Here is a 57671-nt window from a genome sequence, read left to right on the forward strand (position 1 = left end):
AATTAAGAGAAACCCTATCCTGCGAAGCAGGGTGGGGTTTTTTCGTTATGGAGCATCACCATCGCCGATGGTCGTGTGGGGCTCTCTATAACAGACAAGCATGTGAAAGTAGTTCGTTATCAAAATTTTAAATAGGAAGCTCTAATCAGAAATGGTCGGGGGCTTTTTTTCGTCTCAAAAAACATTTTTGCTGAGAAGCACTTTTTTAGAAGTACTAGAAACGAATAAGGCTGCCAGTTGGCAGCCTCTTTCTGCATTTGCAGTTTGTGTTTACGTCGTTTTGCTTTGTTGGTTTTTTCGTGAACCCCACCTTTACGCATGATTGGGTCAAACGCATAGGGATTGCGTTTTTTCTGTTTAACTTTCATTTTTTGATCCTTATATGATCCTTTTGAGTTAAAAAAAGAAGGTACATTTTGAAGGGGGTAAGTTTGAATTACAAGAGTGAATTTGGTTAAAAAAAGATCAGTCATCAAAGATGACTGAAAACCTACTAAATTTGACTGTTTCTTATCCACAATAAGAGGTTAAAGCAATAGGGTCCCAAAATTCTCATTCCTGCAAAGGGGGATGCAGGGGATGCCGCAAAACTAATGTGCTTGATAATTCTGCGTTAAAAAACCGCCTCAAAATGCTCGTTTATAGGTATAAACTCCACTTTTCGGTGATTTTTGCCTTGCCTTATCTTTGCTCGCTACCTTTAGCGACAGCTCCAATGGTTCCTCAGTATTAAGTACTAAGTTTTAGTGTTGTCTCTTCAATCTTGGTAAAGAGCTTGTTATGGTCACGCTCTGCAAATACGTATACTTCACCTTGGCTACGTGACCAGCCGTCCCATCAATTGCGCTCTAATCATCTTTTTGAAGTGATTGCTGATGTCGTGTTGAGAAGTACGAAACAAGGAGGGGGTTAGCTTAATGTTAGCCAAACGATATTGTCTGAAAGATTCCCCCTAACTCTGCCGTTCCTTTATTCGCAAAGAAACGCGCAAAGTCGTCGATATTATTTTAACGGTTAGCGGTCAATAGACTCCGAGATTCGCTTAAGAACAGACAGGGTTGTCTCAAGTTCTGTCTTGGTGATACCTACGGAGCACTTCATTGCCCACTCCGCTTGCTTTTCATACAGCTGCAAATATACCGTTTCTCCAAGCGCCGAGAGGCTTATCAGCTTTGCGCGTTTATGGTCGGGATTGTCTTGGAACAGCAGAAGTTCATCCTCACTCATGGCATCAACAAGTCGTTGTACTGCTTGTCGTGTCAGTCCCATGCTTCTGGCTATTTGCGGTACAGTTTGTGGAGCACCAGCTAGAGAAAGAGCCCCTAAAATTTTCCATCGAGCACTCGTAATGCCATATTCTGATCCCATATGGTCACCTTCACTAACCAGGAGCCCGCCGAGTTTGAATACTTCAAGAGCGATGTCGGTAAATACCGTACCTTTTTGAGGAGTGTTCATCTGCAATCCTTTTGATAGTTTGACAACATATTGACAATATGGTTTGATATTTTCATAATGACAATATGTTACCAAATATTTCCCTAGGAGGGAATCATGTTGTCCATACTCCATCGAGTTGCTGCATCCGCAGCCGTCTTGTGCATTGCTACATTTTTCTCGGCAACCATTTTTGTCGAGCTTTTTGGGACAACAGAATCCATAGCAACCCTAAAAAGTCTTATTGTATGGCCAGGTTTATTTATTCTTGTTCCTTCCATTGCCTTAACGGGTGCTAGTGGTTTCGCCTTAGCAAAATCTAGAAGCGGAAAGCTCGTACAACAAAAGAAAAAGAGGATGCCCTTTATCGCAATCAATGGAATATTAGTGCTCATTCCATGCGCTGTATTGCTTGATCATTGGGCATCCGTAAGTGTTTTTGATACTGATTTCTACATGGTTCAAGGCGTCGAATTGCTGGCAGGTGCAACCAATCTCATTTTGATGGGAATGAATATGATAGACGGTCTTAGAATGAGAGGTAGATTTAGACGGCCTGCTTAAATGTACTCTAGTAAGGCCTCCGTTCTTGTCATTCAGCGAAGACAGGAAGCTATGTCCTTAATGCCCCGTCAAATACTCCAATTGCTTTATAGACCACCTTGTCATTGTATTCATTTGATCCTGTTTCGCAGACTCAACGCGTCGGCGTGAGTCCAATGCCAAGTTGAATAGAATCTTCTGTCTCTTTTTTTGTGCGTTTTTCGGTGCGTTTCTTTTGGTGCTAAGAGAAAAAACTACAATTAAATCAATGATTAAAAAACTCATAACATAAATGATACGCTGTACCTTTCCTAAAAGAGAGATAGAAGAACGAGTACACTCGATTTGTCGTTTTAGAAAGGGTGTTAAATTTCAATTATGACAGATAGGATAGTTAGGGGAACGCAGCCGTATAAACGGGTATGAGCACTATTAAGTGTTAGTGACAAAGGAGGATATATGTCCAATCCAGTAGATAGATTTTCTAGCCGTATTGCTGATTACGACAAATACCGACCTAGTTACCCATTAGACTTGATCAATAAGCTCTTGGAGCATTTAACCAGTTTTCTTTACATGGTCAAGTCAAGTTTAAGTACAAGTCGTCCCTTTTTATTGGGCCAATTTGTTGTTAACAAAGTGTTCAAGAGGGACAGGTAGCTTGCTCTAATCTTGGTATTTGTGTTTACGGCGGTAAATTGAGGTTTAGCGGCAGTTCGTTGCTGCCCTTTAATGCGGTGTTTCCCCCGCCCCCACACTCATCTAACCATATATCATTCTCCCAATCCCAACCCCACAGACTCATTAATCAACCATCGTTTTACTTCGGCAATTCCAGGTTCGTTGCGTCTTGAATATTTGTAAGCAAAGTAGAATTCATCGTCGGTTTCGATATGGTGGGTGGGCAGGCGGATTAGGTCGTCTTTGGTTTTGTCTTCATTGAACATATAGTCGTTGATCAGGGCAATGCCGAGGGAGTATTTAGCGGCTTCGTAGGTGAGCAGTAGATGGCTAAATTTATGCAGTTGTAGTTCGTCCGGTAGGATTTTTCCTTTTTCCGAAAACCAGCGGCGCCAGTCTTCTGTGTATTCGTTATAGATGCCAAAGGAAGTGACCAATGGGAAGTCGCCTAATCTCTCGGGGTGTTTTTCAAGTAAGTTGGCCATGTCGGTGTCGGAACGAATATCGAGAGTGTTTTTCATGGCTTCATAAAACGCTGGACTGCAAACGGGGAAGATTCTTTCCCGGTAGATGGGGGTAAATGCGAAGCCGCGTTTGTCTTTGTCTGTGGTAATAAAGCAATCGGCGGTTTTATCAGAAAGCTCGGGTGAGCTGTGGGTCATGGTTATGCTGATATCTAGGTTGGGATGTCGTCGCATTAGATCGGGTAGGCGTGGCATTAACCAACACACGGCAAAGGAGCTGTAGACGGCGATTCTTACCTTGGTTTCACTTTCTCCTCGTATCAGGTTGCTAGCACGGGCAATTTGCGACAAGGAGCTGCTAATGGCATCTAAATAGTGTTTTCCCTCTGTTGTTAAGCTGAGATAGCGACCTTGGCGTTGGAAAAGGCTTTCACCCAAGTGATTTTCTAAGGCGCGAATCTGATGGGATACAGCGCTTTGGCTTAGGTTGAGCTCCTGGGCGGCAAGGGAAAAGCTGTTTAATCTGGCAACGGCTTCAAAGACAGGTAGAGCTTTCAGTGGTGGTAGCATTTTATTATCCAAAAAACGAATACTAAGTGAGGATATATCATTTTATTGATGGTGAAGTCGAGGCTAGAATGCGGTTCTTTATATATTGTACTCAAGGAGCGGCTATGTCTGGAAAAACCATCGGTAGCGCTATTTTGATCCTAGTGATAGGTAACTTCTTCGCGACGTTTTGCGATGTGTTTATCAAAATGGCGGGCAGCAGTGTGGCCGTTTATCAGTTTACCTTTATGCGTCTTGTGATGATTTGTCTTGTGTTATTGCCATTGGCTTATAAACACATTGATTTTAAAGGGGGCATTGGTCTTAAACTGCATTTATTAAGAGGCAACCTATGGGTATTGGCGAGTGTTTTATTGATTATCTCGTTAACGGCGTTGCCGCTTGCCACGGCCAATGCGGTGTTTTATATCGCGCCGATTCTGATTGTGTTGTTTGCGGGGATTTTCTTTAAAGAGAAAATTACCATGGGCATTGTGATTGCGGCTGTATCTGGCTTTGTCGGGGTATTGATCATTTTACGGCCTTCTGACGTCAGTTGGGGGATGATCAGTGCGGTGTTGTTTTCCGTGGTATTGGCGACCAATAGCTTGCTGATTCGCAAGTTGCCAAAAAATCAAAACCTGTTCTTTGGGCTTTTGATAACCCATCTATCGGCGTTGCCTTTAACGGCTTGTTTGGCAATTTGGGAAGGGGCGTCTTGGAATATGGATGGCTTGTTATACGCTGGTGCATCGGCGATGTGTTCGATTGTTTATAGCTTAGCGTGCTTGCAAGGTTACCGCTATGTAGCGTCGAGCCAGGTGAGCAGTGCGGAATATTCCGGCTTGCTGTTTGCTGTGATATTGGGCTGGATTATTTTTAACGAGTCGATTGACTTCTTCTTTGTGATTGGGGCTCTGTTTATCATTTTGCCTTTGGCGTACTTGGGTAACCGAGATAGACGTAAGCGCAAAGCTGAAGAGCGTATGTCGGTGGTTCGCTCGCAATTAGATGCAGGTTAATTATCTCAGCCTATTAATAGTTGATGGGACGTCTTTGCTGCCTATAGAAGTAGCATAGCCGTTCCGTCGTATATTGATGTCTTGGTTGATTCAACAAAGTAGCCTATCTCTGGGTTGTTTTTCCTTGATGTTCACATCCCGTCACAGAAATTCATTATCTAAAGTGCTAGAATTTTGCGCTATTATCTCAGACAAGCTGAGACTGTTTTTTTGGAGTATGGGAATTTATGGCCAGCAAAGATGTGTTGGAGTCGGTGTACGAAAAAATAACCAATGAAGAAGATGCCAGAGCCTGTAAAGCCATTGATGAGTCGGCTTGTAAGGAAGTGCCTGGTAATTTTATCAAGCTGATTATCGCTCAGTTTTTTACCAATTTGGGCGATGCCATGATTAATCCAAAAATCACCTTGCCTTGGATATTAAATAGCATTGGAGCGCCAGTGTATTTGCTTAGTTGGTTAGTGCCGATTCGTGAGTCTGGGTCTTTATTACCGCAATTAGCCATTGCGAGTTTTATACGTAAGTTACCGCTCCGTAAATGGGTTTGGATCGTTGGGAGTATTTTGCAGTCGATCAGTGTTGTGCTGATCGGGTTGATCGCTATGACGATGCAAGGGGCTGTGGCGGGTTGGTTGGTGATTGCCTGTTTGGTGGTGTTTAGTCTTGCCCGTGGGCTTAGCTCGGTGGCGTCGAAGGATGTGTTAGGTAAGACGATTCCAAAAACGCAGCGCGGACAAGTGACAGGTTGGTCGGCGAGTGTCGCAGGGCTAGTAACCGTCGGGATTGCCATCGTCATGTTATTGAGTGCGTTAACGTCCTTTGAAGGTAATGCCTATGTGTATGGCGTTTGCTTAATGGGAGCGGCTATTTTTTGGCTGTTGGGGGCGTTGGTTTACTCCCGCGTTGTGGAGTTTTCTGGCGAAGTAGATGGCGGTAAGAACGGTTTTAAAGAGGCGCTTAAGCAGCTGAGTTTGCTAAAAACGGATAAAGCCTTTCGTCAGTTTGTGATCACTCGTTCGCTATTTTTATGTACCGCTTTGAGTGCGCCTTTCTATGTTGTACTGGCTCAGCATACCCTAGGGAATAACATGTGGGTGTTGGCGATGTTTATTGGTGCCAGTGGTTTAGCCTCGCTTGTTTCTGCGCCTTTTTGGGGAAAGTTCTCTGATCGTTCCAGTCGAAAAGTGATGATGGCGGCCTGTTTGTTCAGTTCTCTGATTGGTTTGGTCTTGTTTGTGGTCTCTTGGTTGGTACCTTCACTGTTAGACAGTGTCTTGTTGTTACCGGTTTTGTATTTCTTGGTGACGATTGCCCATCAAGGGGTGAGAGTAGGACGGAAAACCTATTTAGTGAATTTAGCCGATGGCAATAAGCGAACCAGTTATGTGGCCGTTAGTAATACGATGATTGGTTTTATCCTATTGTTGATGAGTTTTATAGGCGCGCTAACGCAATTTATCTCATTAGAAGGGTTAATTCTTGTCTTTTCAGGTATGGCGATTGTGGGGGTTTTGATGGCGCTGCGCTTACCAGAAGTATAAGTTAGAACGGTCTGATGGTTTGCTGATCTAACCGTTTGGTGGTACTAAAGAAAAAGAATGCCCATTTAGCACTTGGTACTATTTAGTATGGTGCTCAATGGGCCTTTCTACTGCTTGTTCGCTATGGAAGATTAAGCGGGTAGGTTTGCTTTTAACCACTCAATGGCTTGTGGATAAGGCGCTGGCATATTGAGCCTGTCTAACGCCGTATTCAGAACCGTTAGGTTACCTGTGCAGAAGTTCAGGTGACCTACTTTGCGACCAGGTCGGACGTCTTTTTGATACCAGTAGAGTTCTAAACTTGGGATGCTGAGCCATTGGTAATCCAGATCGACGCCGATCAAGTTCACCATCATACTTTGATTTTTGATCTCAGCGCTTACCAGTGGTAAGCCCATGACGGCACGGACGTGATTTTCAAATTGGCAAACGTTGCTGCCTGCTTGTGTCCAATGGCCACTGTTATGCACGCGAGGGGCGAGCTCGTTAATCAGTAAGTCATCACCCACGCGGAAGCATTCCATAGCCATAACGCCAACGTAGTCTAATGCATCCATCAATTTACCAAGCATCGTCTCTGCTTTGCTTTGGTATTGATCGAGGCGTTTAAGTGGCGATATTGATGCGTACAAAATACCATTGATATGTAGGTTGAGGGTGAGCGGGTAAAAATACTTTTCGCCATCTTTGCCTCGTACACCAACAAGGGAGACTTCTTCGTTGAAGTTAATGGCTTGTTCGGCAATGGCTTGACCTTTCCAGTCGTCGGGGATCTCAGTGTTTTCCGCTTGTTTTAACCAATATTGACCTTTGCCATCGTAACCGCCACGACGACGTTTCATAAGGACGCGTTCACCTAATGTGTCGTAGGCGCGTTGTGCGCTAGAGTCCGCTTCTACTGGAAACCAAGGTGCCGTGGCAAGCCCAAGGCGGTCTAGCCATTGCTTTTGCGTCAGACGATCCGCCAGTTGAGGGAAGGTCGCAAGGTTAACAAAGTTGTTATGTGTGGCTAACTGCTTGGTGGCAACGGTTTCTGGCCATTCTTCTCGCTCGGCAGTGACGATGTCGTTTGCTTGCAGTGGTAGTTCGTCTGTTGCCTCTATATCCACAGGGCGCACATCGATTCCCAATGGGGTGCCTGCTTGTTTTAACATGGCGCCCAGTTGACCCGCGCCTAATACCCATAATGTTGACATTAGGCCTCCCGAGGATCTGGGTTAGCGAGCACTGTTTCGGTTTGTTTAGCGCGAAACGCGTCAATTTTTTTCGCCAGTTCTGGGTCGTTATTGGCTAGGATCTGGCAAGCTAATAGGCCAGCATTAAATGCCCCAGCGGTACCAATGGCTAATGTACCAACCGCAACACCTTTTGGCATTTGAGCGATAGAAAGCAGGCTGTCCATGCCGTTTAGTGCTTTACTTTGTACTGGTACACCGAGCACGGGGAGTCGTGTGTGGGCGGCAACCATGCCTGGCAGATGTGCCGCACCGCCAGCACCACCAATGATAACTTGGAAGCCCTTTTCAACGGCGCTTTCTGCAAACTCAGCAAGTTTCACTGGGGTTCGGTGAGCGGAAACGACTTCCACATGGTAGCTAACGCCCAGTGTGTCCATGATTTCAGCGGCACCTTCCATGGTGGCCCAGTCACTTTTCGATCCCATAATAAGGGCTACTTTTGCTTGCAAAATCTTTCTCCTGATAAGGGTTCAACGTGGCGTTCAGGGATGAATATGTTGAACGATATACGATGGCTCTGACAAAACCTTGAGAACACCCTCGTTCATGTGGATGTTTTCAGCCTAATAGGTTTTAAAAGAGTGGTTTTAATTGCGCGTTAATATAGCCGATTTTGCCAAAAACCGCGAGGGTTGAAGGGGGAATTCGTTTTACTAGAAGGGTAATGCTGGAATAAACAAAGAGCGACTTAAAGTCGCTCTTTTAGGTATTGCTCGTAATCAGGGATTTTTCGCTCGAATTCGCTATCAAATAGTGGCGAAGTGACGAGGAAATTCGCTGAGGACACACTACAGGCTATGGGAATGTTCCATACCGCTGCAACACGAAGCAGTGCTTTGATGTCAGGGTCATGGGGCATGGGCTCAAACGGGTCCCAGAAAAAGATCAAAACGTCGATTTTGCCTTCTGCAATCAAGCCACCAAGTTGTTGATCACCACCCAGTGGGCCACTGATAAGGGATTTGACTGGCACATCCAAATGCTTTTGCATTAAATTACCCGTCGTCCCCGTTGCCATCAAATTGTGTCTGATCAGCTTTTCTTTGTGCTTTTTTGCCCACTCAATAAGCTCAGGCTTCATATTGTCATGGGCAACCAGAGCGACGTTTTTACGCTCTGGTGTGGTGATGGTTTTCTTTATCAAGAGAGTCCCCATGTTGGGTTATTCCGCTGTATCGCCAACTTTGACGATTTTCATCATGTTAGTTGTGCCGTAGCTTACTAAATGATCGCCTTTGGTCACAATAACAAGGTCGCCGTTTTTAATCAGACCAAGGGATTTAACATGATCGACAAGACCCGTCACAATCGTATCCACATTGAACTCTTGCGAAGAGAAAGCCACAGGGGTTACGCCACGATAAAGGTTGACTTTGTTTAATGTAGCTTGGTTTGGCGACAAGGCATAAATCGGCAAGCCTGAGCTGATGCGCGACATCAGAAGCGGTGTCGTACCCGATTCCGTTAAACTGATGATGGCTTTCACCCCTTGTAGGTGGTTAGCCGCATACATAGCCGACATGGCGATGGTTTCATCAATACCGGTGAAGGTCACGTCAATACGGTGTTTAGAGCGGTTAATAGCAGGCTGTTTTTCCGCGCCTAAACAAACACGGTTCATGGTTTTGATGACTTCTTCAGGGTAAGCACCAGCTGCCGTTTCTGCTGACAACATAACCGCATCGGTACCATCTAGCACGGCGTTGGCCACGTCGAACACTTCCGCACGGGTTGGCATGGCGCTGGTGATCATGGTTTCCATCATTTGCGTTGCCGTGATAACAGGGCGGTTCAATTGACGGCAACGTTTGATCATGTGTTTTTGTACGCCAATCAATTCGGCATCACCGATTTCTACGCCTAAATCACCACGGGCTACCATGACGGCATCGGATGCCATAATAATGGCGTCTAATGTTTCGTTGTCTGCTACGGCTTCGGCACGTTCTACTTTCGAGACGATGCCCGCTTTCAGGCCCGCTGCTTCTGCCAAAGCACGAGCTTCGTTTAGGTCATCCGCACTGCGTGGGAAGGAAACGGCAAGGTAATCTGCTTGCAAAGCTGCCGCTGTTTTGATGTCTTCTTTGTCTTTGTCTGTTAGTGCGGCGGCAGAGAGTCCACCGCCTTGACGGTTGATGCCTTTGTTATTAGACAAATCACCACCGACAATAACTTTGGTAATTACTTCTTGGCCTTTTACCTCGGTCACTTCTAGAACCACTCGGCCGTCATCCAATAGCAAAATATTGCCGGGCTGAGAGTCTTTAGCCAGTTGAGGGTAATCAATACCTACACGGGTTTCGTCACCGCTGTTTTTGTCAAAGCCGACGTCAAGAATGAAGGTTGCCCCATCTTTTAGCTCAACTTTGGTATTTTTAAAGCGAGCAATACGGATTTTAGGTCCTTGTAGATCACCCAGAATGGCAACATGACGACCATTTTTTTTCGCCATGTCACGTACCACATTGGCGCGATTGATATGGTCTTCTGGCTGTCCATGGGAAAAGTTAAGGCGGAACACATTTGCGCCAGCTAGGATCAGTTTTTCGATCATTTCTGGGGAGCTAGAGGCTGGACCAAGTGTTGCAACAATTTTCGTTCTACGAGTCATGATAGATTACCAAACATTTGAAAGCGTATAGAGAGTATAAGGTAGGACAAAGGCTGCGTCAGCAGCCTTTGCTAATATTGATTATTTTGCGTTCATTAGTGCAATGGTATTGTCTAACATGCGGTTAGAAAAGCCCCATTCGTTATCGTACCAAGACATGACTTTGACCAATTTGCCTTGAACACGAGTTTGTGTCGCATCAAAGTTAGATGTGAAGGCATTGTGGTTGAAATCAGAAGACACCAGAGGATCGTGGTTAACGTGCAGAACCTGAGCCAAGATTGGGTCGGCTTTCACCGCATCTTCGATGATTTGGTTGACCTCTTCCACGCTGGTTTCGCGAGGCGCTAAGAAAGAAAGGTCGACTAGTGATACGTTAATGGTGGGTACACGAACGGCCATGCCGTCGAATTTGCCCGCCAATTCAGGTATAACGAGACCCACGGCGGCAGCTGCCCCTGTTTTACTTGGGATCATGTTCATTGCTGCGGCACGAGCACGATACAAATCAGAGTGGTACACATCAGATAAACGCTGATCGTTTGTATAAGAGTGGATTGTTGTCATCAAACCACTTTCAATACCTAATTTATCGCTCAGAGGTTTGGCAATTGGAGCCAAGCAGTTTGTGGTGCAAGATGCGTTTGAGATAACGGTCATGTCACTGGTCAGAACATCTTGGTTAACGCCATAGACAACGGTCGCATCAACTTCCTTGCCTGGCGCAGAAATGATGACCTTTTTCGCACCTGCAGTAAGGTGAGCACTGGCTTTTTCTTTGGTTGTGAAGAAGCCTGTACATTCAAAGACAACGTCTACTTCGAGCTCTGCCCATGGAAGATCCGCTGGGTTACGTTCAGAAAACGTGCGGATTTTGTCTTGGTTGACGTAGAGCGCTTCCTCATCAAAGGTTACTTCTTCACTGAAACGACCGTGTACCGTGTCGTATTTAGTTAGGTGAGCGTTGGTTTTTGAGTCGCCAAGGTCATTAATCGCGACGACTTGAATGTGCTCGCGCTTACCTGATTCGTATAAAGCTCGCAGTGTGTTGCGTCCAATACGTCCATATCCGTTAATCGCTACTTTAATTGTCATACTCACCTCTAAATATAGTGGAAGTCCATTCGTATCCTTACTAGATTATAGTTAAGAATACATGGAGGAATGCGTTGTTTTACGTAAAAATACTACACAACAGGATTTTGAAGCAAGGACAGTGCTGCGTTAGTCCTGTATTTTGCTCAAAAAATAAACATTGGTCATGTTATATCACAAAGCGTATATTAAAAATGTTACCAAGGACGGCTATTTTAAAACAAAATCTGGCTTTGTGTGAGCTTTTTTGGTAAAAAAATTACATAATTTTTGGTTTTTTGCTCGATTTCGTCGCAAATTTTAGATGAAATCTTTTAAAAATGTAGTAATATTACATAAAATATTTTCACGTCAGTTGGACAAAGACTGTTGCAAAACCGGAGAGAAGCATGAATTCTATCGTTACGAAAGTAACTGAGACCATCATTGAGCGCAGTAAAGCATTGCGTTCACAATACTTATCCGACATGAAAAAAGCGCAGGAACAAGGACCTCATCGAGGTAAATTGTCTTGTGGTAATTTGGCTCATGGTTTTGCCGCATGCCAACCTACTGATAAGCAAAAACTAACGTTAATGGAAGAAGCAAATATTGGCATCGTGACGTCTTATAACGACATGTTGTCTGCTCATCAACCATACGAAAGCTATCCAGATCAAATACGTAAAGCCGTTCAAGAAATGGGTTGTGTTGCCCAAGTCGCTGGTGGGGTTCCCGCCATGTGTGATGGTGTGACACAAGGGCAAGATGGCATGGAGCTGAGTCTTTTCAGCCGAGATAATATTGCACAAGGGGCGGCGATTGCGTTGTCTCATAATATGTTCGATGCGGCTTTGTACCTTGGTATTTGTGACAAAATTGTTCCAGGGCTATTAATTGCTGCGCTGCGCTTCGGTCATCTTCCTGCTTTGTTTGTACCTGCGGGTCCAATGCGTTCTGGTATCACCAATGCGGAAAAATCGGCAGTACGTCAGCGTTACGCTCAAGGTGAGGCGACTCGTAAAGAGTTACTTGAAGCCGAATCCGCTTCTTATCACAGTGCTGGCACTTGTACTTTTTATGGTACGGCTAACTCTAACCAGTTGTTGGTCGAAATGATGGGGCTGCAACTGCCTGGTTCCTCTTTTGTGAATCCTGATGAGCCACTGCGTGCTGAATTAACCAAATATACTGCTCAGTTGGCAACAAAATCCACAGCGTTGGGACGCGACTATCGTCCTCTTTACGAGATTGTCGATGAGCGCAGTATTGTTAATGCCATTGTAGGGCTATTAGCGACGGGCGGCTCCACTAACCACACTATGCACATCGTTGCCTACGCTCGTGCTGCTGGCATTATCGTTACTTGGGATGATTTTTCTGCCCTGTCTAAAGTGGTGCCATTATTGACGCGTATTTATCCAAATGGTCAAGCCGATATTAACCATTTCCACGCTGCTGGTGGCATGGCGTATTTGGTTAAGCAGTTGCTGAAAGGTGGATTGCTGCATGAAGAGGTGAATACCATCGTTGGGAAAGGTTTGCAGCATTACACCAAAGAACCATTTATCGACAATGGTCAATTGGTATGGCGCGATGGTCCAGAAGCAAGTTTGGATTTAAATGTCATTCGTCCTATTGAAGACCCATTCAGCAAAGAAGGTGGTTTGTCTCTGCTTAAAGGAAATCTGGGTCGTGCTGTGATCAAGGTGTCTGCGGTAAAAGAAGAGAACCGTATTATTGAAGCGCCAGCAGCGGTTTTCCACAGTCAATATGAATTAGCCGATGCCATTTCCAGCGGTAAGCTAAAACGTGACTGTGTTGCTGTGGTGCGTTTTCAAGGGCCAAAAGCCATTGGCATGCCTGAGTTGCACAAATTAACGCCTTTCTTAAGTAATCTTCAGGACCAAGGCTACAAAGTGGCATTGGTGACAGACGGTCGTATGTCTGGGGCGTCTGGTAAGGTGCCAGCGGCGATCCATCTCACACCTGAAGCGTTAGCGGGTGGGCTGATTGCGAAGATTAAAGAGGGCGACCTTATTCGCTTAGATGCGGTAGAAGGTACGTTGTCGGTCTTGATTAGCGATGAAGAGCTGAATGCACGAGAGCCTGAACACTTTGATTTGTCTGACTCTCATCAAGGCATGGGACGTGAATTGTTCAGTGCCCAGCGTCTACTGGTAAGTGGTGCAGAGCAAGGGGCTTGTACACTTTTTAATGAATAATGTTTGATTTTAAATGATCGGCTGAGAGTTGGTCATTCGCGTTTCCTCTGACTACTAACGTTTGTTAGTAATGGTGTTTAGGGCTTGCTTTGCAAGCCCTTTTTTTATCCTAAAAAAGCTAACGCCAGAAGTGTAGAGGAACAATAATCGGTATTGGACACCTATGATAGGTACCTAACTACGTCATTGTTTGCGTTTAGATAAGGGAGTGGCGGCAGCATCACGTAAAAAAAACAGATCAACTAAGTTGATCTGGATTTTTGACTTTAAGCCTAGTGATGGCGATTGGATCAATCATCAAGCCATGGTTTCTAGAGATTTTTCGTACTCGTCGAAGGTGTCGGTCACTTTCTTCTCTGGAGCACCACCTATTAAACTAAAGACAACAATGGCGATGGTCGAAAATAGGAAACCAGGTACGATTTCGTAAAGATCGAAAATGCCACCGTGTAATTGTTTCCAAACAACGATGGTTAGCCCCCCAACAATGATGCCTGCCAAGGCGCCGTTGCGGTTCATGTTACGCCAGAATAGGCTCAATAGAATGGCTGGCCCGAATGCCGCACCAAAGCCTGCCCAGGCATAAGACACTAGACCGAGTACAGAGCTATTAGGATTTAATGCCAACACCATTGCGATAATAGAAATCAACAGAACAGCAAAACGGCCTACATTCACAATTTGTTTCTGTGTGGCGTCTTTATTTAACAGCTGTTTATAGAAATCTTCTGCTAAAGCGGAAGAGGACACTAAGAGCTGGGAGTCCGCCGTACTCATGATAGCGGCTAGGATGGCGGCCAACAGAATACCCGCCACCACAGGATGGAACACGGCGTGAACTAGAATCATGAAAATTTTCTCAGGATCGGCTAACTGGCCACCTAAGTTGTTATCCACATAAACGATGCCAGTTAAGCCGATGGCTAACGCGCCCGCCATTGACAGAGCCGTCCAAGTAACAGCAATGCGACGTGCTGTTTTGATGTCTTTATTAGAACGGGATGCTTTGAAACGTGCCAAGATATGAGGCTGACCGAAGTAGCCAAGACCCCAAGCCAGTAGGGAAATAATACCGATGGCCGTTAAGGGTTCGCCACTCACATTATGCCAAATCGTTAGAAGCTCTGGGTTTTTGGCTTCAAGGGTGGATGTTAGCTCAGAAACACCACCTTGAATGGCGACAATCGGAACAATTACCAAGGCAGCAGACATCATCAGACCTTGAACTAAGTCTGTCCAAGCGACGGCTAGGAAGCCACCAAACAGCGTATAAGATACTACACAGATGGTGCCAATGATGACCGCATAACGGTAGTCTACACCAAATACGGTTTCGAATAATTTACCGCCAGCCACTAAGCCAGAGCTGGTGTAGAACAAGAAGAAGAGTAAGATAAAGATCGCTGAGATAGACTGGATCAATCTGGATTTATCTTGGAAGCGTTTGGCAAGAAAGTCCGGCAGTGTAAGGGCGTTGTCCGCTTGAATGCTGTAGGTTCGTAGACGCTTTGCACAGATTAACCAATTTAGCCATGTACCAACAAATAAACCAGCGGCAAGCCAAATGGATTCCATACCGGATGCAAATGCATAGCCGGGCAAACCTAACAGCAACCAACCACTCATGTCGGAGGCGCCAGCGGAAAGAGCGGTCGGCCAAGGGCCTAACGAGCGACCACCTAGAAAGTAATCTTCAGAACTTGATGTCAGTTTGTAAGCGTAAAGCCCGATGGCTAGCATGACGATAAGATAAGCTAAAAAGGTAAAGCCTATCGCGTAGCTACTATTCTCAATCATTGTTGTCCCCAGTTTTGATAAGTCGTTGTGATGTGCTTTTAAATCAGTGCTGTTCCCGACAACGCTTCGCGTTAGTCGTTATGCCAAAAGCCGTTTCTGATGAGTGAAAACTCATTCGAAAGCATCACCTCGTTATCATTGTTTATGTATTTATTAGAATGAACCGTCTTTGAGTAATGTAAAAAAAGCCACTTAAAAATGTCTCTTAATGACGATTTCTACCATGTTTCAAAGGTTGACCAGTGATTCTAGGTGGGTGCTCTTTGATAATCTTTCAAAAAAATCCGGCAAAATTGCAACAAACTCGTTTTGTGGTGAGAAAGGTAACTTTATTTTGTCAGTACTTTGTCTATTTTGTGTATGTGAAGAGTGTCTGTTTTGTGTGTTGGAAGAATGTGTGGTTAAGCGTGGTTTACGGTGTGTCGTATGAAATGGATAAAGCGCCATCGACTTATGACGCTTTATCTTAGTGACGCAGGTTGTGACAGGTTACTTATTTTTGTCTGTTTTTGGCAGACGAGTATCTTGCACACTCTGCTTGAGCTTTTTAAGGTGAGCATTGAATTCAGGCCCACGTTTAAGTAGCACGCCTGTCGCTAAGGCATCGATCAATGTGAGATAGACTATACGGGAACTCATAGGAGTATAAATGTCGGTATCTTCTGTCTCTTCAATAGGCAAAACGATTGAACAGTGTTCTGTTAACGGTGAGCCTGGGTTGGTGATACCGATAACGGATGCCCCTGTTGCTCTTGCCACTCGTGCGGTTTCGATCAAAGGAAGCGTCCGTCCAGTGTAGGAGATCACCACAATGGCGTCTCCAGAATGGGCTCCAGCTGCTGCCATACGTTGCACGAGAATGTCTGTGTAGGCGACAACGGGCATATTTAAGCGGAAGAACTTATGGTGAGCGTCTTTGGCCACAGGACCGGATGCGCCCAATCCGTAAAACTCAATGCGTCTTGCTTGGGCCAGAACATCGACGGCTCGGCTGATTAGGCTTTCTGGCAAAATCTCTTGGGCACGCGTCAGGTTGTTTTTTGCCGCTTCAAAAATTTTCGTTGTCACCGCACCTGGCGCATCGTCTGGCTCAACGTTCAGGTTCACATAAGGGGTACCGGTTGCCAAACTTTGAGCGAGTGAGACTTTAAAGTCTGGGAAACCGCTACCGATTAAGCTACGACAGAAGCGGTTTACTGTTGGCTCACTGACTTCTGCTCTGGCGGCTAATTTTGCAATACTCGAATGGATGGTCGTTTTCGGATCAGCAAGAATGGCTTCGGCAACTTTCCTTTCGGATTTACTTAAAGTGCTTAGTCGTTCTTGGATCTTACGAATAATGTCTTCGTGTTTATTCATTAATTCTGCTTCAAAGTTGTCTATTGACTCGGATAGTTTAATAACTCATTCTGACAGCGACTTCCAATTCTGGCAATAAAAAGGATTTAAAATGGTCTATTTAACAGACTATTTCGATAAAATGGCTAATATTCTCCCTGAATTTAATAAAATTAAAGTCGTGGAGTTTGAGGAGGGTTTTTCCAATAAAGTGTATCGCTTAGATTGGAATAAGGCGCCTCGTATTGTGCTGCGGGTACCGGAACTGGATGGAAGGGTTTTTGGTATTGATCGACAAAGCGAAATAGCCGTTTTACTTGCGGCGTCACAGATGGGTGTATCGCCTCCCGTGTTGTGGTATGACGCCGATGGTGCTTTTGCTTGTCAGTTTGTTGTGCAGCCTTCATTAGGCTGGGATGTGACGCACTCCTCAAATAATGTAGTGAGAATTGCCCAAGCTTTGACCCAAGCTCATTGTTTACCTAGCGTAGGCCACGTTTTCTGTATTTATCGTTTGATTGAGCAATACCTGCAATCCATCGATTCTTTTATATCACCAGACTCTGAACTGAAGGCAGAGTGGGCGTACTTGCAGGCACTGTTTTCTAGTTTACCCCGTGTTGCCTCAAGTAGTGAGCCTGTGGTGTGCCATAATGACTTGAATCCCAAAAATGTATTAATAAATGATGAAAAAATTTGGTTGATTGATTGGGAATATACGGGCATGGGCGAGCCTTTATTTGATTTGGCGGTAGTGGCAAAATCACATAATCTCGATGAGACACAGCAGAGATTACTTATTCGCAGTTATGATAATAATTTGGATGAGGAAGAAACGCTGAGTAAAATCGCCCTCTATAGTAAGGCCTATTCTTTACGGGAAATGGCTTGGTTGTTATTAAAACATGTGTCCTCTCGGGACGATGTGCAATCTTTAGCGTATTATTACGAGTTTAAAGCCATGCCATCCTTGAATCCTTTTATCGATCAACATGGCGATGTCAATACGATAGCCACAGAGTAGTTTATATGAATTTAACCCCCGCCTGGCATGCCCGATTAGCCAATGAATTCGAGCAGGATTACATGCAGGTTCTGCGTGACTTTCTTAAAAGCGAAAAGCAACAGAGAAAAATTATCTATCCGCATTCGAACGATTGCTTTAATGCGCTCAATGAAACGCCGTTCGAACAGATTAAAGTGGTGATTTTAGGGCAAGATCCTTACCACGGAGAGGGGCAAGCTCATGGTTTGTCTTTCTCAGTGAAACCCGGCGTGAGAATTCCGCCTTCCCTCTTGAACATATACAAAGAGTTGCAAGCGGATTTAGGGATTGCCCCCGCGGGTCATGGCTATTTAAGTCAATGGGCACAGCAAGGTGTCTTGTTGCTTAATAGCATATTGACCGTTGAGGCAGGTAAAGCCGGTTCTCATCAAAATAAAGGCTGGGAGCGTTTTACCGATAAGATCATCGAAATGATCAACCATGAACATCAAGGGGTCGTATTTTTGCTGTGGGGGGCCTATGCGCAAAAGAAAGGGCGCTATATAGACAGGCAAAAACACTGTGTTCTGGAAAGTGTTCATCCATCGCCTTTATCTGCCCACCGTGGCTTTTTAGGCTGTCGCCATTTCTCACAGGCCAATCACTATTTAACACAGATCGGAAAAGCGCCCATTAACTGGGCACTGGATCCGGTGTAAGACGAGCTGTCTGTGTGATTATCTAAGAAACGTGTAGGCTAGCGTTTATCTAATGTATAGGGGAGCGCTAGCGGCTCTACTGACGTGTCTCCCAGTTTTGGGGCGGACAGTTCTTCTGGCTCAATGTTGAGAATGACTTGAGCAACAGACCAATCGTCACTGCTTGCTTGGGCAAAAAGCTGTCCCACTACTTTGTCACCAAGATCGGTCAGGTTTGACTCAGCGGTCGGTCCCCCTTGCCAGCGAAAGAGGGCAAGTTGCTTTTTGGACTTCCCACGGTATTGCATGCGCGCGACAATCTCTTGTCCCGTGTAACAGCCTTTGGTAAAGCTGATTCCACCAGTGCGCTGCATATTGAGCCATTGAGGGAGAATGTCTTCACTGTGCTCAGCACGAATTAATGGCCGCGCTATTAAGAGGTTCAAAACATCTGCATACTGGTGGTTTTGCTCTTCTAGAGAAGCATTTTGTGCTGGTTCTAACAGCCAATCGGTACGCACAGGGTACTCACTCAAGGTAAGACGAATAATATTATTGTCTGCTTGGGTCGGAAGTGTCTCGGTTAATTGCGTTGGCTGTGCGCTGGTTGCTTGTGTTTGAATGCTAGTGACGCAGTAAGCTTCAGAAGCATCCGCTAATTCCACTTTAAAAAAGACTGCGTATTTTTTCAGATGCGTGAGTGTCTTTTCTAGCAAATCCTTCGACATTAATAAAAGAATTTGTTCATCCTGTTGAATCACCAAAAAATTCGCAATGATGCGGCCTTTGATACTGCAAACTGCTCCGTAGAGACTGTGTGATGGTGTCAGCTTGTTCATATCACAGGTGATTTGCCCCTGTAGAAATTTTTTGATATCGACTCCGCTGACTTGAAGCACACCAATTTGTCGCTGATGCGCAATAACGTCTTGAGAGAGCATGGTGTCGGCAAAGGAGGATAAAGCTGTCATACACGTTTTTCCATGATAGTTGGCGGTGACGATCGGCAACGGTGTCTAACGTCGCTGTTTGATGCTTCTAACATGGCGCTAATGGTGGCGTTTTTCAATAGGGAAGTCTGTTATAAATAAGGTTTATTGCATTGTAAATGGTGAGTGAGCATCTAGAGGATAGGTCATTAGTTGATGATTTTTATTGAGTTTTGATACGAAAGCCGCAAGTTAGCGAAATACTATTGACGTCAGGGGGCAGAGTTTTCAATATGAGATTTTTGTACGCTGCTTCCCTTGGCTTTTCTCATGATTGTGTGAAAAGGTCTTAAGCGAAATAACAACAACAAAGACGCAAGTCGCGTTGATAAATGAGAAAGAAAACTATGTATTTAGGTCTTGATCTTGGTACGTCAGGTTTAAAAGGCGTGATGATTGACGATAAGGGCGATGTCGTCGCACAAGAATCCGTCTCTTTATCGGTCAACAGCCCACACCCAACATGGTCCGAACAAGATCCATTGTCATGGTGGCAAGCCTGTATTGATGTGTTGGGCCTGCTGGGACAACGGGTCGATCTCGGGCAATTAAAAGCCATTGGTATATCCGGACAAATGCACGGCGCGACCTTGTTGGATAAACAGGGTGACGTCTTGCGTCCTTGTATATTGTGGAACGATGGCCGCAGTCAGGCCCAATGTAGCGCGCTAATGGCGAATTATCCCTCATTAACTGAGCGTTCAGGTAATCTGGCAATGCCTGGTTTTACCGCCCCTAAAGTGCAGTGGGTGAGAGAACATGAACCTGAGATTTTTGCCCAAATCGCCTATGTTTTACTGCCGAAAGATTATCTCGTTTATCGGCTTACAGGGGTCTTATCGACGGATTGCTCTGATGCGGCGGGGACCCTTTGGTTGAACCCTGCTACAAGGCAATGGGATGATGAGTTATTGGCAGCAACGGGCTTAACGCAAGCGAATATGCCTACCGTTTTTGAAGGATGCGATGTAATTGGTCATGTGTCCGATAAGGCGAGTAAGCAATTAGGATTGCCTAAGCTTCCTGTTGTAGCGGGTGGCGGTGATAATGCCGCCGGAGCTGTGGGTATGGGGGTGACCCATGCTGGTCAAGGGTTGTTATCTTTGGGCACTTCTGGTGTGTATTTTGTGGTGAGCGAGAGCCATAAAGCCAACCCTGACAATACGGTGCATGCATTCTGTCATGCTCTGCCAAATCGTTGGCATCAAATGGGGGTTACCTTGAGTGCGGCTAACTCTCTCTCTTGGTTGGCTAAATTGGTAGATAGTTCCGTGTCCTCTTTGCTTGAGGCGCTTGAGCGGTCTGGTAAGAAACAAACCTCGGTGATCTTCCTGCCTTATCTAAGTGGCGAACGCACGCCCCATAATGATCCGGATGCTCAGGGGCAATTTATTGGTTTACGTAATAGTACTGATCTACCGGATATGACCCTAGCGGTGCTCGAAGGCGTCGCTTTTTCTCTATTGGATTGTCAAAATGCTTTGTCTCGCGCTGGGAGTGAGGTGAATGATTTGTCGTTAATTGGTGGCGGCGCTCGTTCTTCTTTATGGCGACAAATATTGGCAAATGTATTGAACAAACGGGTGATTTACCGAGATGGTGGCGATGTTGGGCCTGGACTCGGCGCTGCAAGATTGGCTTTGTTGGGGGAAAAACGGCAGGCAGGTGGGGAGATTGAGGCGCTTATCTCTCAATATTGTGTTTTGCCTGAGGTGCTGGCTAGCCATCAGCCAAATACTCAACTGTCCGCTTATTATCAGGACAAATACGCTTTGTATCAGGCGTTCTTCACGGCGACTAAAGGGCTAAATCATGCTCTGGCGACTTTATAGTTTATAACGAGAGTTTGGGACTTATAGCCAGAACTAAAATACTGTCTCGCTATACTGTCCCAAACGGTTACTGCTTTGGCTGCGAAAGTCCCTAGGGGTAACGCCTTTTAACTCGTGAAATCGACGGTTGAAATTGGCGACATTCTTAAAGCCCACCTGAAAGCAAATGTCGACAATTTGTTGATCGGTTTCTGTGAGTAAATTGCATGCTCGGCTGATGCGTACCCGATTTAAAAATTCCGTAAAGCGGTTTCCGGTTGCCTTGCGAAAGAAACGCGAAAAGTGGCTGTCAGACATGCTGACTAAGTTAGAGGCATCTGACAGGCAAATATCCTGATTGTAATGTTGGGTGACATAATCCACCACTGTATTGATTTTACGTTGTAGATTTTCATTGGATTTTAAGTCTATCTGTACCGTAGAAAGCAGGCGATAGTTCTGGCTCTGGGAAAGTTTTTTCAATAGAGGGAGTGTTAGGGTGAGGCGTTCCAAGCCACTGGAGTCACGGATGGCAGCAAAGGTTGTCTTCAAGTAATCAGGATCCTCTCCCAGAAACTCCAGGCCGGATTTGGCCCGTAGTAACATGGGAAGTACTTCAGACAGCTCTGGGATAATCTTCATACCTTGAGCAAAGGATTCATGGTCAAAGCGTATCACCATGTCCCTTGTGTCGGTCGGTGGTTCGTTACTTTGGCAGATCCAATTATGGGGCAAGCGGGGGCCAGTGAGAATTAACTGGCCTGGTTTGTAGTTGCCAATGTAGTCTCCGACGAAGACCTTGCCAGACGTGGCGATAATAAAGTGCAGCTCATAGTCATCATGGGCGTGCCAGCGAATTAAATCGCTGGGGTAGCCATGTTCCAGATAACGTATGGTTTCGATTTCACCTTCGACTAATTCATATTCGGGAGTATTTCGCTTTATTGTTTTAGTCATAAAAAACTCCTAACAAACTTAATGCTTAGCGATTAGCTCATTACATTGCCACCATCAACATTATAGGTTTGTGCGGTAATATAATCGGCTCCGGATGAGGCCAAAAACAAAGCTAGAGACGCCACTTCTTCGGGTTTGCCCATGTAACCTAAGGGGACGGCTTTACCGACGGCAATTTTCTTTTCACCTATTTCTAGATCTTCGTATTTTGCAAACAGTTTGTCGACCTCTTTCCACATGGGCGTGTCGATTACGCCGGGGGAAATGGCGTTAACATTGATTTTATGGGGCGCTAAAGCCAACGCGGCTGACTGGGTGTAGCTGATCACGGCGGCTTTGCTGGCACAGTAATGGCTGACCAGCGCTTCGCCCCGCCGTCCAGCTTGAGAGGCCAGATTAATAATCTTACCTGGAATTTTCTTTTCTACCATGGTTTGGGCGATTTTTTGCATCATGAAAAACATGCCTTTGACGTTGATCGCGAAAATACGGTCAAAGCTTTTTTCTGAGGCTTCTAGCATCGGTGCTAAGTCAAACACGGCGGCATTATTGACCAAGATATCGATTTGCCCGAATGTGCTGATGCAGCTGTCGATGAGTTGATCAATTGCTTCTAGGTTGCTCACATCTGCCCCAATATAACGGGATTGATTTGGGTATTTTGTCAGCACTTGTGCAATGGGTTCTGGTTCAGATTTAGGGTAATCACTGAGGATCACTTTGGCGCCATTCTCTAGATAGGTTTGTGCAATAGCGAGACCAATACCTCCGGCGGCGCCAGTTATGAGGGCAATTTTGTTGGTAAGATCATGGTTGCTGGTGGCCATGTTGACATTTCCTTGTATGGTTGTTTTTAACCTAGGCATAGGGCGCTAGGGCAATATACCTAGTGTTTATTAATGGTAATCAAGCGTATGTTGCTTGCATTTCTCGGATTGCCTGAGCCAAGTGTTCTGGGAAGTCTGGGTAGTCCTCAGGGAGGTTGCCCCATAGAAACCGATCATGGGTGAAGGCTTTAATGCCGGCTTCGTCATTGGTGAATGCCTTCATGGCATCGAGATTGGGCTCGTGATAAGGCGTCTCTATTTGGCCTGCGGCGGCTTTTTGGAAAAACACAAACCAACCTGCAATCCCCTGTAGGGTTTTATGAGGAACACGATTCAGTTTGTAGATACCTGCCAAAGACGGATAGACAAAAATAGGGTATTTGGCATAACCATCGGTACAGATGCGTTCCACTGTGTCGCCAATATTGGCGTTACTGAAGCGGGCAGCAATGATGTTGAAATAGTTAGGTAGATCGACAATAGAATCACCGATGGCTGGAATGGCATCCTGATTGGCAAAGTCAGTGAAATATTGTTTTAACTCGGCGTCCCGCATGGCTTCATCAAAGTAGGTTAACCCTTTCAGTGCCGCTTGATAGGTGACGCAGGTGTGGCCAGCATTGAGAATACGAATCTTTGCCTCTTCATAGGGGTCGACTTTATCGACCATTTGTACGCCGACTTTTTCCAAAGGAGGACGTTCACCGGCAAAATTGTCCTCAATCACCCATTGAATAAAATCTTCCCCCATCACGGTCATTTGATCATTCATGCCAAAGCGTTCTTGTACGTCTTTCACATGAATTTGGCTGGGCTTAGGGGTGATGCGATCCACCATAGCACAAGGGAAGGTCACATTGTCTTTGATCCATTGGACCAAAGCATGGTCTTGTTTAGCGGCTAAAAACTGCATCAAGCCTGTCTGCAAATGTTTACCGTTATGACGCAGATTATCGCAGCACAAGAGAGTGATTTTGGCTTTCGAGGTTTCGCTGCGTTTTTTAAGCCCAGCATACAAGAAGGCGTAGAGAGTATTTCTGCCCCCTTCGATGTCTGCTTGGATGGCTGGATGATCTTTTAGCAGGACTTGGTTTTCATCCAGGTAATACCCACCTTCTGTCACCGTAGAGCTGACAATTTGGATGTTGGCATCGGCAATGGCCTTGTCGACTTCCTGTGGTACTTGCGCACCGTCAATCTGGTGCACGATGGAGCGGATATGTCGGTATTCGGTGCCGCCTTTAGGATCCATCGTCTTCAGAACATACTCGCCCTTTTGCTGCATAAAACGGGCGAAACTGGCACTGTCCTGAGGACGAATATTGACGCCAATAAGGCCCCATTGTTTGCCTTCAGGCTCAGCCAGTAAACGGTCAAGGTAAACGGCTTGGTGAGCACGGTGAAATGCTCCCACTCCAATGTGTACTATGCCAGGCTGAATCTCATCCCTTTGATAAGGCTGGCTAGACAATTGTGCCTGATGTTTGCTGGGATTGAGGTAATTAGTCATAAACTGTCTCCTCAGCGATCATGGAAATAACGCGATCACTGTCGTTGAGTAGGATAATTTCGTCGGTGTCGATGTTGATGTGAACCTGTTGTTCGTCCTTGATTCTGCTACGTGCGGCGGCCTTAACGATGATTCTCTGCTGATTACTGAGGCGTACGTGGGCGTAGGCTTCAGAGCCCAAATGTTCGATCAGTTCTACATGGCCGGATAAATCCCCATCACTGTCTACTAGGGCGAGATGTTCTGGGCGAATCCCTAATGTGCTATTGGTATTGATGTCTTCTTGAAGGCGAGAGACAGGGAAGCTAGTTTTACCACCGCCCACACTCAGTGCTAGACGGTCTCCTTGGTTGTCTATCTGATCGATAGGTATTAGGTTCATTTTTGGCGTACCGATGAATTCGGCCACAAAACGACTTTTAGGTTGACGGTATAGTTCTAGTGGCGTGCCGACTTGCTCGATTTGTCCCGCGTTGAGAATGACAACACGATCCGCCAAGGTCATGGCTTCCACCTGATCATGGGTGACGTAAATCATGGTAGTGCCCAGTTGTTTGTGCAGGCGGGCCAGTTCTAGGCGCATCTGTACTCGAAGGGCGGCATCTAGGTTAGAAAGCGGCTCATCAAATAAAAACACTTTTGGCTGGCGCACGATGGCACGACCAATGGCAACCCGCTGGCGTTGGCCACCGGAGAGTTCTTTGGGTTTTCGTTCCAACAGGGTGTCCAGTTGCAGGGAGGTGGAAGCAATGCGGACTTTTTCATCTATTTCTGTTTGTGGCGCTTTGGCTAGGCGCAGAGCGAACGACAAATTCTCTTTCACCGTCATATGTGGATAAAGCGCATAGGACTGGAACACCATGGCTAGATCCCGCTTTGCGGGTGCCAGTTCGCTAATTTCCTGACCATCGAGATTGATCTCCCCGCTGCTACTGGTTTCAAGGCCTGCGATGGTGCGTAATAGGGTGGATTTACCACAGCCGGATGGGCCAACAAAGACGATAAACTCACCTTCCTCAATGGACAGGTTGATGCCGCGCAGAGCATGGTAGTTATCATAGTGTTTTTGTAATTGATTAATTGTTAAATAACTCATGGCTTAAATTCCTATTATTTTACGGCACCAAATGTCAGGCCTTGGACCAACTGTTTCTGACAGAACCAGCCGAAGATGATGATGGGGGCACAGGCTAGAGTGGAGGCGGCTGATAGCTTGGCCCAGAATAAGCCCTCAGGACTTGAGTAGGAGGCAATCATGGCGGTTAGTGGTGCCGCATTGGTGGCCGTCAGGTTGATGGACCAAAACGCTTCGTTCCAACACAAGATGATGGATAGCAACCCCGTTGAGATGATGCCGCCAACGGACAAAGGCATCACCACCTGGGTAACTTCTGTCCAGGGCGTCGCCCCGTCCATTCGTGCGGCTTCGAGAATTTCTTTAGGCAAATCCTTGAAGTAGGAAAACAGCATCCAGACGATGATGGGCAGATTCATCAGAGTAAAGATAATGATCAGTCCAGTTCGTGTATCGAGCAGTCCATAATCTCGACTTAAAAGATAAATCGGCACCAATACTCCAACCGATGGCAGCATTTTGGTGGATAACATCCATAACAGGATATCTTTGGTCCGCTTGCCTGGGAAAAATGCCATAGAGTAAGCGGCTGGAATAGCAATGATCAGAGCAATGATGGTGGCCCCAAAGGAAATCACAACCGAGTTCATGGCATGGTACAGATAATCGCTACGCTCCTGCACAATAGCGAAATTCTCTAGGGTGGGTTTGAAAAACAGCTCTGGAGGAAAGGCAATGGCCTGAGCTTCTGTTTTAAAGGAAGTAAGAAACATCCAAAAGATTGGGAAAAACAGCACTAAAGCGATTATCCAAGCCAAAGAGCCAATCAGGACGGTTTTGAGCTTTTTTTGTTGAGTAAGAGTCATCACAATCACCTCACACCGTTAAGTTTTTGCCGACGGCACGGATTAAGAAGAAGGCTACAATGTTCGCCAAGACCACAGCTATTAAGCCGCCAGCGGAGGCTGTGCCCACGTTAAATTGCAGCAGAGCTTGGTTGTAAATCATGTAAGCCAAGTTGGTGCTGGAGTAGCCTGGACCACCATTGGTGGAGACATAAATCTGCGCGAACACCGACAATAGAAAGATTGCCTCTATCATGACGACCACGGTAATAGGTCGAGATAAGTGCGGAATGGTCAGGTAGCGGAAAATATGCCAGCTAGTGGCACCATCCATTTGCGCGGCTTCTTTTTGTTCGTGATCTTGTGACTGTAGGGCAGTGACAAAGACCAAAATGGCAAAAGGCAGCCATTGCCAACTGACCATGACAATAATTGAAAACAGCGGGTAGGTAGAAAGCCAGTCAATGGGCGTCAGTCCGAGGCTTTGCCATATCCAAGCAAAAATGCCATAAACTGGATTCATCATCATGTTTTTCCAAACCAAGGCATTTACCGTGGGCATAACAAAGAAGGGCGAGATAAGCAGTACTCGCACAATGCCACGGCCAAAAAAGGGTTTGTCAATCAGGGCAGACAGAGCGACCCCAAGTACGACGGTGATAATCAATACGGACCCAACCAGAAGAGTGGTATTGCCTATTGCGGTAAGAAAGGCCGGGTCCGTTATGAAGAAATCGTAGTTCAACCAACCAACGAACCGAGTTGGTCCCGGATACAGGAGGTTGTAATGAATGGTTGAGAAGTAGATGGTCATGGACAAAGGTATGATCATCCACAAAAGCAACACGATGACAGACGGAGCCATTAACAAGCGAGTGATAGTACGCTTCATGGGGAATCTCTCTCTTATTATTGTTATAAAGGCCAGTAGTAGGTCAGAAAGTCAGGAACAAAGGAGGGTTATTCCTTTGTTCCTAAACAGCAAGGCTAGTAGTAACCCGATGCTCGCATTTGACGTTCTGCAATTTTCTGGGCATTTTCCAGAGCCTGATCCACAGACATTTTTCCGGCCAGAGCGGCGGAAATCATTTGTCCCGTGATCGTTCCGATTGACTGGAATTCAGGAATAGAAACGAACTGTACACCCTTGTATGGAACAGGTTTTAAAGTACTGTCATCTGGGTTGGCAGACTTGATGGCGGTAAACTCCGCTTTCGCAAAGACTGCAGCTTTTTGGAAGTTAGGATTGGCATAAGTGCTTTCCCTTGTACCAGTAGGAACGGACGCCCAACCATAATGCTTTGCAACCAATTTGATGTAGCCTTTAGAGGTTGCCCAACGGACAAATTTTTGTGCATCGGCTTGATGTTTACTGGTAACAGGAATCGCGAGCGCCCATGACCACAGCCAATTAGAGCCTTTTTTGGTGACTTCATAGGGCGCTTGAGCGAAGGCGACTTTGTCAGCGACTTTACTCTCTGTTGGATTCGAGACAAAAGAGGCTGCAATGGTAGCATCCACCCAGATACCGCATTTACCTTGTTCGAATAAGGCAAGGTCCTGATTGAAGTTATCCGAAGTGGCCCCTGGTGGTCCGTATTTTCTCAGCATATTGACGTAGAAGGTAACGGCTTTTTTCCATTCAGGTGTGTCAATTTGTGGATGCCATTTCATGTCAAACCAACGTCCACCGAAGGAGTTGACAATGGTGGTCACAAGGGCCACATTGGCTCCCCAGCCAGCTTTACCACGTAGACAGATACCATATATGCCTTTTTTGGGATCGTTTATGGCTTTGGCCACTTTTTCGATATGTGTCCACTTATCTCGGTCAGTGATTTTCATGCCTGCTTTTTCAACTAGATCCTTACGGTACATCACCATGGAGCTTTCCCCGTAGAAAGGCGCTCCGTAGAGTTTGTCCTTATAAGACAGCCCCTGGCGAATGGAAGGAATCAGGTCTTTTACATCATATTTGCCACTGGTATTGATTGGGGATAACCAGCCGCGTTTGGCCCAAATAGGCGTGTTATACATGCCTATGGTCATGATGTCGTACAAGCCACTTTTGTTGGCAATATCTTGGGTAAGGTTTTGACGTAGTTGGGTTTCTGGAAGTGTAACCCATTTGATTTTGATGCCTGGATTGGCTTTTTCAAACTCGGGGGTGAGTTTTTGCATTTGGATCATTTGACCATTATTAACCGTCGCAACGGTTAGAACAGTGTCGGCGAGGGCATCTGTAGCCAGCATAGTTGCTGCACAAGAGGTCGCTATGACAAGCGCGGTTTTCGCGAAGTATTTCATAGTAGGTCTCTCCCTTCTGGAGTCGTTATTATTTTTATCTCGTTAACCTAGGCTTAGTAATGATGGTTACCAAGTTGTTCAAATATATTCCTAGTGCTATTGACTCTCTAATACAGAAAACACCAATGTTGGTACTATTTTGCTTTGTTTTTACTTTTGTCTGGAAAAATGAGTCAAAAAAGTACGTTTAATTTTTTAGGGACTACCACCGTTCTTGAACAATTAAGTGGTTTTAAGATCTATATCAGGGAATCCGTGTTAGCTATTTTCTGTTTTGCGGCAAATGGCTATAATGAGCCCGATTCTATTTAGGGGAACATTGAATGACTGAAATCACCGCCGATTCCATTGAATTTAAACGTCTTAAAATGCAGTGCCGTCGAGGCATGTTAGAGCTGGATGTTCTTCTTGAACCTTTTCTTGATGAAGTGTATTTAACCTTGGACGAGGAAGATCAGCAGCGTTTTACTAAGCTACTTGCTTGTGAAGATCAAGAGCTGTTTCTCTGGTTTATGCAAAGAGAAGTGGCACCAGATCCAGATCATGCCCGTATTGTTAATATTATTTTGACCCGTGTTCAGCCTGAAAACTACAAGGCTTAACCCTTCTAAAATCGGCATAGCACTTTGGCTTTTGTTTGCTGGGTGTTGTGCTCTTCTCCTTCGTGTTTTTTGGTTTCCTCCGTGGTTTTGGTGGGGACTTTTGATTGTCTTTGTATTTGGCTTCTTAGGTCTAATAGTTTACCGCCGAGCACGCGGCCCCATTTACGTTGGGATTGATGAATTTGGTGCTTTCTGGCAGGAAGAGCAGCGTATAGAACGCTTAACTTTTGTGCGAGTGAATGGGGTTCAGCTGATTGCAACACTTGCGTCCCAAGAAACTAAGCTAAGGCGATTCTTTTGGCCAAGTTATCGTATGATTTATCGAGACAGTGTTCCTTATGAAGCCTATCGTTTGCTGCGCTCCTATGGTGCGCAGCAAATGCTGCGCCAGCATACCAAGAAAGCGCAGGATCAGCCGACAGAGCAAACGTCCACTGATTAGTGAACGTTTGCTTGATTTTTTGGGTGTGAAGAGGTGGCTTGTTAAGGCGTCTTATTGGGGGAAAGGATGGTTGGTTTGCTGTTTTCCAGTTTGTTAGGATAATCCAGCGTGAAATGCAAGCCTCGACTTTCTTTTCGCAACATGGCGGATTGAATAATTAGATCCGCCACCACAGCCAAATTACGTAACTCTAATAAGCCGCTAGAGACTTTGTAGTTTTTATAAAACTCTTGGATCTCTGACTTTAGCAAATCCACACGATGTTTGGCGCGCAGTAAGCGTTTATTGGTTCTGACTATGCCTACATAATCCCACATAAAACGACGCAATTCTTGCCAGTTATGGGTGATGACGACATCTTCGTCTGAGTTGGTGACCTTCGATTCGTCCCAATCTGGAATGACTAGGCCTTCGTCTTCGAGGGGATGGCTAATAATGTGTTTAGCCGCTGACCGGGCAAAGACAATACATTCCAATAACGAGTTGCTTGCTAAGCGATTCGCCCCATGCAGGCCGGTATAAGCGGTTTCACCAATAGCATAAAGATGACTAACATCGGTTGCGCCATTTTGATCTACCACCACGCCTCCACAGGTATAATGCGCCGCTGGCACCACGGGAATTGGAGCCTTGGTCATGTCATGGCCACATTCTAAGCAGCGTTGATAAATGGTGGGGAAGTGCTCTTTGATAAAGCTTTCGTCTTTGTGAGAAATATCCAGTAACACATGATCAATCCCCAGACGTTTCATCTCATGATCAATTGCTCTAGCAACGATGTCTCTGGGGGCTAATTCAGCACGCTCATCAAATGACGGCATAAAGCGCGACCCATCAGGCAGCAATAACCGGCCACCTTCACCACGAACGGCCTCTGAAATCAGAAAGGTTTTGGCTTTGGCGTCATACAGACAAGTCGGGTGAAACTGATTGAACTCCATGTTGCCAACACGGCACCCCGCGCGCCATGCCATCGCGATCCCATCGCCTGAGGCGGTATCGGGGTTGCTGGTATAAAGATAGACTTTACTACTGCCTCCACAGGCGAGAGAAACGTATTTACCATGGAATACTTCGATGACATCGTCGTCTAGGTTCAGTGCGTAAACGCCGATGGCACGACTCTCTCCTGCTAACCCCAATTTTTTAGTGGTGATAACATCAATCGCGACACGGTCAGGAAAAAACTCGATGTTGGGATGGTTCGTCGCATTTTTGATCAGAGTTTGCGAAATGGCTAAACCTGTTGCATCGGCACTGTGAATAATACGTCGATGGCTGTGTCCACCTTCTCTTGTTAGGTGGTATTCTTCGTTATTGCCATAACGTGTGAAAGGAACACCTTGGTCAATCAGCCAAGCGATGCTTTCTTTGGAGTGTTCAACGGTAAAGCGAATAGCGTCCAGATCGCCCAATTCCGCACCAGCGTCAATGGTGTCGGCAATATGAGACTCTATGGTGTCTTCTTCGGATAATACTGCTGCCACACCACCTTGTGCGTAAAGTGTTGACCCTTCGCGAATATCGGCTTTGGTCAAAATGGCGACTTTATAAGTGTTAGCCAGTTCAAGTGCTAAGGTTAATCCTGCAGCACCTGCACCGACGATAACGATATCGTGTTTAAAGTGTCGACTCATTGTAGGCTTCTACTAAAATAGTGTCTGAAGTTTTAATGTTACTATTGTTAAACATAAATAGTGAATACTTTCTAAGAATGCGCTTTATTCTCCAAAAATATACACATTTTAAAAATGCTTGGGGCGAGTCTAATTTTTATGGGAACTCATAACATGTTGCGTTGTCTCTTATGTGTATACAGGCACAGATGTGAAGTATTAATTAGGGGTGCCTATGCTGAGTGAAACGTCCTCTGATCAGGCGTTGGTGGAAAAAGTGCAGCAAGGTGATAAACGCGCCTTCGATTTATTAGTCGCTAAATATCAATACAAGGTAATAGGGCTGATTGGTCGTTATGTACAAGATAAAAATGAAGTGTTAGATATTGCCCAAGAGAGTTTTGTGAAAGCCTATAGAGCGATCGATTCGTTCCGTGGCGAAAGTGCTTTTTATACATGGCTTTATCGAATTGCGGTGAATACGGCCAAGAATTATTTAGTTAATCGGACTCGCCGTCCACCAAACTATGATATGGAACTCGATGATGACGAAACTGAGCATCATCATGATGCACTATTGGATACGGATACTCCCGAGGCCGTGCTCAATCGCGATCGATTAGAAAGGGTTATTAGAGAAACATTAAAGACCTTGCCTGAAGAACTGAGAAGCGCATTAACCCTAAGGGAGTTTGATGGACTAAGCTACGAAGACATAGCACAAATAATGGAATGTCCTGTTGGAACGGTGCGGTCCAGAATATTTCGTGCTCGCGAGGCGCTAGAAAAACACATACGTCCATTTTTAAATGGAGGAGACACTTTATGACGACATCTAAAGAGACTGATCCTGTGATGTTAGACAGTCTTTCGGCTATGTTTGATGATGAAGCCAGTGAGCAGGATTTAAAACGCCTTCTTGAGGCGGATGAAAGCCTTGATAAACCAATGCAAGCGTTTCATTTGATTCAGCAATCTTTGCATCAAGAATTGGCGATTAGTGCGGATGTCAGTGTTAACTTAGTCAGTCGAGTAAGGGCGCAAATAGAACAGGAAGATCAGCAAGCAACGCTGGATTATAACGTGCAAACCTCTACTGTTACCTCGATTGAGCAGGGGAGTTTGGTATCACAACAGACCCTTGTGAAGGGGGCATCGTCTGACGCCATCGAAGATGAAAGCACATCAAAGATAAAAAGCGTTTGGTCCTTATGGCCTTCCTTGGCGACAGCGGCCAGTGTGGCGGTTGTGGTGGTGTTTACTGGCAATTATTTCATGGCACCCGATAATATTCCTACGCAGGTGGCAACCGTAGAGACTCCGCAAACCAATGTGACGCTGCCAGTGACGACCTTGTCTGAGCTAAATAAGCAGCCTCTTGATGCAGATAATCAGCGCTTGCAGAGTTATCTACGTCAACATGCAGAACAAGCCACGATCAGTGCGGGTCAAGGTATCATTCCTATGGCGCGTCTTGTTAGCTATCCAACGGAAGAGTAAACATGAAGCAATTACGGATGTGGCGTGTTTATCTACTGTTAGTGTGTTTTGTACCCGTTTTTGCTCAGGCAGAAGTGACTCAGCCTGATGCTGCTCAGTTGTTTATTGACATGTCTAAGTCGTTCTCAGAACTCAGTTATGATGGCATTTTTGTGCATTCTGAAGAGAATCAAATGAACAGTATGCGGGTGAAACACGAACGTAAAGAAGGTAAAGAATACGAAAGTCTTGTCGATCTTGATGGTCAGAAGATCAAAGTTCTGCGCATCGGTGATACAGTAATTTGTGTTTACCCCAATGAGTCGTACTCTAATAAGTTAACCCTTGGGAAGGCACCGTTTGATCGTTTTAAGCAGTTGGATGTTGATCGGTTAAAACAGGGTTATCGATTAGAACTGAGCGATAAAATGGGGCGGATTGCCGGTCGAGATGCGCGTGTGTTGAAATTGGTACCCAAAGATGACTATCGATATGGTCATGAGCTATGGCTGGATAATAAAAATCATTTTCTCCTGAAACATGATATTACGGATGCTAGTGGAAAATTATTAGACCGGATACAGTTCACCGCAGTGAACTTTCATCCAAACTTGAAAAGGTCTGATTTTATCCCTAAAAAAGGGGAATATTCGGAAAAGTTGACAGAACCCATGTATCGCGCTGTGAAAAGTCAGTGGACATTTGATTGGTTGCCTCCTGGCTTTGCTCTGGTTTGGCCTAATGCTAGGGCCATTCATCAGGGCTCTACGATGCTTCTCTTGTCCGATGGAATGGCGAGCATTTCGGTGTTTGTGGATGCTGTGAATAAGCCCAAGAAAGCAACGATGATGAGTATGGGGGCGACTATGGCAGGAGAAAAAACAATCAAAGTAGGCAATCAGCTTTATTTGGTGACAATGGTTGGTGAAGTGCCAAGTATAACCATAGAGAAACTCATGTCCGTTTTTAGACCAAAGGCAAAAGATAAACCAAAGGTAAAAGAATGATAGAAGAAACGGGAACCGTACTGTCCGTTGAAGAGGGTTATGCGGAGGTGGAGACCATTCGTACTAGCAGCTGTACCTCTTGTCGAGCGCGTCACGGTTGTGGACACCACGCGATTGCGCAGGTGTCTGCCAGTAATCGTATGCGTATGCGTGCGACTGCCCCATTTGAAGTTGAGGTGGGGCAACGCGTTGTGGTTGGTATTCCTGAAGATACCTTGTTGCAAGCGTCTTTTTGGATGTACTTAATGCCTTTGTTGGGATTAGTGGGTGGCGCCATGATTCCCTCTTTATGGCAGGCAAGCAATGATGTATCGGTAATTTGTTCTATCATGGGGTTTGTTTTTGGGTTATTGCTAGCAAAGAGAAAATCGCTCTCTGAAATAAATAACCCTAATTTTTACCCGACCGTTTTACGGATAGAAAGACCCTTACAGGACGAACATATTCCATTAATTTTTACGCCTTAAGTGTAGAACCTTCTTCACCTGGCACTGTAATCAACTTGATATGTCTTAAGGAGACCAATCAATGAACAGATTGCTTAAACAAACGAGCATCGGTGTCGTCATGTTTATGATGATGTTTTCCATGTTCGCCAAAGCTGCTGAGCTGCCTGATTTTACGAAACTAGTGGAAAAGGCGGCTCCGGCTGTCGTTAACATCAGTACTGAACAGATGATATCGACAAACGTTGCGTCGCAAGATGGGCCGCAGCTTGATCCAAATAATCAAGCACTGAACGAGTTTTTCCATCGTTTTTTTGGCCAGCAACCTTTCCCCGGTCAACCTGGTGATCCACAGGCTCCTAGACAAGAAGAGCGTAGCTCTCTAGGGTCAGGGTTCATTATTTCGCCTGATGGCTATATTTTAACTAACGATCATGTTGTGAAAGGCGCCGATGTAATTCATGTGACCTTGAGCGATCGTCGTGAGTATAAAGCCAAATTGATTGGTGTCGATGCGCGTACTGATTTGGCCCTGTTGAAAATTAATGCGAAAGATTTGCCAACCGTTAAAATGGGCAATTCTGATACTTTAAAAGCAGGTCAATGGGTCGTAGCAATTGGTTCACCATTTGGCTTTGATCATACTGTCACAGCGGGTATTGTGAGTGCGACAGGCCGTAATCTCCCCGATGATAATTATGTTCCCTTTATCCAAACCGATGTGGCCATTAACCCAGGTAACTCAGGTGGTCCACTGTTTAACTTAGATGGACAAGTTGTGGGGATTAACTCACAAATTTATACCCGTTCTGGTGGTTTCATGGGGATGTCCTTTGCGATCCCATCTAATGTGGCCATGTCTGTTGTTAAACAATTAAAAGAGCACGGTAAAGTGTCTCGTGCTTGGTTGGGTGTATTGATTCAAGATGTGAATTCGGATTTAGCACAATCCTTCGGTTTGGATCGTCCACATGGTGCGTTGATTAGTCGTGTTATGCCAAAATCGCCTGCTGAAAAAGCAGGGCTACAATCCGGCGATATTATTTTGTCCTTCAACGGCAAAGAAATTAATCACTCCAGTGCACTGCCTTACATGGTTGGTCAGCTAAAAGCGGGTGAAAAAGTGACGATGGATATTTTCCGTGATGGAAAAAATAAAACCATTTCTTTAACGCTTGAGTCACGTCCTGCCGATAAGCACAAAACAGCAGAGTCTGTTGCTGAACAAAACCGTTTAGGCATGGTGGTTGGTAATTTATCTACAGATCTAGAGAAAAAGCTTGATATCAAGCAAGGTGTAGTTGTCGAACAAGTGATCGGCGGAGCCGCTTCTCGTAATGGGTTAGAGCAAGGTGATGTGATCACTATGTTAGATGGTAAACAGATTAAAGATGCTCAAAGCTTCTCTGACATTGTGAAGAATATACCAGATAATCGTCCGGTTCCAATGCGTGTGATTCGCCAAGGTTATCCAATGTTTATTCCATTTAAAATTGGCAAATAAAGGCTTGGCTAATCATTAATTAGGTTCTTATTTAAGCGAATAGCTTTCACAGAAAACCCCTCATATTGATTCAATATGAGGGGTTTTTTTAGGCTCAAAAATGGTGTGTTGTACACTGGGGCACTTTTTGATGTCAGCACCAATAGAGAGGATTTGCCACTTGTAACGAGAGGTGATAAGCCGTATCTGTGTTATTTTGATTAAAAAATGAACTAAAATAGTGCGTTTTTTTGATTTTAACATCTATTTGAGTGCATTTTTTCTTGCTACTTGCCTTTCCTATTTGGTTCAATACCGTCCCTTGAACTGGCAATAAACGCCTCGCCAGCAATTTTATCCATTTCTAGGAGTTTTGTTTTGCTTGTACAAATAACTGATTTACTGTGGAGCTATGTTCTGATCGCATTGCTCATTGCTGTTGGCCTTGGTTTTACTCTGTCGTCCCGATTTGTTCAATTCCGCTTTTTTGGCCGCATGTTTTCTGTCTTATTCAGTAAAAAAGAAGTAGCTAAGAATGGTCAGCTGACGTCTTTTCAAGCTCTCGTGCTGTCTGTTGCTGGGCGAGTAGGTGGCGGTAATATAGCGGGTGTGGCGGTCGCTATTACCATCGGTGGTCCAGGAGCGATTTTCTGGATGTGGCTGGTGGGGTTAATGGGAATGGCTACCAGCTTTTTTGAATGTACCCTAGCACAAGCGTATAAAACGGCAGAACCTGACGGCTCTTTCCGTGGTGGTCCAGCGCAATACATTTCTCGCGGTATTGGGGCGAACTGGCGTCCATTGTCCATTGTGTACTCTATCTTGTTATTGATTACATTTGGTGTGGCCTTTACTGGTGTTCAATCCTATGCAGTTGCTACGTCGTTACAAGATGCCTTTCATATTCCTCTAAAAGTGAGTGGATTGGCTTTAGCCGTTGTGATTGCTTTGATTATCTTTGGTGGGGTAAAGCGTATTGCGCGTATTGCTGAAATCCTTGTGCCTGTGATGGCCATTGGTTACTTATTGTTGGCATTGATTGTTTTAGTAATGAACGCGACGGCTATTCCCCATGCTCTAGAACTTATCGTGCAAAGCGCGTTTGGTTTAGGCCCAGCTGTCGGCGGTGGTATGGGCGCCGCCATAATGATGGGAATGAAACGTGGCTTGTTTTCTAATGAAGCGGGTTTAGGCAGTGCGCCAAACGTGGCGGCGACGGCTTTTGTTCCTCATCCTGTAAACCAAGGTATCGTACAGTCCTTTTCTGTCTTTATTGATACCATTTTGCTTTGTACTTGTACGGCATTGATTATTCTACTGGGCACCAATTACGATCCTTCTAGCACTAATATTGGGGCTGGCGGTGTCGCGTTAACTCAGGCGTCTTTAGCGACCCATCTTGGCGAGTCAGGCCGTATTTTTGTCAGTATCGCGCTTTTGTTATTTGGCTTTAGTACGATTTTGTATAACTACTATTTGGGTGAAAACAGCTTAGCTTTCTTGTTCCGTAGGGGAAAAGGGACATTGGCTGTCATGATCTTCCGTTTAGCGGTTATCTTACTGTGTGGTCTTGGTGCGGTGGCCGACTTAAACTCTGTCTTTGCTTTTTCTGATTTAACCATGGGGCTGCTTGCGGTTGCCAACTTGACGGCATTGATTATGCTATTCAAAAAAGGCTTACGCATTCTGAAACACTATGAGGATCAATTGAAAAAAGGTGTAGATAGCCCTGTTTTTTCTGCAGCGGATCTTCCTGAGTTAAATTTAGATGATAAGGCATGGCCTGTTCAGGCGACTCAGAAAAAGTAAGCTCGAATTGGGCGATTTATCTAACGAATAGCCAGTCCCTATTCGCGAAAATAGGATCTAAAAAAAACCGCTCTGAATCATCAGGGCGGTTTTTTGCTTTTGCGATCAGCGTTTTCCTTAACGAATAGTTTTCACAAATATTTTTGAGTTTCGTTGGTAGTTATACAGCGCTTGTTTTTTGGCTGGTAATGTTGTTATCGATGTCTCACTAAAGCCACGCTCAATAAACCAATGGGCGGTTCGTGTCGTTAAGAGAAACAAGGTGCTCAAGTTTTGTTGCTTTGCGGCCTGTTCAATGCCTTTTAATAGTCGCTCCCCGCGATTTAATCCACGGTAATCGGGCGATACTGCTAGGCAGGCCAGTTCCCCCGCATTTTCTTGCTCAAATGGATAGAGCGCCGCGCAAGCCACAATGGCACCATCTCGTTCGATGACGATAAAACGATCAATTTCATTTTCCAGTAATTCTCGTGAACGGCGAACCAAAACGCCTTTCTCTTCCAATGGGGCAAGTAGAGCCATCATGCCACCCACATCATCAATGTGAGCGGGACGAAGTTGCTCATAACTGTCTTCGTCTATCATGGTACCTGCGCCTTCACGGGTGAACAGCTCTCTGAGTAAGGCACCGTTTTCGTTGTAAGAGATCATGTGGGCTCTTGGGACATGTTGACGAACGGCGGCGACACAGGCCTCTAAAGCGACTTGAGTGAAGTGTGGTAGGGTATTGTTTTGTAAAATGATTTCAGCATCATGGGCGACTAGTTCAGAGTAGAGTGCTCCCTCAAGGTCGAAAACCCCTTCTTCTTCCGAATAGATGATGAGCTTGTCGGCTTTAAGTTGTATCGCTGCTTGTACGGCAACGTCTTCGGCTTTTAGATTAAAGACTTCACCCGTTGGTGAAAAACCAAGGTGAGGCAACAGCACCATGTTATCGTCTTCAAGCAGACGAAAAATGGCGTCGGAGTCAATGCGGCGTACTTCTCCGGAATGGCCATGGTCAATACCGTTTACCACGCCCAGTGGACGTGCGATGACATAATTGCCACTGCACACTTTCAAACGAGCCCCTGCCATAGGCGTATTAGATAAGCCCATGGACAATTGGGCTTCTAACTGCACACGAACGGCGGCTGAGGCTTGGATAATGTCTAACAACTGTTCTTGTGGAGTAATACGATAGCCATCTTCAAAGACGCTAACTGCATTTTTTTGTGCTAAAGCTTTATCAATTTGGGGGCGAGCGCCTTGAACGAGTACGAGGCGAATGCCTAATGAATCCAATAGAGCTAAATCATGAATAATGCTGGAAAAATGATCACATTCCAGTGCTTCTCCTGGAATTAAAATAACGAATGTTTTTCCCCTATGGGCATTAATATAAGGAGAGGAGTGGCGAAACCAGTCCACGTAATTGAGTTCTTCAGACACGGTCTTCCTCGTCTACGTTGTTAAATGGGTCTATCTTAGTTTGCTTATGGTGTTTGTCGATAGGTGGTGTGTTTGCTTTAATCAGTTTGTTATCGACTGTTTGTAGGCAATAGCGATGAATTAATCCTTTTAGAATATGTTGCATGGGTTTTATCTGATCTAGCGCCATAAACTCGTTTGGCTGGTGCGCTTGGTCAATGGAGCCTGGACCCAATATTAAGGTCTCGATGCCAAGTTGATTTAAAAAGGGGCCCTCGGTACAAAAAGCGACACTATCACCTGTTTGTTGAGTCAGTGCTTCACAGGTTTTTAAAATATCTGAGTCTGTAGACGTTAAGAACGAAGGAATGTCTTCAAACAAGCTGCGCATTTCGATTGTAGTGCCCGTTGTTTCTTCGATTTTGGGTAATATCGTTTGAATCTCTTCCATCAAGGACTGGTTACTCATTCCAGGTAAAGCGCGTAGGTCAAAGTCCAGTTCACATTTTCCACAGATACGATTTGCACTGTCGCCGCCATGTATACAGCCAAAGTTCATGGTTGGGTAATCAATGACAAAACTGGCGTCGCGATATTTTTTCTTCAATTGCTGGCGAAAGGTCATCAGTTCAGACATGACCAGATGCATGGCATCCATGGCGTTATTACCAAGAGCAGGATTGGATGAATGACCAGACTGTCCTTTAATTTGAATACGTTCCATCATAATGCCTTTGTGGGCATAAATGGGTTTGAGCTGGGTGGGCTCGCCGATCACCGCATAACGGGCTTTGATTTTCTGCTGGTTGACTAACGCACGAGCACCGGACATAGAGGATTCTTCATCTGCAGTGGCGAGGATAATTAATGGCTCTTTCAATTGGCGCAAATCCATATCGCGCAGGGTGTCGATGACCACGGCAAAAAAGCCTTTCATATCGCAACTGCCTAACCCATACAGTTTGTTATCTCTTTCTTCTAATGAAAAAGGATCGGATTGCCAGCGGCCTTGGTCATAGGGCACGGTATCAGTATGACCTGACAATACTAAGCCGCCTTCGCCATGGCCAATGGTGGCAATTAAGTTGACATTATTGGGCCGGTTTGGAATTGCCATGACCTCACAAGAGAATCCCAAAGAAGAAAGCCAGCTTTCTAGCAGCTCAATGACTTTTTTATTTGACTGATCCCAGCTGGCTTGACTAGAACTGATAGAGGGCGATGCAATCAGTTGAGACATCATGGTGATGAGTGGCGGTGGAGTGTTCACAAACTATCCTCGATCAAAGTGATAACGCTAATATTACTACTGTAGGCTGGGCATCTGATACACTTAGACAAAAATTAAGTTGTCTCTGATGTGATAGGGCGTCAGAAGTAGATGAGGTTAAGAAAATATGGCTACCGAGCTAGAGCTTAAGCTAATGGTTCAGTCCGAGTATCTCCAGTCTGCGAGTGAGTTTCTTGATGAGATTTGCAAACACGCTAGTGAGACAAGCTCTCGTCAACCTACACTCTCTTTGATGAATGGCTATTTTGATACGACCGAGGAGACCCTAATGGAAGCGGGGGTGGCATTGCGTATTCGGTCGGTGAATCAAGAATATATTCAGACATTGAAAACCCGAGGCAGTAGCCGAATTGGCATGCACGCCCGTGGCGAATGGGAATGGCGTGTTCCTAATGGGCAGTTAGATCTATCCTTGCTAAAAGCCGTTCCTTTACCAGAGTCGTTAGTGGACTTATCTTGGGGAAAAGATCTAATTGAGGTCTATCGAACGGATTTTGAGCGTCAAGTCTGGTTGATAGAAGAGCAAGGCACTCAAATGGAAGTAGTGTGCGATCAAGGGGTTGTCACCTCCCCCTTTGGTGAAGCACCTATCTGCGAATTAGAGCTTGAATTAAAGTCAGGTGATGATAATGGCTTATACGAATTCGCTAATAAGTTAGCCCAACAGGTTCCTGTGCAAGTGAGTACAGTGTCAAAAGCGCAGAAAGGGGTTCGTCTTAAGCATGGACAGATTCAATTTCCCGATAAGCCAAACAGTACAATGACGGAATTGGATTTAGCCGTATATTGGTACGAATGCTGGTTAGTTTATTGGGAAGCCATGTTTTATATGAAAGATGACATATTGATTCAGCCCATTCGTCATTCGTTGGTTCAACTGGCTTATTATCTGTCGTCAGAATTGAAGCAAGAGGTGCTGCAATTAGAGAAAGTATTATTGGCAGCGTCCTCGGAATATGAGGAGGATCTGCTCCCTCATTTTGGAGGTATGAAGCAAACTGGCATTGTCATGTTAAAAGTAGGTCAATGGCTCAATCAGGCATCGGTCCATTAGATTGCCATGCAGCTGATCCAGCAGAGTGCTTGCTAATTCTTTTATCCATAATAAAAAATAGATACTTTTACATGATGTACTCCCGTAGGCATTGTGTAAAGGCTTAAACCATGAAGAAGGAATCTCCTTTGACCCCGCTTGTGAAGAACACTGCTTACCCTGTTTATTGTGAACAACATCCTAATCGATCGACGCTTTACGAGGCGATTCAAGAGTCTAGAGAGCGTCGCGGGTTGACTCTTCTTAATCAAGAGCAAATCGATCGTTTAGAACCGCTATGGTTGTTAAGTGACTATCTGCATCAGCAATGGGTGCGCTTTCCTCATTGGTTAGACGATCACTTATGCGAGACAATGTACCTGCCGCAACCATCCTATGAAGCCATGATGGCGGGAGAGGACTACTTTGCTCGCGATGCCGACATGGTTAAAGAGGAGTTGCCGCAAGAGCAAGAGTCAGCGGGGCTGGATGAGCCGGGGTTAATGAAGCGCCTGCGCCTTTATCGACAGTGGTGGATGACGCGTTTGATCGCGCTGGATCTTCAGCAGCAGATTTCTCTAAAGGACTTAACCAGTAAGCTAAGTGCTCTAGCCGATGCCACGGTCAAGACCAGCTTAGCATGGAGTGTTGGCTATTATCAGGCACTTTATGGTCACGCGTTGGATCATACAGGCAAAGTACAATCTATGATTGTCATTGGCATGGGCAAACTCGGAGGTAATGAACTTAATTTATCGTCGGACATTGATTTGATCTTTGCCTTTCGTGAGCACGGCGAGACTCAAGGAGGGAAAAAGAGCCTCTCCCATCAGGAATACTTCACGAAACTTGGGCAAAAGTTAATTCAACACTTAGATCAGGTCACTGCTGATGGTTTTGTCTTTCGTGTCGATATGCGCTTGAGACCATTTGGTCAGTCGGGGGCGTTGGTGCTAAATATGGACTCCTTGGAGCAATATTACCAAGATCAAGGGCGTGATTGGGAACGCTATGCCATGATCAAAGCGCGAGTCATGGCGGGTGACCAGCAAGATATTGCCGAGTTCGAAGCCTTACGCAAACCGTTTGTGTATCGAAAGTATCTCGATTTTGGGGCGATTGGTGCCTTGCGTGATTTAAAGCAAATGATTGCCAAAGAAGTGCGTCGCAAAGGGATTGAACACAATATCAAGCTGGGAGAAGGCGGCATTCGAGAAGTTGAGTTTATTGCTCAAGCCTTGCAAATCCTCCATGGTGGACGAGATCATGGATTGCAAAAGCCTGCTTTATTGTCTGTTCTGCCTTATCTGGAAAAATATCGTTATCTTTCCTCAACCGATGTTGCCACGCTCACACAAGCCTATCTTTTATTGCGTCGTACCGAACATGCATTGCAAGCGTATCGGGATGAGCAGACACAGCTTATACCTGAGGATGAGATGGGACGGACTCGCCTAGCGATTATGGTGGGTTTTGATTCTTGGCAAGCATTAAACGATGAACTGTGGCGCCTGCGCCATCTCGTCAATGGAATTTTCTCTGAGCTGATTGACGATGGCGAAGAAAGCAGTGAAGAGGTGAAACAGCAAGAAAACTGGCGTTTGTTGCTGAAAAATGCCAAGGATCAAGAAGCCATTGCTGATGCGATTGCTGATATACAGTGGCAGGATAGAGAAGCGGCTGTGAATCGGTTAAGTGTGTTTTTAAGCTCAAAAGGCGTGGTCTTTATGCAGCCCATTGGGCAGGAGCGTCTATCGGTTTTTTTAGCCGCCTTTGTATCGGCATTAGCAGAAGAAAGCGCTCCTGATATTATTTTAGAACGGATTATCCCCATTCTGGATGCGGTATTGCGCCGTACCGCCTATTTGGTCCTATTGTGTGAAAATCCCACGGCCATTACCCATTTAATGAGGTTATGTCGTGAAAGTGCTTGGTTTAGTGAAGTGATTTCCAGCTCCCCAGCGTTACTGGATGAACTACTAGACGCAAATACCTTATTCTCGCCTCCTAGCAAATCCATGTTAAAAGAAGAGTTACAGCAAATTCTGCTGCGGCTTCCAGAAGACGATGAAGAAGCACAAATGGATGCTTTAAGACGCTTCAAACGATCCATTACTTTACGGATTGCGGCCTGTGACATCACAGAAATCTTGCCTGTTATGAAAGTGAGTGATCACTTAACTTGGTTGGCAGAAGTCCTGTTAGAGCAAGTATTGCAGCAATCCTGGTGGCATTTGACCCACAAGCATGGTTTTCCTGTTCAGGATGGGGATCCGGTCAACTCACCACAATTGGCGATTATTGGTTATGGGAAGTCTGGTGGTTTGGAGCTAGGTTATGATTCCGATTTAGATCTAGTGTTTGTTCACGATGCCCAAGCCAATGGTTACACAAATGGCGACAGAAGTGTCGATCATTTAACCTTTTACACACGGCTTTGCCAGCGTGTTATTCACATGCTGACCAGCTTTACTGCAGCAGGCCGATTGTATGAAGTGGATATGCGCTTACGTCCGTCAGGTAATTCGGGATTATTAGTCAGTAGCCTGGAAGCTTTTAAAGACTATCAGCAAAAAGAGGCATGGGTGTGGGAACATCAAGCACTAACCCGTGCTAGAGCATTAGCGGGTGATCAGGGTTTGATGGCTAAGTTCGAAGCTTGTCGTAAGTTAATTATTGGCTGTGAACGAGATCGTGTTGAGCTCAAACAAGAAGTCATCAAGATGCGTGAAAAAATGCGTGCTCACCTGGATTCCGGTGGGAAAGAGAAGGGCTTTGATTTGAAACAAGGCGCCGGTGGGATTATTGATATTGAGTTTATGGTGCAATATCTCGTGCTGGCTTGGTCCTATCAATACCCAGAATTAATGCGTTATTCGGATAACGTTCGCCAACTAGAAGCGGCGGCCAATGTCGGTTTGATCGCCAATGAAACGGCCCTAGAAATGACGCAGACGTATACTTTGTACCGTGCTTTGAACCATCGTTTGAATCTTCAAAAGCAAGGGCGGGTTGTACAAAGGGATACCTTGGAGAGCAATCAGGCGTTAGTGAATCGTCATTGGGATGAATTCGTGAACAAGGCGAGCTTATAGAGCTGTTGGTTTATAGTGTCACTCAGTGAAGATTTTCTTTTTATTATCAGTCGAGTAGACAAGCAAAGCGCTTAGTTAAAATAAATTGATCGTAAAATGAACAGTTTTCGACTATAATGGTCATATAAGAAACGGAAAGTATTTTTTTAATGACGTTTGGGAGGTTGTTATGGATGGTATCAGTGGCGCAAGTGCCGCCGCATCGTATGCCAGAGAAGCCTACACTGCGAAGCTGTCTCAGGATGCTCAAGTGCAACAGGGTCAACGGGCGCTTGAACTGTTAGCGAGCACTGACAGTAACCCAAAGGCCAATCCTACGCCAGCCGCTAGCAGCGGCAGCCATATGACAACAGATAATCTTGGGCAGAATATTAATATTAATGTCTAAAATAGGTTAGGTTCTAGGTTACAAAAACTTCGAAGTAATTAACAAAAACTCAATGCCAAAAAAGCCAGCTTAATTAGCTGGCTTTTTTGTTTTTGTGTCCTGTTCTGAAATTGTTTTATCTCAACAGAGACAAATGAATGACGATTAAGCGGTTGGCGTCTCTTCGATAGAGGGCAAAGGCTGATCATCTATGGCAGCTTCAAAGGCTTTTAGACGTTTGTAAATAGAGAGCAATTCAACAATCGTTGTCCAAGAGCCGACTAAGAACTGAAATGAACTTTCTACTTGGTTAAAGGCATTGCTAATACGCTGGAAGATACCAAGAGTAATTGTGCCAGCAATAATGGTAGGACCTAAAGCAATAAGAGGCACTAGGACTCCTGCCTGTAAATAACCATATCGGACGATGTTGAAATACAAGTAGTTTGCATAGAGGCGGAAATAGTTTTTTCTCACATTGGCGAAGAGTTCTGTCAAAGTAACAGGCTGAGCTCTTTCTTCATAGTCTTCTCCATATACCAGCTCCTTACGATAAGCCGCCTCAACTCGCTGGTTTTTAAACTCAAGGCCAGGTAAACGAATACCTGCGATGGCTAATAAGGCGGTTCCTATGATCGACCATAATATCGCAACAAAGATAAGGGATTGTGGCACAGCGCCAATAAGAGGTAGCTCTTTAACATGGGCAGATAACATCCATAACACGGGTAAAAAGGCTAACAACGTCATAATAGAATTTAAAAAGCTCACCCCTAGACTCTCCATAATACTGGCAAAACGCATGGTATCTTCTTGAATACGTTGTGATGCCCCTTCTATATGGCGAACTTGTTGCCATTTAGAGGTGTAGTATTGTGTCATGGCTGTACGCCAACGAAAGACATAGTGACTAACAAAAAAGTTATTGAGTACAGCGACAGTAATGCCAACCAAAGCAATGGTAATAAAGGTTGAAAGTTGAGAATAGAACTGCGTTGCAGTGATGTTGTCTGGGGCACTTAAGGCTTTTTGAATCAGGTCATAAAAGCTTCCGTACCATTGGTTGATCATCACGCTGATCTGCACTTGGAACCAAGTAATAAAGACAATTAACCCCGAGCCTATCACTGACCATTTAGCCCATTTTTGTCCACCAAACGCCATCCATCCACCAATAAAAATAGCGTAGCAAACGGCCATATATTGATACAGCCAAACATCTAACGCGTCTTGCTGTTGACTAGCGAAAGCGGCTTGTGCGGCGGCGTTCGCGCCTTTGGATAAGGCATCAGGAAAATGTACGCCAAATAACGAGCCTAAGCTTAATAGGTGACCTAGGTCTTGAATTTTTGCATACCAGCTAATGACACAAACAAGGGCCCATAGGACGAAACTTAGAAAAAATAATTTGGGTTTGGGAAAGAAGGATAAAAACACTATTTGGTTTCTCTATAAAGTTCACTTACAGATAAGTCGTTGATCTACTAAACTAGCCCAACGACGCTTTCTAAGAGAGTAAACTAGTCGCACTGTAAGAACAATCTTCGTCATGAAGAGAGGTTGGAATAAACATGAAAGTCGGTTCAGTAGTGATGGAAAAAGTAGAAGACAACATGCCTCCTGTCACTGTGTATTTAGTCGAGGCGTTTTCCTACCTTGAAAAGGGTGGAAATACGGCGGGGGTGATGTTGAACGCAGACAATTTGTCTAGAGAGGATCGTCTCAGCATAGCGAAACAAGTCGGCGTCTCGGAAACGGCGTTTGTTTCTCAAAGTGAAAAAGCGAATTTTGCGGTGGCGTTTTTTACGCCAACGGAAGAAGTGGATTTTTGTGGGCACGCTACCGTGGCGACTTTTTGGCTGTTAAAACATCTAGGTATTGTCTCTGAGGGACGTTATATGCAAGAGACAAAGGCGGGTGTGTTAGCTGTTGAAGTAGACTCCACAGGGTTGGTTACCATGGAGCAGACTCGACCAACTTGGATGAACGTCTATTCTGCTGATGTTATCGCGCCGCTGTTCGGTTTGTCAGAGAGGGCGCTTTCTTCGCTAGCTTTACCGATTCAGGCCTTATCGACTGGATTACCGGACATTATCGTGCCCGTACCAACAGGTGAATTAGACAAGGTGGTTATGGATGAAAAAGCGGTAGTGGACTTTTCTCGACAGGAAAAAGTGATCGGCTTTCACCTTTTTGAATTAAATCCAGAAGAAGATGGGGTGACGGCTTATTGCCGTAACTTTGCGCCTGCGGTTGGGATAACCGAAGAGTCTGCCACAGGCAGTGCGACAGGAGCGTTAGCCTGCTACTTGTATAAGCAGTTAGGTTGGACACGTATGAGCTTTGAGCAAGGACGAGCAATTGGGAAAACATCGCGCCTCTGGGCTGAATTAAGTCTTAGTGAAGGTGACATCGCGCAAGTACATGTGTCTGGTATGGCTTATCTGAAAGGCGAGTATACAGTCAATATTGGCTAAAGGTTTTTTAAATAAAAAAATCGGGCCTTAGCCCGATTTTAGAGAGCGATAACCTTAGAACCAGTAAGCTATTTATTGGCTTCGAGTACTTTCGCCACTGCCCGTTCAAGACGTGCCAAACCTTCTTTGATGTCTTCTTCGGGAATAATCAAAGAAGGGGCAAAACGGATCACGTTAGGGCCTGCTACCAGTACAAATAAACCTTCTTCTGCTGCAGCGGTTAAAAAGGCTTTAGCGTTCCCCGCAAATTGCTCGACAACTTCCGCTCCCATTAACAAGCCCATACCACGAATGTCTTTGAAGACATGGTACTTTTCATTGATGGCGTTAAGGCCTTCAACAAATAAGTCGTGGCGTTTTTTAACCCCTTCAAGCACCTCTGGGGTGGTGATAATATCAATGACTGCTTCGGCAATGGCGCAAGCCATTGGGTTGCCGCCATAGGTACTACCATGGGTACCAAAGACAAAACTTTGTGCGACATGGTCTTTTGCAATCATTGCTGCAACAGGGAAGCCGTTACCTAACGCTTTTGCAGAGGTTAGGATGTCTGGCGTGACACCAAGCTGCTCGTAAGCGAAGAAAGTGCCTGAACGACCTACACCAGATTGTACTTCATCGTATACTAGTAGCGCTTTATGTTGATCACACAACTCGCGTACTTGTTTGGCAAAGGTTTTGTCGGCAGGAATGATCCCTCCTTCCCCTTGAATAGGCTCCATGACAACGGCACAGGTCTTGTCGGAAATCAGCGATTTGAGTTCTTCAATATCGTTGAAATGACAGTGAGTGATGCCCTTTGGTGTTGGTTCAAAGCCTTCTTTGTACTTAGGTTGACCACCGACAGAGACGGTAAACAAGGTACGTCCATGGAAAGATTGGTAGAAAGATATAATTTCGTTCTTTTCTGGACCAAAATGATCAAACGCGTAACGACGAGCCAATTTAAACGCTGCTTCGTTGGCTTCTGCCCCAGAGTTGCAGAAGAATACTCGATCAGCAAAGGTTTTCTCGGTTAGCTTTTTCGCTAATCGCAATGCTGGCTCATTAGTCATGATATTGGCTAAATGCCAAAGTTGCCCTGCTTGTTCGCGCATGACGTTGACCAATGTTGGGTGAGAATGACCCAATGCAGTAACGGCAATACCGCCTGCAAAATCGATATATTCTTTGCCTTCTTGATCCCATACGCGAGAGCCTTCGCCGCGCACTGGAATAATCGCAGAAGGGGCGTAGTTAGGAAACATTACTTCGTCAAATGTTGCTCTCGTTACTTGTTCTGTCACTTTTATATACCTCGTTAAGATGGGCGACTGTGAGGCCAGTCGCCCTTTGGTTTATATCAGATTTCTCAGCTCACGAATAGCAACAGTGATCATTGCAAGCGTTAAATCCGACTCGGATTTGATTTCTCCGAAGGTCGTTCTGTAATGCTGAATGTTATCGCTGTTCTGTTCGCGCCAATGGGCCAATCTTTCTTCCTGTTCCTTGATATCAGGGCTGGATTGAATGACTTCTTGAGTGAGGGTTCTTAAGCTATTATCAACTTCATCCCCTAGGCCTGCTTTTGCACGACGTTGCCACATGTCGCTTGCGACCAGCTCGCTAACACTATGACGTAACCAATGTAGTTCGAGGTCCATTTCTAGGGCGAAGTAGGTTTGCGCTACATCCAATACTTCCTTATCAGTGTTAGCGGCAACACGAATAATGTCCAATCCATAGAACAGGTAGTGCAACGAGGATATTTGATGGGCAATGTCCTCAGGAATCTCTTGTTCTACTAGTTCCAATGTGATGTCCGTTAGGTGTTGTTGGCTAGGCTCGGTCAAAATGGCTTGCATATTGGCACGAATGATTTCCACACCCGGCTTGTAAGTGTCTTTCAGTTTTTGAATAGACAAGCTTTCTCGAGTATTGCGCAGTAACCATAGCGTTGCGTGTTCAAGCAAATTTTGAATACGAATCAATAGTTTATTTAAGAGGCTATTGTCAACTTTGAAATCAAGGTTGTTGATGGCATTCCAAAGTGCTGGAATGCCAAAAATATCCTCTGCAGCCATGTAGGCACGTACTAAATTCAAGGCTGATGCACTGGTTTCTTCTTGCACGTAAGTGCTGAAGGTTGGGCCCATGCGGTTGCCTATATTATTGGTAACATGACCTGCAATGATCTCTTGTAGCAAAGGGTGAGATGCCATTTGACTGTCAAAGCGTTTGCCCAATTGAGGAGGGAAGTATTGGTGGATTTGCGTGAGCAAGTCTGGGTCTTCGCCAATACCATCCTCAACTAATTGCTCAGATAGCTTAATCTTAGAATAGGCCAGCAACACTGAAATTTCAGGGCGAGTTAGGCCTTGTCCTTTGTTCATGCGTTTCTTAATTTGCGCATCGCTTGGTAAAAATTCGATTTCACGATTTAGGCGACCTTCGCGAACTAAGGATTGAATTAGACGCCAATGGTCAGCTAAGCGTTCCGTTGCTTGCGAGTTAGCAAGCGATAGTACATGGCTTTGCCCTAAGTTATGGCGCAATACCAAACGGCCCACTTCATCGGTCATTTCGGCCAATAAGGTGTTACGTTGCTTCTCCGTCATGTCGCCGTTTTCAACCACGCGGTTTAGCAAAATCTTAATGTTTACTTCATGGTCTGAGCTGTCGACACCAGCAGAGTTGTCAATGGCGTCTGTGCTGATTAAGCCACCATTCTGAGCAAACTCAATACGACCACGCTGTGTTAGTCCTAGGTTACCGCCTTCGCCAACAATCTTACAACGAAGCTCTCTGCCATCGACACGGAGGGCGTTGTTTCCGCTATCGCCAACATCCGCATGCGTTTCACTCTCCGCTTTTACATAGGTACCGATGCCGCCGTTCCACAACAAATCGACAGGGGCTTTGAGAATAGCGTTGATCAAATCCGTAGGGGCCATGGACTTCATGTTGCCTTCGATTCCTAAGGCTTTACGAATGTCTGCATTGATCGGAATGGATTTTGCCGAACGATTGAAAATGCCGCCGCCTTTAGAAATCAACTCTTTATTATAGTCTTCCCAAGAGGACCGTGGCAGTTTGAACATGCGTTCACGTTCCGCGAACGAGGTTTCTGGGTCCGGCGTTGGGTCAATGAAAATATGCATGTGGTTGAAGGCTGCTATTAACTTGGTGTGTTTGGACAGTAGCATACCGTTACCAAATACATCCCCTGCCATATCACCAATGCCGACAGCCGTAAAGTCGGTGGTCTGGCAATCGATGCCAATTTCTTTGAATTGACGTTTGACGGATTCCCATGCACCACGGGCGGTAATCCCCATTTTCTTATGGTCGTATCCGTTAGAACCACCAGAAGCAAAGGCATCACCTAACCAGAAACCGTATTTTGCTGAAATGCTGTTTGCCAAATCGGAGAAGGTTGCGGTGCCTTTATCAGCGGCAACAACTAGGTATGGATCATCTTCGTCATAACGTTCAACGCAGGCGGGTGGGACTAATTCGTTTTGAACCAAATTGTCAGTGATATCGAGTAAACCACTGATAAAGGTGGTGTAGCAACGGACGACTTCGGCCTGAATATCCTCACGAGAGGCATTTTTCTTCAATTGTTTGGCGACGAAGCCACCTTTTGCGCCCGTCGGAACGATTACGGCGTTTTTCACCATTTGTGCTTTGACCAAACCAAGCACTTCGGTGCGGAAGTCTTCCATCCGGTCAGACCAGCGTAACCCCCCACGAGCGACTTTGCCGCCGCGCATATGGACCCCTTCGACCCAAGGTGCATAAACGAAGATTTCGAATTTAGGGCGCGGTAGTGGCACCGCTGGAATCATGGATGGATCCAGCTTAAATGACACATAGTCTTTGATGTTGCCGTTTTCATCGGCTTGGTAGAAGTTGGTACGAATCATCGCCTGCACAACAGACAGGTAATGTTTCAAAATACGGTCTTCATCAAGGTTGGCCACTTGGTCTAAGGCCGCTTCAATCTTCTCCAGCAGTTTTTGAACTTTCTCATCACGCTTAGCGGTTTGGTTTGGATCAAAGCGCTGTTCGAATAATTGCACAAGTAAACGAGCAATGTTGGCGTTTTTTTCCAGCGTTTGTTGCATGTACTGCACAGAGAAGGGGACTTGTAATTGCATCAAGTACTTAGTTAAAGCACGTAACATGGTGACTTGACGCCATGATAGGGAAGCATCCAACACTAAGGCATTGAAGCGGTCGTTTTCAACGCGGCGGCTGAAGACTTGGCTAAAGGCTTCTTGGAAGGATTCACGTTGTGTGTTTTTCTCAAGGTTTACATCGGCATCAACACTGATGGCGAATTCGACAATCCAAGTGTTTTTGATGTTTTCTTCATGATTGTCCAGCTCATAAGGACGTGCTTCTAAAACGCGTAGCCCCATGCACTCTAAAATAGGGAGTACATCAGATAATACTAGTGTGGTGCCAGAGCCATAGACTTTAAAGAAATAGTGGTTTTTGCTTTGTCCTACTTGGCGGTATAGATGGGTACTAATATCGCCTTCGCCAGCCAATGAATTTAACCGTTCAATGTCTAATACGGCGGCATTGGGGGAGAAATCCTCGCGATAAGCAGCGGGTAGGTAAGGCGCGTATTGAGCATACAGTTTATTACCGCCTTCCTCTCCATTGCTGGTTTGTAATGCAGTGAGCAACTTATCATCCCACGAGCTCATCGCTTCTTGCATTTTACGTTGAATGTCGTCTACATCGACATTTGGGCTGTTTTTAGGGTCGGCAATTTGGATAGTGAAGTTTACACGGGCCAATACCATTTGCGAGAATTGGACATTGAACTCAGCACTGGTGCCGTTGCAAGCGGTCATCAAGATGTCTTGCATTTTGATGCGGATTTCAGTGTTGTAACGATCTCGCGGTACGTAGACTAAGGCGTTTAAGAAACGACCATAAATGTCTTTACGGATAAAGACTCGTAGTTGACGACGCTCTTGAATCGCAAGAATTCTTTCAATGGTACCGTAAAGCTCTTCCACGGGGGCGTGTAGCATTTCGTCACGTGGGTAGCTGTTGAGGATGTGTTTTAAATTTTTGCCTTTATGGCTGTTTGGATCCACATTGGCTTTTTCAATAATGTGCGCCAATTTTTTGCGAAGTAGTGGAACGTCTTGCATGCGCGCGATGTAAGCGGCAGAGGAGTACAAACCGAAGAAACGCCATTCGCCGATGACTTCTCCTTTTTTGTCAAAACGTTTAATGCCAAGGTAATCAAGGTGAACCGGGCGGTGTACCGTGGATATGGCGGTTGATTTGGTTAAGATCAGAATATTATCTGGGTCTATAGCTAACCCTGCGAGATCATCATTCAAGACGATGTCACGTTTCACTTTCTTATCGTTGGTGTCACGGAAAGTACCAAGACCGGAGCCATCGACTAATTTAAGGTGTGTTTCCTCTTTTTCTTTGACCAAGTCATAAGCGCGGAAGCCGATAAAAGTGAAGTGGTTGTTACCGACCCAGCGAAGAAAATCTAAATTTTCTTGATGATTATCTTTGTCTTTTAAATGTGAGATTTTTTCTGACTCAGCAATGGCTTCGTTGAGTCTCTTTTGCATGATCGACCAGTCTTCGACAGTTTTTTTCACGTCGGCTAAACTGTTGAGTAGCTCTTCTTTGATATCATCAAGCAGGTTAGTATCGGATAGACGGTCAATTTCAAAGCGCATCAGGGCTTCAGTGATGCCACCTTGAATGTTTTCGGCAACTTCCTCCAATTCCCCTTTTTTATTTCGTTTAACTTGGATAACAGGATGGGCCGTTAAGTGAATAGTGTGTCCAAGGCGAACCAATGCCATGTTAAAGGAAGACACTAAAAACGGCATGTCATCGGTTAAAATCTCGATAACGGTATGGGTGGATTGCCAGCTGTGCTCTTCGAAGTTAGGGTTATAAACTCGAACCTTAGGTTGGTGGCCGGTGCGCAGTTGTAAGAAGTCCCATAGGCAAATGATCGTGCCGTATAAATTCTCTATGGGCTCATTGATCATGTCTTCTTCTAAAGCATCCCGAAAGTACAGGCGCGTTAGATTGCTGATGTATTGGGCTTCACTCGCACTAAAGTTGTCTCTGATTTCAGCTTCAATGCGATCTATTATTTCGCTTTTTTTGTTGTCGATCATTAGAACTTTTCCTCATTTGGCGTTCTGATTCTGATAAAGCTAGCTGTAGTTGGCAAATAACGAAACTTTTAGTTTTTGATGCGAGTGTCTATTAATAAAAGTATACTCTATTAAAACTATATTAATTTCGTGATTGCGACATTTGTTTGCTGTGTCTGGTATCATTCACTAGAAAAAGTGAGTTTTTAGCAAATCATCATGTCGACATTCATTTTAAACGAAATAATGCTCTAATTTATCTACTTATCGCAGGATAATAAATTGTACAAGAACGAATTCGCATCACGAGAAATCATGCAGGCGAGCAAAAAACCGCAAAAGTACGGTTTTTTGCTGTTGCCTAACTATTCTATGCTGGGATTTTCTTCAGCCATTGAAACCTTGCATATGGCGAACTGGGTGACAGGAAAAGAGCTTTATGGCTTTTGTACGATTGGCCATGAGAAACAGTCAATTCCTTCTAACACGGGCATTAGCACGCTTACCGACTACTTAACCAGTGACTCGCCAAGGGATTTAGATGCGATTTTTGTGTGTGGTGCTTCCCCTGTGACACAAAACGAAAGTAAAAGTTTAGAAATTTGGCTAAAGAAACAAGCGAAGCAGGGTGTTAGTCTCGGGGGAATTTGTACGGGAAGTTACTTATTAGCCAAATCGGGGCTGTTAAGTGATTATCGTGCGACCATTCATTGGTGGGATATGGCGAATTTGCGCGATGAGTTTCCTAACATCATCGTGTCGAATCACCTGTTTGAGGTTGATAGAGATCGCTTTACCTGTAGTGGGGGCTCTGCCGCCATGGATATGATGCTGTTTTTGATCGGTAAGCAACATGGAATGACATTGGCCAGTAGTATTTCAGAACAGTTTGTTTGTGAGCGCATTCGTATGCATGACGACCCACAGAGAATCCCATTGCAGGCGAGAATTGGAACCGGACAACCCAAACTGGTGGAAGCGGTACAGTTGATGGAAGCGAATATTCGTGAGCCTCTTTCTTCGGATGATATTGCCTACCATGTTGGTGTCTCGAGACGCCATTTAGAACGGCTTTTTAAACAAAACCTCGACGTTGTGCCATCCCGTTACTATCTTGAGTTACGCCTTAAACACGCCAAGCAGCTTTTAATGAAAACAGACAAATCCATTATGGAGGTGGGATTCGAATGCGGTTTTACCACGGCGCCACATTTTAGTACCACTTATAAGGGCTTTTTTGGGCTCACTCCCAGAGATGAACGCAAAAATTTGCAGATTCAGGCTTATCCACCTGTTCAATCGGACAGGAATAAAAGACAACTGTGGCGAAAATAATTTAGAATACGCCCCCTTTGCATCATGGTGTTATGTTGGAGATCTTCGATCTTGCCTATATGGCTCTTCTATGGCGTAAAAAATTGGATGTTGACGCTGTGTGTGTTTTAACACCCAAAATAAAAGTTAAGCGGAAATTTAAAAAGGTAATAAACAATGTCGAAAGCCCCTGCGCTAGAGCTCATTGATATACATAAGACATTTACGGATGTAGAGGTGCTCAAAGGCATTAGTCTGAAAGCTTATGATGGGGATGTTATATCCATTCTTGGTTCCAGTGGCTCAGGTAAAAGTACCTTTTTGCGCTGTATTAATCTGCTTGAGAACCCAACTAAAGGCGAAATTATCTTTAATGGTGAGTCATTAAAGTTGGCATCAAGTGGTCGTGATTTAGCAGCGGCCGATATGAAGCAGTTGACAAAAATGCGTCAACAGATTGGTTTTGTTTTTCAGAGCTTCAATTTATGGCCCCATATGACAGTGCTGCAGAATGTTATGGAAGGGCCAGCTCATGTCTTAAAGCGCCCGAAACAGGAAGTGATGGACTATGCTGAACACTTACTAAATAAAGTTGGGATTGCGGATAAAAAACACATGTATCCGAATCAACTGTCAGGTGGTCAGCAACAGCGGGTGGCTATTGCTCGTACCCTGGCCATGGATCCACAGGTCATTTTGTTTGATGAGCCTACTTCAGCCCTTGACCCTGAGTTAGTTGGGGAAGTATTGGGTGTCATGCGAAAACTGGCTGAAGAGGGCCGAACCATGCTTATCGTCACCCATGAAATGAGCTTCGCCAAAGAAGTTTCTAGTGAAGTGGTGTTCCTGCATAAAGGTGTGGTCGAGGAAAAAGGCACACCAGATAAGGTGTTTAACTCGCCAGATTCTGAACGCTGTAGAGCGTTCTTATCCAGTACTTATTAGTTTATCTGTCTCTTTGGGATGACTCTCTTAGCAGATATGAAGTAAGTACTTGCTATTAATTATTTTTTCGTTGTGAAAGGACGGTTGTAGGCGCGCTATTCATTGTGCGTACTGCAATCATTGTGCGTTTTAAAAGGGGAATATTATGACATTTAAAAAAATCGTATTGGGTTCTGCGCTAGTGACTGGCGCCTTGCTGTCTTCTGTTATGGTTCAAGCGCAAGAAACCATTCGCTTTGCCACAGAAGGGGCATTCGCTCCGTTTAATTATATGGATAACACTGGCAAACCAGTTGGTTTTGATGTCGATATCGCTCATGCGCTATGTAATGACCTGAAAGCGAAATGTGTAATCGTGACTCAGGATTGGGACGGTTTGATTCCTGGCCTTAAAGTCCATAAGTACGATGCCATCATTGCTTCCATGTCGATTACACCAGAGCGTGAGAAAGTCGTGGCTTTCACGAATAAATATTACTCTGGTGGTGTGCGTTTTATGGGGTTAGTTGGTAAGAACTTTGATCTTAAGAATCTATCGGGCAAAACCATCGGTGCACAGCGAGCGACTGTAGCGGCTCAGTACCTCGAAGATCATTACGGTAAAACCGCTAATATTAAGCTATACGACAACCAAGATAATGTGTATCTAGACCTTGAGTCCGGTCGTTTAGACATCGTATTGTCTGATGAATTGCCTACTTACAACTGGCTGAAAACATCAGGAAAAGGCGGTAAGTTTGAATTTAAAGGTAAAGCCTTCTTGAAAACCGATCAGATCGGCATTGCGGTTCGCAAAGGTGATACCAAGTTGAAAGATCAGCTTAATAAAGCGATTAAAGACATTCGCGAAAACGGTACTTACCAGAAAATCAATGCTAAGTACTTCCCGTTCTCTATCTACTAAGCGTTAGCTAACTAGATAGCGATGATAAAAAACCTTTGGTGGTTTTCACCAAAGGTTTTTAATTTTCTAGCTTATTCTGAGATGTTTATATGATTGATCTTCATGGATTCGGTGATCAGCTTTTACAAGGTGCATTGATAACCGTGGAGCTGGCAATGGCTTCTTTGGCTGTAGGCCTTGTTTTGGGCTTGTTAGGGGCAGCGGCCAAGCTGTCATCCATTGCGCCATTACGTTGGCTTGCAACCATTTACACCACCATTGTCCGTGGTATTCCAGAGTTACTCACCGTATTGATTATTTACTTTGGGGCAACCATTGTTTTGATGGCTATCGCTAGCCAGTTTGGTTACGACGACTATATTGAAGTTGGCCCCTTTGCGGCGGGTGTGACCGCTTTAGGTTTAACCTTTGGGGCTTATGCCACTGAAGTCTTTCGTGGTGCTCTGCAGTCGATTCCCAAAGGTCAGCACGAAGCTGCGACGGCGCTAGGTATGGGTGCGTTTAGAAAGTTCCAGCGAATTATCTTGCCGCAAGTATGGCGCGTTGCGTTACCTGGGTTGGGTAATTTGTTTTTGGTTTTGTTAAAGGATACGGCACTGGTATCGATTGTTGGCTTGGATGACATCATGCGGAAGGCCAATATTGCCGTGAGCAGTACTAAGCAGCCTTTTTTGTTTTACGCCACAGCAGCGGTCATGTATCTGCTACTGACCATTATTTCAATGGTGGTTGTTACATGGTTAGAAAAACGCGCGAGTCGCGGCATGAGAAGAGGATAAACGATGGATTTTTCTGTGGTAGTCGAGTATTTCCCTCGTTTATTGGAAGGTGCTTGGGTCAGTGTGCAGTTGGTTGCATTGTCTGTTGTGTTGGGGGCGCTGGTCGCCTTACCGATCGCGCTGGCACGTATTTCTCAAAATTGGTGGATTAAAGGGTTCCCTTACGCTTATATCTTCTTTTTTCGCGGTACACCGCTGTTGGTACAGATTTTTTTGGTCTACTACGGTGCTTCACAATTCGATGTGGTTCGTGAGAGTATTTTATGGCCAATACTTCGTGAGCCTTACTGGTGTGCCATTATCGCTTTTACCTTGAATACATCGGCGTATACCGCTGAAATCTTTCGTGGCGCAATTCAAGCGATTCCTGAAGGAGAAGTGGAAGCGTGTAAAGTGGTTGGGATGACAAAGGCTCAGATGTATCGTCGTGTCCTATTGCCGCGTGCATTTGGGATCGTTTTGCCTGCTTATGGTAATGAAATTATCTTAATGCTCAAAGGCAGTGCCT

General features: G+C 45.1%; 48 protein-coding genes (1 of these 48 running past the window's edge). 24 read left to right on the forward strand and 24 right to left on the reverse strand.

All coding sequences use genetic code 11. The features are described 5' to 3' along the window. Positions 1 to 119: 119 nt before the first annotated feature. Both JHD45_RS17285 and JHD45_RS17290 read right to left on the reverse strand, forming a co-directional pair. A complete protein-coding gene (locus JHD45_RS17285) occupies positions 120 to 476 on the reverse strand; it encodes a hypothetical protein (protein ID WP_199477751.1) in 357 nt (118 codons plus the stop codon). 538 nt (positions 477 to 1014) lie between these two features. Continuing rightward, positions 1015 to 1368: a MarR family winged helix-turn-helix transcriptional regulator gene (locus JHD45_RS17290; RefSeq protein ID WP_233407904.1), complete on the reverse strand. Its 354-nt coding sequence runs from the start codon at positions 1366 to 1368 to the stop codon at positions 1015 to 1017. Between the two features lie 186 nt (positions 1369 to 1554). On the opposite strand from JHD45_RS17290, the gene JHD45_RS17295 reads away from it, so the two are divergent. Further along, positions 1555 to 2001: a hypothetical protein gene (locus tag JHD45_RS17295; protein WP_199477753.1), complete on the forward strand. Its 447-nt coding sequence runs from the start codon at positions 1555 to 1557 to the stop codon at positions 1999 to 2001. 752 nt (positions 2002 to 2753) lie between these two features. Here the strand turns inward: JHD45_RS17295 and JHD45_RS17300 are convergent. Then, positions 2754 to 3695, reverse strand: coding sequence for a LysR family transcriptional regulator (locus tag JHD45_RS17300; protein ID WP_199477754.1), 942 nt, complete (start codon positions 3693 to 3695; stop codon positions 2754 to 2756). A gap of 104 nt (positions 3696 to 3799) precedes the next feature. On the opposite strand from JHD45_RS17300, the gene JHD45_RS17305 reads away from it, so the two are divergent. Beyond that, positions 3800 to 4696: a DMT family transporter gene (locus tag JHD45_RS17305; RefSeq protein WP_199477755.1), complete on the forward strand. Its 897-nt coding sequence runs from the start codon at positions 3800 to 3802 to the stop codon at positions 4694 to 4696. Between the two features lie 227 nt (positions 4697 to 4923). Beyond that, positions 4924 to 6237, forward strand: coding sequence for an MFS transporter (locus tag JHD45_RS17310; protein ID WP_199477756.1), 1314 nt, complete (start codon positions 4924 to 4926; stop codon positions 6235 to 6237). Between the two features lie 131 nt (positions 6238 to 6368). Here the strand turns inward: JHD45_RS17310 and purK are convergent, their stop codons facing one another. The 5 genes from purK to gap all read right to left on the reverse strand — a co-directional run bounded on the left by purK (position 6369) and on the right by gap (position 11181). Next, a complete protein-coding gene (gene purK / locus JHD45_RS17315; RefSeq protein WP_199477757.1) occupies positions 6369 to 7433 on the reverse strand; it encodes a 5-(carboxyamino)imidazole ribonucleotide synthase in 1065 nt (354 codons plus the stop codon). Continuing rightward, positions 7433 to 7924, reverse strand: coding sequence for a 5-(carboxyamino)imidazole ribonucleotide mutase (gene purE, locus JHD45_RS17320; RefSeq protein ID WP_267905988.1), 492 nt, complete (start codon positions 7922 to 7924; stop codon positions 7433 to 7435). Before purE ends, purK begins: the two co-directional genes overlap by 1 nt. A gap of 239 nt (positions 7925 to 8163) precedes the next feature. Beyond that, entirely contained in the window at positions 8164 to 8619 is a 456-nt protein-coding gene (locus JHD45_RS17325; RefSeq protein ID WP_267905989.1) for a methylglyoxal synthase, read from the reverse strand. A gap of 18 nt (positions 8620 to 8637) precedes the next feature. Further along, positions 8638 to 10086, reverse strand: a complete 1449-nt coding sequence (gene pyk, locus JHD45_RS17330) for a pyruvate kinase (protein ID WP_199477759.1) — start codon at positions 10084 to 10086, stop codon at positions 8638 to 8640. Between the two features lie 81 nt (positions 10087 to 10167). Then, positions 10168 to 11181, reverse strand: coding sequence for a type I glyceraldehyde-3-phosphate dehydrogenase (gene gap / locus JHD45_RS17335; RefSeq protein ID WP_199477760.1), 1014 nt, complete (start codon positions 11179 to 11181; stop codon positions 10168 to 10170). Between the two features lie 389 nt (positions 11182 to 11570). Between gap and edd the strand changes: the two genes are divergently transcribed. Next, positions 11571 to 13385, forward strand: a complete 1815-nt coding sequence (edd, locus tag JHD45_RS17340) for a phosphogluconate dehydratase (protein WP_199477761.1) — start codon at positions 11571 to 11573, stop codon at positions 13383 to 13385. A 297-nt stretch (positions 13386 to 13682) separates the two neighbouring features. Here the strand turns inward: edd and putP are convergent, their stop codons facing one another. Then, positions 13683 to 15182, reverse strand: coding sequence for a sodium/proline symporter PutP (gene putP, locus JHD45_RS17345; protein WP_199477762.1), 1500 nt, complete (start codon positions 15180 to 15182; stop codon positions 13683 to 13685). 489 nt (positions 15183 to 15671) lie between these two features. Continuing rightward, positions 15672 to 16541 carry a transcriptional regulator HexR gene (hexR, locus tag JHD45_RS17350; RefSeq protein ID WP_199477763.1) on the reverse strand — a complete coding sequence of 290 codons (870 nt, stop codon included), beginning with the start codon at positions 16539 to 16541 and terminating at the stop codon, positions 15672 to 15674. Between the two features lie 91 nt (positions 16542 to 16632). On the opposite strand from hexR, the gene JHD45_RS17355 reads away from it, so the two are divergent. Further along, the gene (locus JHD45_RS17355) at positions 16633 to 17544 is read left to right on the forward strand and encodes a choline/ethanolamine kinase family protein (RefSeq protein WP_199477764.1); all 912 of its coding nucleotides are present in this window, start codon (positions 16633 to 16635) and stop codon (positions 17542 to 17544) included. Between the two features lie 5 nt (positions 17545 to 17549). Then, positions 17550 to 18224 (forward strand): uracil-DNA glycosylase, encoded by a 675-nt coding sequence (gene ung / locus JHD45_RS17360; protein ID WP_199477765.1) that lies wholly within the window; start codon positions 17550 to 17552, stop codon positions 18222 to 18224. 38 nt (positions 18225 to 18262) lie between these two features. On the opposite strand, the gene JHD45_RS17365 is transcribed toward ung, so the two are convergent. Continuing rightward, positions 18263 to 19174: a YgfZ/GcvT domain-containing protein gene (locus JHD45_RS17365; protein WP_199477766.1), complete on the reverse strand. Its 912-nt coding sequence runs from the start codon at positions 19172 to 19174 to the stop codon at positions 18263 to 18265. A gap of 350 nt (positions 19175 to 19524) precedes the next feature. Here JHD45_RS17365 and xylB point away from each other — a divergent pair, with 350 nt between their 5' ends. Then, on the forward strand, positions 19525 to 21024 hold the full coding sequence (gene xylB, locus JHD45_RS17370; protein WP_418903785.1) for a xylulokinase: 1500 nt from the start codon (positions 19525 to 19527) through the stop codon (positions 21022 to 21024). 33 nt (positions 21025 to 21057) lie between these two features. On the opposite strand, the gene JHD45_RS17375 is transcribed toward xylB, so the two are convergent. The 7 genes from JHD45_RS17375 to JHD45_RS17405 all read right to left on the reverse strand — a co-directional run bounded on the left by JHD45_RS17375 (position 21058) and on the right by JHD45_RS17405 (position 28524). Beyond that, positions 21058 to 21960: a helix-turn-helix domain-containing protein gene (locus JHD45_RS17375; RefSeq protein WP_199477767.1), complete on the reverse strand. Its 903-nt coding sequence runs from the start codon at positions 21958 to 21960 to the stop codon at positions 21058 to 21060. 32 nt (positions 21961 to 21992) lie between these two features. Then, the gene (locus JHD45_RS17380) at positions 21993 to 22787 is read right to left on the reverse strand and encodes an L-iditol 2-dehydrogenase (protein ID WP_199477768.1); all 795 of its coding nucleotides are present in this window, start codon (positions 22785 to 22787) and stop codon (positions 21993 to 21995) included. 79 nt (positions 22788 to 22866) lie between these two features. Further along, on the reverse strand, positions 22867 to 24297 hold the full coding sequence (locus JHD45_RS17385) for a mannitol dehydrogenase family protein (RefSeq protein WP_199477769.1): 1431 nt from the start codon (positions 24295 to 24297) through the stop codon (positions 22867 to 22869). After that, on the reverse strand, positions 24290 to 25393 hold the full coding sequence (locus tag JHD45_RS17390; RefSeq protein ID WP_199477770.1) for an ABC transporter ATP-binding protein: 1104 nt from the start codon (positions 25391 to 25393) through the stop codon (positions 24290 to 24292). The genes JHD45_RS17385 and JHD45_RS17390 overlap by 8 nt, the downstream gene beginning before the upstream one ends. A gap of 14 nt (positions 25394 to 25407) precedes the next feature. Continuing rightward, positions 25408 to 26238 carry a carbohydrate ABC transporter permease gene (locus tag JHD45_RS17395; RefSeq protein WP_199477771.1) on the reverse strand — a complete coding sequence of 277 codons (831 nt, stop codon included), beginning with the start codon at positions 26236 to 26238 and terminating at the stop codon, positions 25408 to 25410. A 10-nt stretch (positions 26239 to 26248) separates the two neighbouring features. Continuing rightward, positions 26249 to 27109 (reverse strand): carbohydrate ABC transporter permease, encoded by an 861-nt coding sequence (locus JHD45_RS17400; RefSeq protein ID WP_199477772.1) that lies wholly within the window; start codon positions 27107 to 27109, stop codon positions 26249 to 26251. 95 nt (positions 27110 to 27204) lie between these two features. Then, positions 27205 to 28524 (reverse strand): ABC transporter substrate-binding protein, encoded by a 1320-nt coding sequence (locus tag JHD45_RS17405; protein WP_199477773.1) that lies wholly within the window; start codon positions 28522 to 28524, stop codon positions 27205 to 27207. 323 nt (positions 28525 to 28847) lie between these two features. Between JHD45_RS17405 and JHD45_RS17410 the strand changes: the two genes are divergently transcribed. Continuing rightward, positions 28848 to 29126, forward strand: a complete 279-nt coding sequence (locus JHD45_RS17410; protein ID WP_199477774.1) for a succinate dehydrogenase assembly factor 2 — start codon at positions 28848 to 28850, stop codon at positions 29124 to 29126. Beyond that, positions 29098 to 29568 carry a protein YgfX gene (locus JHD45_RS17415; protein WP_325097334.1) on the forward strand — a complete coding sequence of 157 codons (471 nt, stop codon included), beginning with the start codon at positions 29098 to 29100 and terminating at the stop codon, positions 29566 to 29568. Before JHD45_RS17410 ends, JHD45_RS17415 begins: the two co-directional genes overlap by 29 nt. A 41-nt stretch (positions 29569 to 29609) precedes the next feature. On the opposite strand, the gene nadB is transcribed toward JHD45_RS17415, so the two are convergent. Continuing rightward, a complete protein-coding gene (gene nadB, locus JHD45_RS17420) occupies positions 29610 to 31205 on the reverse strand; it encodes an L-aspartate oxidase (protein ID WP_199477776.1) in 1596 nt (531 codons plus the stop codon). 214 nt (positions 31206 to 31419) lie between these two features. Between nadB and rpoE the strand changes: the two genes are divergently transcribed. From rpoE to JHD45_RS17450, 6 genes are all read left to right on the forward strand, one after another. Further along, positions 31420 to 32013, forward strand: a complete 594-nt coding sequence (gene rpoE, locus JHD45_RS17425; protein ID WP_325097335.1) for an RNA polymerase sigma factor RpoE — start codon at positions 31420 to 31422, stop codon at positions 32011 to 32013. Continuing rightward, the gene (locus tag JHD45_RS17430; RefSeq protein WP_199477777.1) at positions 32010 to 32684 is read left to right on the forward strand and encodes a sigma-E factor negative regulatory protein; all 675 of its coding nucleotides are present in this window, start codon (positions 32010 to 32012) and stop codon (positions 32682 to 32684) included. Before rpoE ends, JHD45_RS17430 begins: the two co-directional genes overlap by 4 nt. 2 nt (positions 32685 to 32686) lie before the next feature. Next, positions 32687 to 33670, forward strand: coding sequence for a MucB/RseB C-terminal domain-containing protein (locus JHD45_RS17435; RefSeq protein ID WP_199477778.1), 984 nt, complete (start codon positions 32687 to 32689; stop codon positions 33668 to 33670). After that, positions 33667 to 34137, forward strand: a complete 471-nt coding sequence (locus JHD45_RS17440; protein WP_199477779.1) for a SoxR reducing system RseC family protein — start codon at positions 33667 to 33669, stop codon at positions 34135 to 34137. The genes JHD45_RS17435 and JHD45_RS17440 overlap by 4 nt, the downstream gene beginning before the upstream one ends. Positions 34138 to 34198: 61 nt before the next feature. Further along, entirely contained in the window at positions 34199 to 35620 is a 1422-nt protein-coding gene (locus JHD45_RS17445; protein WP_199477780.1) for a DegQ family serine endoprotease, read from the forward strand. A gap of 357 nt (positions 35621 to 35977) precedes the next feature. Continuing rightward, the gene (locus JHD45_RS17450; protein ID WP_199477781.1) at positions 35978 to 37408 is read left to right on the forward strand and encodes an alanine/glycine:cation symporter family protein; all 1431 of its coding nucleotides are present in this window, start codon (positions 35978 to 35980) and stop codon (positions 37406 to 37408) included. Positions 37409 to 37525: 117 nt separating this feature from the next. Here JHD45_RS17450 and argA read toward each other — a convergent pair whose 3' ends face one another. Continuing rightward, the gene (gene argA, locus JHD45_RS17455) at positions 37526 to 38839 is read right to left on the reverse strand and encodes an amino-acid N-acetyltransferase (protein WP_199477782.1); all 1314 of its coding nucleotides are present in this window, start codon (positions 38837 to 38839) and stop codon (positions 37526 to 37528) included. Next, positions 38832 to 40088, reverse strand: coding sequence for an acetylornithine deacetylase (argE, locus tag JHD45_RS17460; RefSeq protein ID WP_199477783.1), 1257 nt, complete (start codon positions 40086 to 40088; stop codon positions 38832 to 38834). Before argE ends, argA begins: the two co-directional genes overlap by 8 nt. 127 nt (positions 40089 to 40215) lie before the next feature. Here argE and JHD45_RS17465 point away from each other — a divergent pair, with 127 nt between their 5' ends. The 3 genes from JHD45_RS17465 to JHD45_RS17475 all read left to right on the forward strand — a co-directional run bounded on the left by JHD45_RS17465 (position 40216) and on the right by JHD45_RS17475 (position 44625). Continuing rightward, complete coding sequence (locus JHD45_RS17465; protein WP_199477784.1) at positions 40216 to 41163, forward strand: CYTH domain-containing protein; 948 nt, start codon at positions 40216 to 40218, stop codon at positions 41161 to 41163. A 110-nt stretch (positions 41164 to 41273) separates the two neighbouring features. After that, positions 41274 to 44237, forward strand: a complete 2964-nt coding sequence (gene glnE / locus JHD45_RS17470; RefSeq protein WP_199477785.1) for a bifunctional [glutamate--ammonia ligase]-adenylyl-L-tyrosine phosphorylase/[glutamate--ammonia-ligase] adenylyltransferase — start codon at positions 41274 to 41276, stop codon at positions 44235 to 44237. Between the two features lie 169 nt (positions 44238 to 44406). Further along, positions 44407 to 44625 carry a hypothetical protein gene (locus JHD45_RS17475; RefSeq protein WP_199477786.1) on the forward strand — a complete coding sequence of 73 codons (219 nt, stop codon included), beginning with the start codon at positions 44407 to 44409 and terminating at the stop codon, positions 44623 to 44625. Between the two features lie 144 nt (positions 44626 to 44769). Here JHD45_RS17475 and sbmA read toward each other — a convergent pair whose 3' ends face one another. Then, the gene (gene sbmA, locus JHD45_RS17480) at positions 44770 to 46041 is read right to left on the reverse strand and encodes a peptide antibiotic transporter SbmA (RefSeq protein WP_199477787.1); all 1272 of its coding nucleotides are present in this window, start codon (positions 46039 to 46041) and stop codon (positions 44770 to 44772) included. Between the two features lie 134 nt (positions 46042 to 46175). On the opposite strand from sbmA, the gene JHD45_RS17485 reads away from it, so the two are divergent. Next, a complete protein-coding gene (locus tag JHD45_RS17485) occupies positions 46176 to 47081 on the forward strand; it encodes a PhzF family phenazine biosynthesis protein (RefSeq protein ID WP_233407905.1) in 906 nt (301 codons plus the stop codon). A 68-nt stretch (positions 47082 to 47149) separates the two neighbouring features. Here the strand turns inward: JHD45_RS17485 and JHD45_RS17490 are convergent, their stop codons facing one another. Continuing rightward, positions 47150 to 48367 (reverse strand): aspartate aminotransferase family protein, encoded by a 1218-nt coding sequence (locus JHD45_RS17490; protein WP_199477788.1) that lies wholly within the window; start codon positions 48365 to 48367, stop codon positions 47150 to 47152. A gap of 51 nt (positions 48368 to 48418) precedes the next feature. Beyond that, positions 48419 to 53242, reverse strand: a complete 4824-nt coding sequence (locus JHD45_RS17495; protein WP_199477789.1) for an NAD-glutamate dehydrogenase — start codon at positions 53240 to 53242, stop codon at positions 48419 to 48421. A gap of 294 nt (positions 53243 to 53536) precedes the next feature. Between JHD45_RS17495 and JHD45_RS17500 the strand changes: the two genes are divergently transcribed. The 5 genes from JHD45_RS17500 to JHD45_RS17520 all read left to right on the forward strand — a co-directional run. Then, positions 53537 to 54556, forward strand: a complete 1020-nt coding sequence (locus tag JHD45_RS17500; protein WP_199477790.1) for a GlxA family transcriptional regulator — start codon at positions 53537 to 53539, stop codon at positions 54554 to 54556. Between the two features lie 156 nt (positions 54557 to 54712). After that, positions 54713 to 55480, forward strand: a complete 768-nt coding sequence (locus tag JHD45_RS17505; protein WP_199477791.1) for an ABC transporter ATP-binding protein — start codon at positions 54713 to 54715, stop codon at positions 55478 to 55480. 145 nt (positions 55481 to 55625) lie between these two features. After that, positions 55626 to 56384: a transporter substrate-binding domain-containing protein gene (locus JHD45_RS17510; RefSeq protein WP_199477792.1), complete on the forward strand. Its 759-nt coding sequence runs from the start codon at positions 55626 to 55628 to the stop codon at positions 56382 to 56384. An 89-nt stretch (positions 56385 to 56473) separates the two neighbouring features. Next, positions 56474 to 57163 (forward strand): ABC transporter permease, encoded by a 690-nt coding sequence (locus JHD45_RS17515; protein WP_199477793.1) that lies wholly within the window; start codon positions 56474 to 56476, stop codon positions 57161 to 57163. A 3-nt stretch (positions 57164 to 57166) separates the two neighbouring features. Then, positions 57167 to 57671, forward strand: partial view of an ABC transporter permease gene (locus tag JHD45_RS17520; protein WP_199477794.1) — the 5' portion only. It continues 206 nt past the right edge of the window; the window shows 505 of its 711 coding nt (coding positions 1-505); its start codon is at positions 57167 to 57169; its stop codon lies beyond the right edge, outside the window.

This window comes from Marinomonas spartinae (assembly GCF_016461715.1).
In the GTDB taxonomy this organism is placed as follows: domain Bacteria; phylum Pseudomonadota; class Gammaproteobacteria; order Pseudomonadales; family Marinomonadaceae; genus Marinomonas; species Marinomonas spartinae_A.

Coding starts and splice junctions, on each gene's coding strand:
- JHD45_RS17290 (WP_233407904.1), bottom strand. CDS start 1,368: ATGGGATCAGAATATGGCATTACGAGTGCTCGATGGAAAATTTTAGGG.
- JHD45_RS17295 (WP_199477753.1), top strand. CDS start 1,555: ATGTTGTCCATACTCCATCGAGTTGCTGCATCCGCAGCCGTCTTGTGC.
- JHD45_RS17300 (WP_199477754.1), bottom strand. CDS start 3,695: ATGCTACCACCACTGAAAGCTCTACCTGTCTTTGAAGCCGTTGCCAGA.
- JHD45_RS17305 (WP_199477755.1), top strand. CDS start 3,800: ATGTCTGGAAAAACCATCGGTAGCGCTATTTTGATCCTAGTGATAGGT.
- JHD45_RS17310 (WP_199477756.1), top strand. CDS start 4,924: ATGGCCAGCAAAGATGTGTTGGAGTCGGTGTACGAAAAAATAACCAAT.
- purK (WP_199477757.1), bottom strand. CDS start 7,433: ATGTCAACATTATGGGTATTAGGCGCGGGTCAACTGGGCGCCATGTTA.
- pyk (WP_199477759.1), bottom strand. CDS start 10,086: ATGACTCGTAGAACGAAAATTGTTGCAACACTTGGTCCAGCCTCTAGC.
- gap (WP_199477760.1), bottom strand. CDS start 11,181: ATGACAATTAAAGTAGCGATTAACGGATATGGACGTATTGGACGCAAC.
- edd (WP_199477761.1), top strand. CDS start 11,571: ATGAATTCTATCGTTACGAAAGTAACTGAGACCATCATTGAGCGCAGT.
- putP (WP_199477762.1), bottom strand. CDS start 15,182: ATGATTGAGAATAGTAGCTACGCGATAGGCTTTACCTTTTTAGCTTAT.
- hexR (WP_199477763.1), bottom strand. CDS start 16,541: ATGAATAAACACGAAGACATTATTCGTAAGATCCAAGAACGACTAAGC.
- JHD45_RS17355 (WP_199477764.1), top strand. CDS start 16,633: ATGGTCTATTTAACAGACTATTTCGATAAAATGGCTAATATTCTCCCT.
- ung (WP_199477765.1), top strand. CDS start 17,550: ATGAATTTAACCCCCGCCTGGCATGCCCGATTAGCCAATGAATTCGAG.
- JHD45_RS17365 (WP_199477766.1), bottom strand. CDS start 19,174: ATGACAGCTTTATCCTCCTTTGCCGACACCATGCTCTCTCAAGACGTT.
- xylB (WP_418903785.1), top strand. CDS start 19,525: ATGAGAAAGAAAACTATGTATTTAGGTCTTGATCTTGGTACGTCAGGT.
- JHD45_RS17375 (WP_199477767.1), bottom strand. CDS start 21,960: ATGACTAAAACAATAAAGCGAAATACTCCCGAATATGAATTAGTCGAA.
- JHD45_RS17380 (WP_199477768.1), bottom strand. CDS start 22,787: ATGGCCACCAGCAACCATGATCTTACCAACAAAATTGCCCTCATAACT.
- JHD45_RS17385 (WP_199477769.1), bottom strand. CDS start 24,297: ATGACTAATTACCTCAATCCCAGCAAACATCAGGCACAATTGTCTAGC.
- JHD45_RS17390 (WP_199477770.1), bottom strand. CDS start 25,393: ATGAGTTATTTAACAATTAATCAATTACAAAAACACTATGATAACTAC.
- JHD45_RS17395 (WP_199477771.1), bottom strand. CDS start 26,238: ATGACTCTTACTCAACAAAAAAAGCTCAAAACCGTCCTGATTGGCTCT.
- JHD45_RS17400 (WP_199477772.1), bottom strand. CDS start 27,109: ATGAAGCGTACTATCACTCGCTTGTTAATGGCTCCGTCTGTCATCGTG.
- JHD45_RS17405 (WP_199477773.1), bottom strand. CDS start 28,524: ATGAAATACTTCGCGAAAACCGCGCTTGTCATAGCGACCTCTTGTGCA.
- JHD45_RS17410 (WP_199477774.1), top strand. CDS start 28,848: ATGACTGAAATCACCGCCGATTCCATTGAATTTAAACGTCTTAAAATG.
- nadB (WP_199477776.1), bottom strand. CDS start 31,205: ATGAGTCGACACTTTAAACACGATATCGTTATCGTCGGTGCAGGTGCT.
- rpoE (WP_325097335.1), top strand. CDS start 31,420: ATGCTGAGTGAAACGTCCTCTGATCAGGCGTTGGTGGAAAAAGTGCAG.
- JHD45_RS17430 (WP_199477777.1), top strand. CDS start 32,010: ATGACGACATCTAAAGAGACTGATCCTGTGATGTTAGACAGTCTTTCG.
- JHD45_RS17435 (WP_199477778.1), top strand. CDS start 32,687: ATGAAGCAATTACGGATGTGGCGTGTTTATCTACTGTTAGTGTGTTTT.
- JHD45_RS17440 (WP_199477779.1), top strand. CDS start 33,667: ATGATAGAAGAAACGGGAACCGTACTGTCCGTTGAAGAGGGTTATGCG.
- JHD45_RS17445 (WP_199477780.1), top strand. CDS start 34,199: ATGAACAGATTGCTTAAACAAACGAGCATCGGTGTCGTCATGTTTATG.
- JHD45_RS17465 (WP_199477784.1), top strand. CDS start 40,216: ATGGCTACCGAGCTAGAGCTTAAGCTAATGGTTCAGTCCGAGTATCTC.
- glnE (WP_199477785.1), top strand. CDS start 41,274: ATGAAGAAGGAATCTCCTTTGACCCCGCTTGTGAAGAACACTGCTTAC.
- JHD45_RS17475 (WP_199477786.1), top strand. CDS start 44,407: ATGGATGGTATCAGTGGCGCAAGTGCCGCCGCATCGTATGCCAGAGAA.
- JHD45_RS17485 (WP_233407905.1), top strand. CDS start 46,176: ATGAAAGTCGGTTCAGTAGTGATGGAAAAAGTAGAAGACAACATGCCT.
- JHD45_RS17495 (WP_199477789.1), bottom strand. CDS start 53,242: ATGATCGACAACAAAAAAAGCGAAATAATAGATCGCATTGAAGCTGAA.
- JHD45_RS17500 (WP_199477790.1), top strand. CDS start 53,537: ATGCAGGCGAGCAAAAAACCGCAAAAGTACGGTTTTTTGCTGTTGCCT.
- JHD45_RS17505 (WP_199477791.1), top strand. CDS start 54,713: ATGTCGAAAGCCCCTGCGCTAGAGCTCATTGATATACATAAGACATTT.
- JHD45_RS17510 (WP_199477792.1), top strand. CDS start 55,626: ATGACATTTAAAAAAATCGTATTGGGTTCTGCGCTAGTGACTGGCGCC.
- JHD45_RS17515 (WP_199477793.1), top strand. CDS start 56,474: ATGATTGATCTTCATGGATTCGGTGATCAGCTTTTACAAGGTGCATTG.